Raw genomic sequence first — 43,406 nt, forward strand, 5'->3', positions numbered from 1 at the left:
CTCGAAGGCGCTGGCGGATTTTGTGCGTTGCCGGGATCTGACGTGCCGTTGGCCGGGCTGTGATCGGCCGGCGGCCGACTGCGACATCGACCACACGATCGCATTCGGTGACGGCGGGCCGACCCATGCGTCGAATCTGAAGTGTTATTGCCGCACACATCATTTGGTGAAAACCTTCTGGGGGTGGCGGGACCAGCAGCTGCCGGACGGAACGGTGATCCTGACCTCGCCGTCGGGGCAGATCTACGTCACCACCCCGGGCAGCGCCGTTCTGTTCCCGCAGCTGTGCGCACCGACGGGGGAGCTGGCGCCGCCACGGCAGGCACCGGATACGGCGCGTGGTGAGCGCACCGCGCTGATGCCGCGGCGCCGGCGCACCCGCGCCCAACACCGCGCGGCCCGCATCGCGACCGAACGCAACCACAACCGCCAAGCCCGCCAAGCTCGAAGTGCCGCATTCAATGTCGTCTGGTTCCCGCACGTGGCCTCGGGCATCGACTCCGACGACCCACCGCCCTTCTAGCGGCACCCTCGACTCTTGACACTGTGACACAAAAAACTATTCTTTGTGTCATACAGCCGAGGAGGCCAGATGACGGCAGTGATCAGCGACGCCAGCATCGATTCGGGCCAACTGGTCCGGCCCAAGGTGATGGCCCAGTTCCGCAGGCACTCCGGCAGCGTGCTGTCGGGCCTGTTCGGCGCCGCGGCGTTCGACGAGGTGGCGCTGGTACCGGTGGCCGCGGCGGTGGACAAGACCGGGCGCTTCGAGAGTAACTTCACCGACCGCGCGATCCGCAGCGGATATTCGGCGCTGCTGGCCATCTGGGGTGACGCCGCGGACCGCGCCGCCGAGGGGGAGCGCCTCAAGCGGATGCACCGCGACGTGCACGGCCGCGGCAAAGGCGACTTCGCCGACGTCCGCTACAGCGCGCTCAACCCACGACTGTGGAACTGGATTGCGTTGAGCGGCATGTTCGTGACGCTCAACTCCTTCACCCCGGTCACCGGCATCGCCTGGAACGAGGCGGAGCGCGACGCCGCCTACCAGCAGCTTCTCGAGGCGTTCGGGGCGCTCGAGCTGCCCGGCAAGTCGAGCAAGTTTCCGGCCACCTACGCCGAGGCCGTCGCCTACTACGACGAGGTGGTCCGCACCGAGCTGGCCGCCAACCCGTTTCTGGACCGGGTGACCGCCGGCCTGGCCCGGCTGCCGATGCCCTCGGTGGTGCCGGCCCCCGTTCGCGCCGCCGCCGCCCCGTTGTGGTCGGTGCTCAGCGCCGGGGCGGGCCGGGTGGTGAAGATCTGCTCGTTCGGGATCATGCACCCCGGGGTCCGCAAGCTCACCGGCTTTGAATGGGAGCCCCGCCACGACGCGGAGTTCTCCCTCTACACCCAGCTGCTGCAGCTGGCCTGGCGGACGCTGCCCGACCGGGTGGTGCTGGTTCCGTTGGCCTACAACCGGATGCAGTACGAGAAGCTGGTCAAGATGCACCGCTCGGTGGCGCTGGAGTCCTTCGCGCCGCCCGGGTGCCCGATGCGATGACAGCGCAGACCCGATGACGCCGCGACGCAGCAGCGCCAGCCCCGCCGAACAAGAGGCGGCCATTCTCAAGGCGGCCGCCGAGGAGGTCGGGCTGGTGGGGGTGGGGCGCGCCAGCCTCGACGTCATCGCCCACCAGGCCGGCGTCAGCCGCAGCACCCTCTACCGGCGCTTCCCGACCCGCGACGCGCTGATCACCGAAGTGGGCCGGCGGGCATTCGAGGACGCCATGGTTCAGCTGCGCACGGTGGCCGTGGACTCCGGACCGAACGAGGCCGCGGTGGCGGGGTTCTGCGCCGGGTTGCGCGTGCTCACCACCGACCCGGTGGTGCGCAAGCTGCTGCGCCTGGACGCCGCCGGAGTGCCGATGATGGCCGGGATGTTCCAGCAGGCCGAGGTGATCCTCGAGAGCGCCTCGGCCGCCATGGCCAAGGCGCTGCGCGCAGCCGGAGCGACCATGCCGGATGCGGACCTGGCCGCCGCCGCCGAACTGCATGTGCGCCTGGCCGCCTCCATCGCGCAGATGCCGACGCCGGTGCTCGATGCGCGTGACGAGGCGGCGGTGCGCGCCTACGCGAAGAAGTTCCTGGCGCCGCTGGTCTGGTAGCGCTACGGCGCGTCCTCGCGCACCTGATCCGGCTGCGGGGCGCTCCGCAGCCGGATCACCGCTGCCGCCGAAGCCAGCAGGAATGCCCCCACCACCCACATGGCGGCCTTGCCGTCACCGGTCGCACCGGTGAGCCATCCGGTGACGTACGGGCCGCCGAAGCCGCTGATGTTGCCCAGCGAGTTGATCAAGGCGATGCCGCCGGCGGCCGCGGCTCCGGTCAGGAACGTCGGGGGCAGCGCCCAGAAGACCGGCATCGCGCACATGATCGAGCACGTCGTCACCGTGATCGCGGCCATCGCCAGGTACGGGTTGGCCATGTGCAGCGCTGCTGGGATGCACACGCCGCCGGCGATCGCCGGAACCGCCACATGCCAGATCCGTTCTCCCGTCCGGTCGGCATGGCGTGCCCAGGGCACCATGACGATCGCGGCGATGGCGTAGGGAACAGCGGTCACCAGCCCGCGCTCGATGATGTTCAGGTGGCTGCCGTACTGCTGCTCAAAGCCCGCGATGATGGTCGGCAGGAAGAAGCCGACCGCGTACAGCCCGTAGACGATGCCGAAGTAGACGAAGGCCAGGGTCAGGACCTTGCGGTGGCGCAGCGTCTTCATCAGCGGCCAGTGCCGACCGGTCCCGGCCGTCGCCTGTTCCTCGGCCAACGTGGTTTCCAGCCAACGGCGTTCGTCGGCGTCGAGCCAGCGGGCCGTGGCAGGCCGGTCGGTCAGATAGAACCAGCAGGCGAATGCCAGCGCGATCGCCGGCAGGCCCTCGACCAGGAACATGAACCGCCACCCGGCAAGCCCGAAAACCCCGTGGCCCCAGTCGATGACAAGCGAGGACAAGGTGGCGCCGATCGCCGTCGACACCGGGACCGCCACCATGAACAGGGAAACGGCCCGGGCGCGCTGCTTGGCGGGAAACCAGAGCGTGAGATAGAAGATGATGCCGGGGAAGAATCCCGCCTCGGCGACCCCGAGCAGAAACCGCAGGGCGACCAGGGTTGCCGTGTTGGGCACGAAAGCGATTGCGGTGCTGATGATTCCCCAGGTCAGCATGATTCGCGCCAGCCAGCGCCGAGCGCCGAAGCGGTGCAGCGCGATGTTGCTGGGCACTTCCAGGAGCAGATACCCGAAGAAGAAGATGCCCGAGGCGAACCCGAACATGGTCGCGCTCATGCCGAGCGCGGCATTCATGCCGTTGGGCCCGGCAAAGCCGATGTTGACGCGGTCCAGGTAGTTGACGAAATAGAGCAGCGCCAGAAACGGGATGAGCCGGCGCGTCACTTTCGTGATCGTCGACCGGCCCAGCTCCGATACTGCGGACTCAGGGTTCATCCGCGGCGGCGGTTCAGTCCTCCACCTTGGCCATCGCCAGCACGTCGAGGCGACGGTCCAGCTCGGCCTCGGTCAGCTTGTCACCGATCAGGCCGCGGTCGATCACGGTCTGGCGGATGGTCTTGCGCTCCTTGAGGGCCTGCTTGGCCACCGCGGCGGCCTCTTCGTAGCCGATCGCGGAGTTCAGCGGCGTCACGATCGACGGGCTGGACTCGGCCAGCTCGCGCAGGTGCTCCTCGTTGGCGACCAGTCCGACGATGCAGCGCTCGGCGAACAGGCGCGAGACGTTGGACAGCAGCGTGAAGGACTCCAGCACGTTGCGGGCCATCATCGGGATGTAGACGTTGAGTTCGAAGGCGCCGTTGCCGCCGCCCCAGGTGATCGCCGCGTCGTTGCCGATCACCTGCGCCGCCACCTGGGTGACCGCCTCGGGCAGCACGGGGTTGACCTTGCCCGGCATGATCGAGCTGCCCGGCTGCAGGTCGGGAAGCTGGATCTCGGCCAGACCGGTCAGCGGGCCCGAGCCCATCCAGCGGATGTCGTTGGCGATCTTGGTCAGCGACACTGCGATGGTGCGCAGCGCCCCGGATGCCTCCACCAGGCCGTCGCGGGCCGCCTGGGCCTCGAACGAGTTCTTGGCGGTGCGCAACTCGGTGATCCCGGTCTCGGCGACCAGCACCTCGACCACCTTGGCGCCGAAGCCGTCGGGGGCGTTGAGCCCGGTGCCGACGGCGGTGCCGCCGATCGCCAGCTCACCGAGCCGGGGCAGCGTGGCCTGCACCCTTTCAATACCGGCGGCGATCTGGCGGGCGTAACCGGAGAACTCCTGACCCAGGGTCACCGGGACGGCGTCCATCAGGTGGGTGCGGCCCGACTTCACCACGGTGCGCCACTCGGCGGCCTTGGCGGCCAGCGCGTCGTGCAGCACCTGCAGCGACGGAATCAGGTGGCGCACCGCGGCCTCGGTGGCCGCGATGTGGGTGGCGGTCGGGAAGGTGTCGTTCGAGGACTGCGACATGTTCACGTCGTCGTTGGGGTGCACCGTGACGCCGTTGGCCGCGGCGATCGAGGCGATCACCTCGTTGGTGTTCATGTTCGAGCTGGTGCCCGAGCCGGTCTGGAACACGTCGATGGGGAACTGGTCGTCGTGCTTGCCGTCGGCGATCTCGGCGGCGGCGGCCTTGATGGCGGCGGCCTTCTCCGGGGCCAGCAGACCCAGGTCGGCGTTCACCTGCGCACACGCGCTCTTGAGGAGACCGAGCGCCCGGATCTGGGTGCGCTCCAAGCCGCGCCCGGAGATCGGGAAGTTCTCCACCGCGCGCTGGGTCTGCGCACGCCACAACGCGGTCGCCGGCACCCGGACCTCGCCCATGGTGTCGTGTTCGATGCGGTATTCGATCTCGCTCATAGCTTTTCGGTCCTCGCTTGACGTCAGGGCAGGGGATAGGCGGCGTGGGAGTCGCCGGTGAAGTCGACGGCCGAGTACTCGTTGAGCTTCGACAGCCGGTGGTAGGCCTCGATCATCCGGACGGTGCCGGACTTCGAGCGCATCACGATCGATTGGGTGGTACAGCCGCCGGGGTAGTAGCGCACCCCCTTGAGCAGGTCGCCGTCGGTGACGCCGGTGGCGCAGAAGAACACGTTCTCGCCGGAGACCAGGTCCTCGGTGGTCAGCACCGCATCCAGGTCGTAGCCCGCGTCGAGGGCCTTCTGTCGCTCGGCGTCATCGGTGGGCGCCAGCTGGGCCTGGATCGCTCCGCCCATACAGCGGATCGCCGCGGCGGCGATGATGCCCTCGGGCGTTCCGCCGATCCCGGCCAGCATGTCGGTGCCCGAGTCCGGCCGGCACGCCGAGATGGCGCCGGCCACGTCGCCGTCGGTGATCAGGCGGATGCGCGCCCCAGTGGCCCGGGCGTCGGCGATCAGCTGGGCGTGCCGGGGCCGATCCAGGATGCACACCGTCATGTCACGGGCGGACAGGCCCTTGACCTTGGCCACCGCGGCGATGTTGTCCGCGATCGGCTTGGTGATGTCCAGGACGTCCGCGGCATCCGGGCCGACGGCGATCTTGTTCATGTAGAACACCGCCGACGGGTCGAACATCGCGCCGCGCTCGGCCACCGCCAGCACCGAGATCGCGTTGGGCATGCCCTTGCTCATCAAGGTGGTGCCGTCCACCGGGTCGACCGCGAAGTCGCATTCGGGACCGTCGCCGTTGCCCACCTCTTCGCCGTTGTAGAGCATCGGCGCGTGGTCCTTCTCGCCCTCGCCGATCACCACCACTCCGCGCATCGACACCGAGTTCACCAGTTCGCGCATCGCGTCGACGGCCGCGCCGTCGCCGCCTTCCTTGTCGCCGCGGCCCACCCATCGGCCAGAAGCCATGGCTCCGGCCTCGGTCACCCGCACCAGCTCCAAGGCCAGGTTGCGGTCTGGGGCTTCGCGTCGCGTTGGTCCCGTCATGCCAGTCACGGCTCATGATTCTCCCAGAGCCGGATCGGCTCGATCGAGCTGGGATACTGGCTTCCGTGACCAACGAGCCCCAACCGGCGCCCAAGCCTGCGAAACCACGTCTGCTGCAGGACGGCCGCGACATGTTCTGGTCGCTGGTGCCGCTGGTCCTGGCCTGTGTCGCGCTGGCCGGTCTGGCCGGTACCTGCGCGTTTCGCCCCGGGGGCGTCACCCCCGGCCCGGTGCCGTCCTACGACGCCGTCGCGGCATTGAACGCCGACGCGCAGACCCTCGGTTTTCCGGTGCGGCTGCCACAGCTGCCCGAAGGCTGGCAACCCAACTCCGGCGCCCGCGGCAGCATCACCGACGGGCGCACCGACGCCTCGGGACAGCGGTTGCGCGCGGTGACCACGCGGGTGGGCTACATCAGCCCGAGCGGGATCTACATGAGTCTGACCCAGAGCAACGCCGACGAGAGCGCCCTGGTCGCCTCGATCCAGCCCAATCTGCACCCCACCGGCACCGAGGACGTGGAGGGCACCCGCTGGGTGGTGTATCAGGGCGACGGCGATCCGGTGTGGACCACCCGGTTGGCCGCACCGTCCGGGGCGACGCAGCTCGCGATCACCGGCGCCGGCAGCCCCGCGCTGTTCCGGACCCTGGCGGCGGCCGTGCAGTCGCAGCCGCCGTTACCGGCTACCCGGTAGGCGCGTTCGCGGGGCTGGGTTCGGCTTTGGCCCGAGAGGCCGACCGCCGCAGGCGATTGCCCCGCCGCTGTTTGCGTTCGCGGTTCTGCTCCTGCATTTCCACGCCGTGGTACACCGCCAGATAGACGTCGATGGTGGTGACGATGATGATCATCAGCACCGGGCCGATCACGATGCCCCAGAAGCCGAACATGCCGATACCGGCGAAGACGGACAGCAGCATCAGTGCGGGATTGAGCCGGGCATCGCGGGGCACCAGTATCGGGCGCAGGAAGTTGTCGATGTTGGTCACCACGATCAGGTGGAAGAAGAACACGAACAGCCCGCCGAAGACATTGCCGAACAGCGCCATCCCGATGCCGAACGGCATGGTGACGATGCCGGCCCCGAGCGGGATGATCGACAACGCGGTCAGCACGATCGCGAAGATGAAGAACCCCTGGTGGAACCCGCCGATGTACAGGGAGGTGGCGCCGGCCACCCCCTGGAAGGCCGCGATGACGAACTGTCCGCCCACGGTGCCGCGCACCATCGAGCCCATCTTGGCCAGGTACAGGTCCGTCACCTCGGCGCCCAGGGGGTTGAGCCGGCGGATCAGGGTGAGCACTTCCTCGCGGTGGGTCAACAGGGCAAGGAACACATACAAGAAGATGACCGCCGAGGTGACCGCGCCGACCACACCGCCGACGGCGCCCTCCAGGACGTGCAGCAGCAGCTCGCCGCCCTTCTGCGCCACATTCACCATCGCCGAGCGCAGCGTTTCCATGGTCAGCTCGACGTGCAGGAACGGGACTTTGGCCAGCGCGCTGTTGATGAACTTCAGCACTTTGTCGCCCAGGGCGTTGGGATCGGTGGCCTGTACCCAATCGGCGACCTCGCCCACGGCGCGCGATATCTGCACGACCGCCAGAAAGACCAGCAGACTGACCGGAACGATCACCGCGACCAGTGCCGCCAGCAGAGTGCCGGCCGCTGCCGGGCCGGTCGGCAGCCGGCTGCTCAGCCACCGGAACAACGGTGTGAACAGGTAGGCGCCCACCGCGGCGACCACGATCAGCACGAAGTACGTGCGCAGGAAGTACGCGCCGAAAGCCAGCGCCAGCACGGTGAACACGGCCAGGGCGCGCCGTTGGTTGAGGGTGAATTCCTGGTTCATGGGCGTGGGTCACTCCACTTGTCGGTGATGGCCCGCCACGGGTCGGCGAACTTCTGGCCGGTGCGGTGGTAGGGGGAACGCCGGCGCAGCACGACACGGGCCAGCGGCGCGAGCATCCCCAGCAGGTACCGCTTCACGCCGGCTTGGGCGGTGATCTCGGCCAGCATCTGCGGCAAGGAGTGGTGCTGGAAGCGCAGCGCCTCCTGGGCCCGCCGGCAGTCCATCCAGTCGGTGTTGAACCACCCGTCGTCGTTGTCGGGGTCGCCGAGCAGGCCCGGGGGCATCCCGTTGACCAAGCCCATGGCCGCCGCCATCGCCGGGGCCACATCGCCTTGGAGCTGCCGGTGGGAGTCGTCGCCGCCGATCAGCAGGGTTTCGCCGACCACGGGCGCGGTGGTGGCCGCCACACACGCCGCGGCGACGTCTCGTACGTCCACGGTCTGCAGCCTGCCGTCGGTGGGCAGCAGCTGCTCGAAATACAGGTTGTCGAGATTGACGTAGGGGCCCGGGTCCACGGTGAGCACGCCGCCGAGTCGCAGGATCACCCACTGCAGTGCCGAGTCGCGGACCAGTTGTTCGGCGCGCACCTTGTGGTCGCCGTAGACGTCGGCCGGATGGGTCGGGGTGTCGGCGGTCAGCACGCCGGAAACCGAATGCGGGTTGCGGCAGCCGTATACCGCGATGCTGGACGCCAGAACGAAGCGCGGCGGGTCGGGTTCGCGGGCCGCCGCGGCAAGCAGGTGTCCGGTCGCCTCCACGTTGACCCGGTAGGCCACCTCCCGGCGCAGGTAGATGAAGGGCGGGATCACCGCGGCCAGGTGGATGATCGCGGTGGGCTTGACGGTGGCGACCAGCTCAGCGACCGCTGCGGGGTCGGTCAGGTCGGCGTAGCGCACCTGTACCGCTTTCGGCAGTTTGGCCGCGGCTTTGCGGTTGGCCGGGATGTCGAGGTCGGTCGCGACCACGTCTGCGCGGTCGGCGGCCAACCGGCGGACCACCGCCGAACCCACCAAACCGAACGCTCCCGTCACCAGCACTGTTTTCACACCGTCAATCCTTAGCCGAAAAGCCCCTCGCGCGATGCCGCTTCCGCGCACACCCGAGTTTGCGCGCCGGCAAATTTACGGCCTGACCGGGGGCGATTCGGTTAAAAAAACATCGATTAGCAAAGAAATGCATATTCTTTTCCGAGCGGAGAAAACCGGATCACGATCGGCGGCGCAGCGATGACAGCGGCGACCACTTGCCCCATTTGCGGCAGTCAATGCCTGGCCGGTGCACGGTTCTGCCACTGCTGCGGTGCGGCGACCACCGCCTCGGCCTCCGCGGAGTACAAGCAGGTGACGGTGCTGTTCGCCGACGTGGTCCATTCGATGGGCATCGCCGCGGCCGTGGGCCCCGAGCGGTTACGCGAGATCATGGCCGCCCTGTTCGGCCGCTGTGCCGACGTGGTGGGCCGCTATGGCGGCACGGTGGAGAAGTTCATCGGCGACGCCGTCATGGCGGTGTTCGGCGCGCCGGTGGCGTTGGAGGATCACGCGCTGCGGGCATGCCTTGCCGCGCTGGAAATCCAGCAGCAGGTTCAGCACCTGGCCGTCGAGATCGACCGCGCCGACCGGATCACCTTGGCGCTGCGGGTAGGCCTGAACTCCGGGGAAGTCGTCGCCGGTGGCCTTGGTTCCGGGGCCCTGAGCGGTGCGGCGATCGGCGAGCAGGTCGGCCTCGCGCAGCGGATGGAGTCGGTGGCCCCGCCGCACGGGGTGATGCTCAGCGAATCGACGGCCCGACTGGTGGGGCATGTCGCGGAGCTGGGCGATCCCGAGCTGGTGCACATCAAGGGCGCGGCCGAGCCAGTGTCCGTGCGCCGGTTGCTGTCGGTGTCGCCGGAGCGCCGGCATGCCCGCCGGCAGGACTCGACACTGGTGGGCCGGTCCTGGGAGATGGGCGCGCTGAGGGGAATGCTCGACGAATCGATCGCCGGGACCGGCTGTGTGGTGGGGGTGGTGGGCGCGCCCGGCATCGGCAAAAGCCGGATCGCCCGTGAAGTCAGCGCATTGGCGCGACGTCGCGGGGTCGAGGTCTTCGTCGCCTACTGTGAATCGCACGCCCGCGAAATCCCTTTCTACACAGCGGCTGCCCTGCTGCGAACCGTGTTCGGGATTGACAGTCTCGACGACGAGTCGGCGCGTCAGCGCATCGCGGAGCGCGCGCCGGACTCAGATCCCGAAGACCTGCTGCTGCTCGAAGATCTCCTCGGCGTTCGCCGCGGCGGCGACGAGCTGCCCGCCGTCGATCCCGACGCCCGGCGGCGCCGGCTGGCCCGGCTGGTCAAGGCCGTGTCGTTGGCGCGCACGACGCCGGCGGTCTACGTCGTCGAGGATGCCCACTGGATCGACGAGGTGAGCGATGTGCTGCTCGCGGATCTGGTCGGTGCGACCCGGCAAGCCCCGTCGCTGGTGCTGATCACCTACCGGCCGGAGTACCAGGGGAGGCTCACCCAGACGGCCGGATCGCAGACCATCAACCTCGGGCCGTTGCATGCAGCGCAGACAGCCATGCTGGCCGGCGAATTGATCGGCTCCCACTCGTCAGCGGCGGCACTGCGCGGGCAGATTGTCGAGCGGGCAGCCGGCAATCCACTGTTCGCCGAGGAGATGGTCCGCGATCTGGCCGAGCGCGGCGTTCTGACCGGGTCACGCGGCCACTACACCTGCGAGGTCGGCGATGCCGAGCTCGTGGTTCCGGCAACCGTGCAGGCCACCCTGGCCTCCCGCATCGACCGGCTCCCGCCGGCGGTCAAAGGAACCTTGAGTGCCGCATCCGTGATCGGCCTGCGGTTCGACGCCGAGCAACTCGCCCTGCTCGACGCCGACGCACAGATCGCCCCGCTGCTCGACGCGGAACTCATCGATCAGGTGCGGGTCGCCCCCGTTGCCGAATACGCGTTCCACCACCCACTGGTGCGCATCGTGGCCTACGAAGCGCAACTGAAGTCGCAGCGGGCCGCGATGCACCGGCGACTCGCCGCGGCCATCGAACAACGCCAACCAGAGCCGCACGACGAGGATGCGGCGATGATCGCCGAGCACCTGGAGGCCGCTGAGGAACTGCCCAGCGCCTTCGGCTGGCACATGCGTGCCGGCGCGTGGGCGCAACACCGCGACATCCGTGCCGCGCGTGTCAGTTGGGAGCGGGCCCGCGCCGTGGCCGACCGGCTGCCCCTCAACGATCCGGCCCGCTCGGCAATGCGGATCTCCCCGCGAACCCTGTTGTGCGGCAGCGTATGGCGGGTGGGCGGCGGTGTCGAAGACACCGGCTTCGAGGAACTGCGGGAGCTGTGCACCGCCTCGGGCGACTCGGTGTCACTGGCGATCGGGATGGCGGGCCTGTTGACCACCATGGCATTTCATTCCCGCTATCAGGAAGTTCCGCGGGTCACCACGCAGTTCGTCGACCTGCTGGAGGCCGTCGGCGACCCTGAGCTGACCGTCGGCCTGCTGTTCGCCGCGCTGTGGGCCAAACTCGAGCCCGCCGACGCGATGCCGGGCCTGCGGCTGGCGCAGCGACTCATCGAGCTGGCCGGCGGCGACCCCGAGAAGGGAAACCTGCTGCTCGGTTCGCCACTGACGGCCGCCATCGCGGTGCGGGGCGTTTTCAGCATGGTGCTGGGACGTCCGGGCTGGCGGGATGACATCGATGTGGCGGCCGAGATGGCCCGCGCCTTCGACCCCACCACCCGCGCCGTCACGGTGATGTTCCACTGCCTGCTGGTCGCGCAAGGCGTGATCCCGGTGGATGTCGCGTTGCGCAGCAGTGCCGGCATCGTGGAAGTGGCTGAGCAGTCCGGAGACGAATTCGCCTTGGCCGCTGCCCGCTTGGCCCGGGGTATCGCGCTGGCGCACTGCAGCGGCCCGGATCGCGAACAGGGCCTGGAACTGCTGACGCTGGCGCGCGAGGCGGCGCACAACCAGCGATTCATCGTCAGCCTCGCGCAGGTGGCCGACACCCAGAGCGCCCTGCAGATGGCGCAGACCGGGGATCTCGATGGCGCAGTGGGGATGATGCGCGCGGTGGTCCGGACGCTGTTCGACAGCGGTGTCGTGCTCTGGTACGTGCCGGCCGCCATCGGCTTGGTGCAACTGCTGTTCGACCGCAATGGACCCGGCGACCCCGAGGAGGCCGAAGCCGTGCTGGAGGGCTTCGCCGCGGCGGTGGACGTGTCCGAGCTGAGCTTGTTCGACACCTGGCTCCTGCACGGCCGTGCGTTGCTGGCGCGGGCCCGGGGTGATTGCGCCGCCTACGGCGAGTACGCCAAACGGTACCGGGAGAAGGCGGCGATCTGCGGCTACCCCGGCCACGTGGTGATGGCGGAGGCGATGACGTGAGCCCAACAACCTTGTCGTGGAAACTGACTGGTCGCACTAAACAGATGGATGTGCTCGAGGAGACCCTGTCGGGCACGGAGGTCGCCGGTGCCGTGGTCTGTGGCGCCGCGGGGGTCGGCAAGAGCCGGGTCTGCCGTGAGGCACTCAGCGCTGCGGCGTCGCAGGGGTGCCACATGCGTTGGGCGGTCTGCACATCGGCGGCGCGCAGCGTCCCGCTCGGTGCCTTCGCGGAGTGGGTACCGCCGGCGGTCACCGATACCGTTCTGTTGGTGCGCAGCGTGATCGAGGCGCTGACGGCTTCCGGGCCCACGGTGGTCTGTGTCGATGACGTGCACCTGATCGACGACCTGTCGGCATTCGTGGTGCAACAGATCGTGCAGCGCGGCCTGGCCAAGGTGTTCGTGACCGTCCGTGTCGATGAGCCGATTCCCGCATCGGTGCATGAGATATGGGCGGCCGGCCGATTCACCTGGCTTGATCTGGAGCCGCTGTCGTTGGAGGAGACCGCCGAGTTGCTGTCGGTCACGTTGGACGGTCCGGTGGATTTCGCCGCTGCGCAACGGTTGTGGAGGCTCACGCGCGGAAATGCGCTGTACCTGCGCAACATCGTCGAGCACGAGATGGCCGAAGGCCGAATCGTTCGCCAGCACGGATACTGGCGCTGGATCGGTGATCCGACCATTCCGGCCGGCCTCGCCGGGTTTCTCGAACCCCGCATCGCAGCGCTGCCCAGGCCGGTCGGCGACGTGATCGAGGTGCTCGCTGTCGGGGAGCCACTCGATCTGGGGGCCTTGAGCCGCATCACCAGTGCGGCTGCGGTGGAAGAGGCCGAGACCCGCGGCCTGATCGCCCTTGAGCCCGCCACCGGCGGGGTGCAGGTACGGCTGGCACACCCCCTCTACGGGGAGGTGTGCCGTAGCCGCGCGGCCGCCACTCGGCTGCGACGGCTGCGCGGCGCGGTCGCCGAAGAACTGGCCGCATCCGAGGACCGCGAGGACATCGCTGCGGTGGTCCGTCGCGCGACCTTGGCGCTCGAATCCGATCTCGCGCCGGACGCCGAGCTGTTCACCAAGGCGGCCAGCGGCGCCGTCTGGCTGGCCGACCTGGCCCTGGCCGATCGCCTGGCGCGGGCGGCCGTCCGGGCCGGCGCCGGTGCCGAGGCCAGCTTCATCTCCGCGCATGCGCTGTCGTGGCTGGGACGTGGTGAGCAGGCCGATGCGGTGCTGGCCCAGGTCGGTACCGACGATCTCACCGACCGAGACCGCGCCAAGCTGGCATACCTGCGGTCCAGCAACATGCTCTGGGCCCTGGGCGAACCGCAGCGCGCCAAGGAGCTCATCGACGCCGCCGCAAGCACCGTGTCGGCCAAAGACCGCGCCTACATCGACGCATTTCTGGCCGTGTACTGGTTTGCCACCGATGAGCTCGAGATGGCGCGGGACGCTTGCGGGCAGCTGGATCTGCAGGCCCTGCCGCCGGTCGTCGGCGTCGAAATCGCCTGGGTGCTCAGCGCTGTCTGCGCAGATGCCGGACGTCTGGCCGAGGCCCTGGCCGCCGCGAACGCCGGCTACGCCATCGCGGCTCGCTCGCTGGATGCCCCCCAGATGATGTTCAACATCGCCGATGCCCATGTCAGCGCCCTGGTGCTGGCAGGCTGCAATGGTGACGCCCGCAACGTGGCGGAACAGACGCGCTGCAGGGCCGCTGACCTGCCCGGCGCGGCGCAGTTGCTCGGCACGGCAATCGCGGGTCGTGCGGCGGTGTGGGCCGGCCGCCTTGATGCCGCCGGCCACCTGCTGGACCGGGCCGACGCCGGATTCGCCGGCACCGGCCATGCCCTGGGCTGGGGATACCGGTACCTGCTGCCGCGCATCACCGCACTGGCCATGCGCGGTGCGGCCGACGAGGCCGCCGGCGCGCTCGATGCGCTCGACGGGCTGCGGCGGCCATTCCGGCCGCTCGACTATGAGCGGAGCCTGGCCCGCGCCTGGGTGTCGGCCGCCCAGGGTGCGGTCAGCGAGGCGATCACCATGGTGCTGGCGGCGGCGCAGCGGGCCGGGGCGCGCGGTCAGTTCGCCGCCGAAGTGATGTGCCTGCAGACCGCCGCACAGTTCGGCGACAGCTCCGGTGCGCCACGGCTGTGCGAGCTGGCGGCGATGGTCGAGGGGCCGCGAGCGGGAATCGCCGCCCGATTCGCGGCCGCGCTGCGCGATGGCGACGGGCCGGAATTGGTGGCGGTGGCCGAGGATTTCGAGGGCATTGAGGACGTGGTGGCTGCCGTCGATGCCATGGCCCACGCCGCGCTGGCCTACCGCCGCCACGACCTGCGGGGGTCGGCGTTGGGTTGCTGCGCGCGTGCGGCAGCGCTGGCCGAACGATGCGGCGGCGCGAGCACCCCGGCCTTCCGGCAGGCCGCCGAACCGCTGCCGCTGACCGACCGGGAGACCGAGATCGTGATGCTGATCGGACAGGGACTGTCCAACCGCGCCGTCGCGGAGCGACTGACCCTGTCGGTGCGCACCGTGGAAAGCCATATCTACCGGGCGATGCTGAAAACCGGCACCACCAACCGTGACGAACTCGCGGCCCTGCGGCCCCGGCATCGGAGTTAGCAGTAGCGCCCCGGTGTTCTCCTGACCACCGCTACCCGGGTCACATCGCCTCAGCCCAGTCGAGGTGATGCTCGAAGCCGAACGATTCCGCCTTGGCGCGGTAGTCCCGCACCCTGTCGAAGGCGTCATGGTCACCGCGTGCCTGCGCCAGCAGCGCATTCAGCCGCAGCAGGGTGACCTCGCACAGCGCCGAGTCCTGCGCGGCGGGGTGACCGGCGAGCCAGCCGACGGCGTTTTCGGCCTCCGCCAGATCGCCCGCGGCGTTGCGTTCCAGCAGCGTCTGAACCAGCACCCCGGTTGCCCAGGCACCGTAGAAGAGGTTCCCGGCCTGGCACAGGCTGGCGACGGCGTCGCGCAGCACCGGGATCGCGGCATCGCAGTCGCCGTCGCGGGCGGTCTCCCGGGCGATCCACACGTCGGTGACCGGGATGAGGAACAGCGCGCGCTTGCGCAGCCAGATGGCGCGGCTCTGCATCATCGACTCAAGTCCCCGACGACGGTCGGCGGGATCGTCCCGATTGAGCAGCACCACCCCCAACGCGTAGCCGGCCAGGCCCAGCGCGCGATCGCTGCTGGCCCGCCGGGCGGCGCGCACCGCTTCCTCGCCGGCACGCTGCGCGGCCGCACTGGGCCGAAGCGCCCCGTGCTGAACCGCGAAACCATAGGTCCAGGCGACCGTGCTGGCGAGTGTTTCGGGATTGCTTCGGCGGGCCATAGCCACGGCGGCGTGCAGGTCATCGCGCCAGCCGGGGCGGCCCAGCCACCACCGCGCGGTGCCCCGCCAGGCCAGCGCGATCGCCAGGGGTGATCCCACCCCGAAGCCGGCGCCCTTCTCCGGGTCGCCGTCGGCCAGGTCGACGATGCTCTGCGACCACCGCAGGATCGCCGCGACATCGCCCACGCACAGCCAGTTGACGAAGGCGATGAACGCCAAACCCATGGTGTGCGAGCGGTTCCCGATCGCTTCGAACAACGCCATCTGCTGGGAGGCCAGCTGCGCGCCCTCGCGTGAGCGGCCCGCGTAGAGCAGCTCGGTGGCCAGGGCGGTCATCCCGATGGCCAGGGACATCTGGTCTCCGGCCGCGTCGCACAACTGTTTGAGCTCGTCGAACCGGCTCCGGCTGTGCTGAACGTCGCGGGCCTGCCAGTCGGTGGCGCACAACATGGTTCGTGGGGCGATGCGCATGGACAACTGTTCCGGTTGCTCGGCGGGCAGTGCGTCGGCGATGCGGTACGCCCGCTCCCAGCTGCTTCGGGCTGCCACCAGATCGCGGTTGGCCGACCAGGCCCCGGCACGCATGTGCCAGGTGTAGGCCGCGGGCAGATCGCCGGCCGCCTGCAGATGCTCGGCGATCAGCGCGGCACTGTCGTCCACCGCGCCGCCGGCCCGTTCCTGGATGGCGCCGGCGAGCATGTGGTGCCAGCGGGCACGGTCGGTGGTCAGTTGCGACTCGTAGGCCACGGCGTGGATCAACGGATGGCGAAAGGCGTACTCGGCGTGGGGGGCCGCCCGCAGCTGCTCGATCAGCTGGGCGTGCAGCAGTTCGTCCAGCCCGCCCTCGCAGATTCCCAGTGCGGCAAGTAGTTCCATGCCGAAGCGGGTGCCGATCACCGAGGCCGCGTTCAACGTCCGTTTGGCTCCGCTGCTGAGTTGGTCGATGCGGGCCTCGATTGCCGCCTGCACCGTGACCGGAACGGTGACCTCGGCGGCCTGGGTGGGACAGGTGTAGTGGCCGTGGCCGCCGGTCAGCGCACCGCGCTGGGCCAGTTCGCGCACCATCTCTTCGGCGAAGAACGGGTTGCCGGCTGCCCGGCCGGCGATGATCTGCCTCAGCTCCTCAACCGAGGGATGCGCCCCCAACAGCTCGCCGGTCAGCGTGGAGATCTCGGAATCATCCAGTGGTGCAAGGACTATGGTCTGGCCGTGCGGCGTCCGCAGGGGTCCATGAAACTCCGGGCGATAGGTGATCAGCACCATCGCGGGGGAGCGGGGGATCTCGGCAAGAAGATCGGCGATCAGCGACTCGCTGGCACCGTCGATCCAGTGCGCGTCTTCGATGATCAGCAGTGTCGGTTCGGCGCGGGCCAACAATGCCGCTTTGATCAGCGTGGTCAGCCGGAGCCGGCGGACGTCCGGGTCGATCTGCGGTGGCGCCAGTTCGGGGTCGGCGATGCCCAGCAGGTCGTCGAGCAGGCGCAGATCCTGCCGATCGGCATGGGGCAGGCGCGCGCGCAGCTGCGCGCGGGCGTCTGCGCCGCGCCGGTCCGCCAGGCCGGTACCGGCCCGCAGCAACCTCGCGACGGTATGCAGGGGCACGTCGCGGGTGTGCGACTCGCAGAAAGTCCAGACCACCGCCAGCCCGCGACGTGCCGCAGTCAACGCCGCCTCGCGGGCCAGCCGGGTCTTGCCGATACCCGGCGCTCCCACCACGTGTGCCACCTGTCCCCGGCCGTGGGTCGCGTGGTCCAGCATCGTCACCACGGTGGCCAGCTCCCGGTTTCGGCCGATGAGCCGGGACTCGGTACGCCGCGCGCCGTGATGCCGTCCGGTCATGCCCAGCAGCCGACGCGCCGGGACGGGGTCGGGCACTCCCTTGATGCGCACCGACTCGGGCTCACCCAGGACAGCCGCGCCTTCGACCAGGCGGGCCGTTGAGACGCTCAGCATGATCCCGCCGGGGGGAGCGACCGATTCCATGCGTTGGGCCATGCCGACTTGGGCGCCCACGGCGGTGTAGCCGAACTGCCCCGAGCCCATCCCGCCGGCGACCACCTGGCCGGAGTTCAGGCCGACCCGCAGCCGCAAGGCGATGCCGTCGCGCGCGCCGATCTCGTCCGCCAGCCGCTGGGCTTGCCGCTGAAGGTCCAAGGCCGCCAGACAGCCGCGTACGGCGTGGTCTTCCAGGGCGACCGGGGCGCCGAACACCGCCATGATCCCGTCGCCGGTCCACTGGGTCAGTGTGCTGCCGTAGCGCCGCAGCACCGCCGCGCAGCGGTCGGCGAGCTCGGCCATGATCTCGCGCAGCCGCTCGGCGCCCACCGACGCGGCGATGTCCATGGACTGCACCACATCGGCGAACAGCACCGTCACCTGCTTGTATTCGGCCGGGGGCGGGGCAGTCGAGACCGCCGTTCCGCACTCGTTGCAGAACTTGAAGCTCGCCGGCAGCCCCGTGCCGCATGAACCGCACACCAGGGCTGGCGGGTCGGCTGACGGCCCGACGCCGTTCACATCGTTATCGTGGCACCGCCGGACCGGGGCCGCGACGCTTCGGCCGCGAAATCTCGCGGCGGGTTGAGATTGCAGTGTTTCGCCACTGAGCGCACCTCCCCGCACGCGAGTGACGATTTGTCGATCACACCCTCACGGAGGGGGCAGATCATGTTCGCATCAGTCATACCGTTGACGCACGCGATTTCCACGCTGGTGATCGGCGCGGTACGCGCGTTGTACCCGAGGCCGACCGAGGATGTCTGGCGGCCACCACGGCACTATCCGCCGCAGCCCAACGCCATGTTCGGAGATGCCGCCATGGCGCGGGAAATGCATCGGCTGTGAGCGGTGGCCGCTACTCCGGATGGGGTTCGGCGACCACCGTCGCCAGGTGCGGGTGCGCCTCGGCTTTGACCTGCTCGAAGAGCCGCTTGTAGTACGGCAGGCAGTCGGCCATCGCCTGTTCGGTGGTGAACAGCGGCTGATAGCCGAGCTGGCGGCGGGCCTTGTCGATCGAGAAGTAGTTGTTCAGGTAAAGCCGCTCCACCGCACCGGGTTCCAGCAGCGGTTCGGGAAGCCCGAACCGGAAGTGCAGCCACTGCCAGGTGAACATGACGTCGCGCACCATGCGCCCGGAAACCCGCAGCCGCGGCCAGCGCTCACCACACGCCTCGACGACCGGGCGGGCGAACTCGAACATGTTGATCGGTTCGCCGTCGTTGATGAAGTAGGCCTGGCCGGGCGCCGATCCGCCCGGCACCAGGTGCTGCGCGGCCAGGATGAAGCCGTGGATGAGGTTGTGCACGTAGGAGTTGTCGAGCTTGGCGTGTTTGCTGCCGATCAGGACTTTGACGTGACCGGCGACCACGCTTTCGAACAGCTTGCGGAACATGGTCTGGTCGCCGTCGCCCCAGATTCCCGACGGGCGAATCGAACACGTCAGCATGCCCTGACCGTCCGGGCCGCCGTTCTCCTCCAGCACGAACTTCTCGGCGACCACCTTGGTCTCGGTGTAGAGGTCGTTGAACTTGGTCGTGTAGGCCATGTTCTCGTCGCCGCCCGAGATGGCCTTGCCACCCATCACCACACTGTTGGAGGCGGTGTAGACAAAGCGTTTCACCCCGGCCCGCTGCCCGGCCAGCACCAGGTTCTTGGTGCCGTCGACGTTGACCGCGAAGCTGCGCCGGCGGATCTCGTCGGTGACCTTCGCGCCGCCCTGCAGATCGATGATCGCGGCGGTGTGAAAGATCGTGTCGATGCCGGCGACCGCGGCGGCCACCGTCTGCGGGTCGCAGATGTCGCCTTCGACCTTTTCCAGGTTGGGATGCTCGGGCAGCGACGACGGCGCACGGTCGAAGGACCGCACCCGGTAACCGCGCTCCAGCAGCGTCCTGACGAAATTGGTGCCGACGAATCCGGAGCCCCCCGTGACCAGTACCCGGCCCAGCTCGGTAGTCAGTGATGGATCACCCATCGGGCGAGCATAACTGAACGTGTTCCAGTTCCAGTGGCCGAATTCACGCCTGGGGTTCGTCGCCGGGCTCGGCGTCGAGCGCTTCCTGCACCCGGCGGCGGGCGCCCGCCAGGTGCTCCTCGCACCGTTTGGCCAGCTGCTCGCCCCTTTCCCAGAGGCTCAGCGAGGCGTCGAGGTCCAGCCCGCCCTGCTCCAGGCGCTGCACCACATCGATGAGCTCGTCGCGGCACTGCTCGTAGCCGAGCTCACTAACGGGTGTCAGCGGATCGCGCTCAGCTGCCATCGATACGTCCTTCACTTGTCGCTGCGATCGCACCGTCGGCGACCCGAATCCGCAACCGGGTGCCCGCCGCGGCGTCTTCGACCGAGCGCAGTACCTGCGGCCCGCCGGCGGCGACGGTTTGGACCACGGCGTAGCCGCGCGCCAAAGTGGCGGCCGGGCCCAGCGTAGCCAGCCGCGCCGACAGATGCGCCACGCGTTCGGTCTGGACGTCGATCAGCCGGATCACATCGCGGCGCACCGCGCTCAGGGCGCGTTGCACCTGGTCGCCGCGCTCGGTCAGCGCGCGCAGCGGGTCGGCCAGCACCGGCCTGCTGCGCAACTGGGCGAGCACGCGGTCCTCGCGCACCACCCAGTTCCGCACGGCTTGGGCGCTGCGGCGGCGCAGGTCGTCGACCAGTGCCTGTTCGGCGGCGGCGTCCGGGACGATCTTCTTGGCTGCGTCGGTGGGGGTGGCCGCGCGCAGGTCGGCGACCAGATCGCACAGCGGACTGTCCGGCTCGTGGCCGATCGCGCTGACCACGGGGGTGGTACAGGCGGCGATCGCCCGGCACAGGGTTTCGTCGGAGAACGGCAGCAGGTCCTCGACACTGCCGCCGCCGCGGGCCAGCACGATCACCTCCACGTCGGTGTCGGCGTCGAGTTCGCGCAGCGCCGCCACCATCTGCGCAACAGCCGTCGGCCCCTGCACCGCGGTGTTGCGCACGGCGAAGCGCACCGCCGGCCAGCGGGTGCCGGCCACCGACATGACGTCGTGCTCGGCGGCGCTGGCGCGCCCGGTGATCAGGCCGATGGTGCCCGGCAGGAACGGCAGGGGCCGTTTGAGCCGCGGATCGAACAACCCCTCGGCGTCCAGCAGCCGGCGCAGCCGTTCGATGCGGGCCAGCAGCTCACCGATGCCCACCGGGCGGATGGCGCTCAATCGCAGCGAGAAGGTACCCCGGGCGGTGTAGAAGTTGGGCTTGCCGCAGACCACCACCTGGGTGCCCTCGGTCAGCTTGACCGGCGACCCGGACACCAGCTCGGGGCTGCACGTCACCGTCAGGGACATGTCGGCGGCCGGATCGCGCAGCACCATGAACACCGTGCGTACCCCGGGGCGCAGATTGATCTGGGTCAGCTGCCCCTCCACCCACACCGACCCCAGCCGGTCGATCCAGCCCTTGACCCGGACGGCAACCGCGCGGACCGGGAACGGGTTCTCGGCGGATTCGCCCGGGGCGGGGCCGGTCACTTGACGGTGGTGCGGGTGATCCTGTTGGCCAGCAGCGTCTGGAACGGTGCCCGGGCCTTGGTGGCCTCCTCGTAGGCCAGCAGCGTCTCCAGCTCGTCGAGGCTCAGCGAGGCCAGCCGGGCCCGCAGCTGGGCCAGCGTCAGCGAGCCGTAGTCCAGTTCGTCGACCAGGTCGGGGACGGGCACCTCCGCGCCCGCGTCCTGGCCGCCCTTGGCCTCGGCGGCGGGCTTGGCGGGCGCGCTCGGCGGGGCCACGGCATCGTCGGCGTCGTCGCCGTCCTCGTTGCTGTCACTGAACGAATAGAGCGCAAAGCGCCCTTCGGTGCGCTGGCCGGTGTCGGCGTCGTCGAAGGCCGCGGCGCTCCCGCCGTCGTCGACGTCGTCGTCGAAGGTGGCCCACTCCGGCTGCTCGTCCTTGGGCGGGAACAGTGACTCGAGGGTGGAGTCGCCCTTGTTGACCAGTTCGGCGACGCCCTGCTGCCAGCGCATCACCGCGTGCGCGGCCTGGCTGGCCAGCGTCATCGGGTAGGTCAGGATGGTTTGCGGCAGCTTCATGGTCTCCTCGACCGCGACGGTGGCCGCGCCGACCAGAAGCCGGACTCCAAAGGGTGCATTTGCCATGGGCTCCAGCCTGCCTTACCTGCCGTTCATCTCCAAGTATCGGGTGGCGTGCCGCGAGCTGGCGGTCCCGAGTCGGCAGACCGTACGCTGGGTGCCATGCCGCCGACCCTCGATGTGGAGAGCTCTGCCAACCCGGGATCGCCCGTCCCCGCCACCCACACCGGGAAGCGGGTGTTACTGGCCGAGCCGCGCGGCTACTGCGCGGGAGTGGACCGGGCGGTGGAGACCGTGGAGCGGGCGCTGGAGAAGCACGGTGCACCGGTGTACGTGCGCCACGAGATCGTGCACAACAAGCATGTGGTGGACACCCTGACGAACAAGGGCGCGGTCTTCGTACACGAGACCGACGAGGTGCCCGAGGGCGCGATGGTGGTGTTCTCCGCGCACGGGGTGGCCCCGACCGTGCACGAGTCGGCCGCCGAGCGCAGCCTGCGGGTGATCGATGCGACCTGCCCGCTGGTGACCAAGGTGCACAACGAGGCGAAGCGGTTCGCCCGCGACGGCTACGACATCCTGCTGATCGGCCACGCCGGCCACGAGGAAGTGGTCGGCATCATCGGTGAGGCGCCCGACGACGTGCAGCTGGTCGACGGCCTGGACGCGGTGGACTCGGTGCGGGTGCGCGACGAGAACAAGGTGGTGTGGCTGTCGCAGACCACGCTCAGCGTGGACGAGACGATGCAGACCGTGGTCAAGCTCCGGGAGCGGTTCCCCAACCTGCAGGATCCGCCCAGCGACGACATCTGCTACGCCACCCAGAACCGCCAGACCGCGGTCAAGGCGATGGCCCCGGAGTGCGAGCTGGTGATCGTGGTGGGGTCGCGCAACTCGTCGAACTCCAACCGGCTGGTGGAGGTGGCGCTGGGTGCCGGTGCCGGTGCCGCCCACCTGGTGGACTACGCCGACGACATCGACCCGGCGTGGCTGTCACCCGAATCCGGGCCGGTGCAGACCATCGGCGTCACCTCGGGTGCCTCGGTACCGGAGATCCTGGTCCGCGGGGTGCTGGAGCGGCTGGCCGAGTACGGCTACGCCACGGTGTTCCCGGTGGCCACGGCCAACGAGACGCTGGTGTTTGCCCTGCCCCGCGAGATTCGGCCCAATCGCCGCTGACGCGGTTCGCGAGCGCGGGCACCGAGCGCCCTGGCGCCAATCAGATGTCGAACTCCCAGGAGTCCGCTTCCCCGCGGGCCTGGCGCGCGCGGGTACGGGGCTGCGCCTCGGCGTCGTCGCCGCCGGACTTGCGGTAGCGCACCTGCGAGACCGGATGCCGGGTGCCGGCGCCGCGGCCCTCGGCGGGCGGCGGCTGGCGGCGGCGGGAAACCGATTCGGGCGCCTCACCGGGCCGGTAGCCGCGCCCCGGTACATCTCGGGCAGCGCGGGAGCGCTCACTGCTGCGTGCCGAGTCGTGCGGCGGGCGTCCGACGGGCCGCGGCTCGGCGGTCCAGTCCGGGGCGGGCCGCCGGCGGGGCTGGCGCTCGTCGCGGGCGTCGGGCGCCGGGCGGCGCCGCCGCTGCTGCGGGGAGTCGCCGCGGCCCTCGGCGGCCGGGCGACGGCGCGGGCGCTGCCCGGTCCCGTCGTCCATGCCCGGGCGCACGTGCCGCGAACGGGTCGGCGCTGCGCCGCCGGCCGCGCCACGACGCTCACCCGCGCGGGGGCGGGATCGCGATGCCGAGGTCTCCCGCGCGGCCCGGCGGGCCTCCGCGGTGGCCCGGCGGGGACGCTCACCGGGACGCTTGTCCCGGGTGGCCGGCTGCTCGATGGCATGCGCGGCGTCGCGATTGAGGACCGTGCCGAGCAGCGCGCCGAGGCGGCCGCTGAGGGTGGCCCGCTGCGGGGTTTCGGGCTTCTGGGCCGCGGGTCGGGCGCTGGCGTCCAGCATGCCCAGATACCAGCGCACCATCCCGATCAGCAGCACCGCCGCGGCGGTGAACAGCATCAGCGGGAAGCGTTCGATCAGCGGATATCCGCAGTTGATGACGATGGCTTTCAGGCCGGGGAAGCCGCCGCCGCGGAACATCCAGTACGCGGCGGGCACCACGACGAACAGGATCAGCGGCGGCTGGACCACGGTGGTGAACACCGCCGACTGCTGCACCATGAGCACCGCGGCCAGGCAGCCCAAGGCGTACAGGGTCGAGAAGACGATGGTCAGCTCTTTGTCGCCGGAGCCGGCGTCAAAGGCCACGCCGACCGCGGCCGCGACCACCGCCACCGCGACCGCACTCCACCAGGGCAGCCCGGCGATGGTCGGCAAGATGGAACGGTCGTCCGCGGCCACTGCCGACTTCTCCCGCGCTACTGCCACACGAAGACGGTACCGGCTGGCGACGGCGGGGGCGCACGGCGGCACGCGCGGCGCTCTAGACTTGGCTTCCCGTGAGCCTGAGCCTGGGAATTGTGGGGTTGCCCAACGTCGGTAAGTCGACCCTGTTCAACGCGTTGACGCACAACGATGTGTTGGCGGCCAACTATCCGTTCGCGACGATCGAGCCCAACGAGGGCGTCGTACCGCTGCCCGATCCCCGGCTGGCCAAGCTGGCGGAGATCTTCGGCTCCGAGCGGATCCTGCCGGCGCCGGTGACGTTCGTCGACATCGCCGGCATCGTCAAGGGCGCCTCGGAGGGGGCCGGGCTGGGCAACAAGTTCCTGGCCAACATCCGCGAATGCGACGCCATCTGCCAGGTGGTCCGGGTCTTCTCCGACGACGACGTGGTGCACGTGGACGGCAAGGTCGACCCCGAAGCCGACATCGAGGTGATCGCCACCGAGCTGATACTGGCCGACATGCAGACCCTGGAGAAGGCGATCCCGCGGCTGGAGAAAGAGGCCCGCAACAACAAGGACCGCAAGCCCGTGCACGAGGCCGCCGTGGCCGCCGCGGCGATCCTCGACACCGGCAAGACCCTGTTCGCGGCCGGGGTGGACCCCGCCCCGCTGCGCGAGCTGAACCTGCTGACCACCAAACCGTTCCTGTATGTGTTCAACGCCGACGAGACGGTGCTCACCGACGAGGCGCGGGTGGCCGCGCTGCGCGAGCTGGTGGCCCCGGCCGACGCGGTTTTCCTCGACGCCAAGATCGAAGCCGAGCTCGCCGAACTCGACGACGAGTCGGCGATGGAACTGCTGGAGTCCATCGGGCAGACCGAACGCGGCCTGGACGCGTTGGCCCGCGCCGGTTTCCACACCCTGAAGCTGCAGACCTACCTGACCGCCGGCCCCAAGGAGGCGCGGGCCTGGACCATCCACCAGGGCGACACCGCGCCGAAGGCGGCCGGGGTGATCCACACCGACTTCGAGAAGGGCTTCATCAAGGCCGAGGTGGTCTCCTTCGACGACTTGGTCGAGGCCGGGTCGATGGCCGCGGCCAAGGCCGCCGGCAAGGTGCGCATGGAGGGCAAGGACTACGTCATGGCCGACGGGGACGTGGTGGAGTTCCGGTTCAACGTGTAGGGCTGGTGCGAACGCCGTTTTGAACCAGTGGTTGATGCTGGAGATTTCGATGGTGGCGTTTGCTGCGAGCTGACCCAGCGGGTGTGAGCGGGTTCGCACGTTAAATTGTCGAAACATCTGGTGCGCAATGGGCAATTAGGCGGTTAGCTATCGGTACCTGCGGATAGAGGGAGCCCCGGATGGCTGCGGACAAGCCGCGATTGCGGCCGGTCTCGGATGACCCGATCCGAGTCGAATACCGAACCGTGCATGGCTATCTCCGGGCGTATCGGGTGGCCGGGGACGGGCCGCCGCTGCTGTTGATCCACGGGATCGGCGACAACTCGTCGACCTGGGAGCCGCTGATCCCGCTGCTGGCGCAGAAGTACACGGTGATCGCCCCGGATCTGCTCGGTCACGGGCTCTCGGATCAGCCGCGCGCTGACTACTCCGTTGCCGCGTTCGCCAACGGCATGCGAGATCTGCTGTCGGTCTTGAGCTTTGATCGAGTGACGGTCATCGGGCACTCCTTGGGCGGCGGGGTGGCGATGCAGTTCTGCTACCAGTACCCGCAGATGGTTGAGCGGCTGGTGTTGGTGGCCGCCGGCGGCGTGAAGCGCGAGGTCAACCCCGCGCTGCGGCTGGCGTCGCTGCCGGCCGCACCACAGGCGCTGGCCGCACTGTCGGTGCCAGGATTCGAGACAGCGCTTCGGATGGTTCGGGGGCGGCTCGACAACGTGAGCCTGCCGCCGCTGCTGGTCGATCTTCCCGAGATCCTGCGTGTGCTCGGTGATTTGAGGTCGCCGAACAAGCGGGCGGCGTTCGTGCGGACGCTTCGCGCCGTGGTGGATTGGCGCGGGCAGATGGTCACCATGCTCGACCGCAGTTATCTCACCGAACGACTCCCGATCATGATCGTCTGGGGCACCCACGATCTGGTGCTGCCGTACTCGCACGCCAAGCTCGCACACGCCGCCATGCCGCATTCGCGGCTGGAAACCTTCGTCGATTCCGGGCATTTCCCGTTCCGTGACGACCCGCTGCGGTTCGCCGACCTCGTCGACGACTTCATAACCAGCACCGTGCCGCTGGATTTCGACCTGGAACGATGGCGTCGGCTGCTCACCGACGGAGCGACCGACCCAGCGGTGACGGATCCGGATGAGGAGCTCCTGCGCGCGTTGTCCGACGGCCGCAGCGCCACCTGACCCGCGGGGTCTGGCCTGCCGCAGAGAAGTCGCCGACGTGTGTCTCACCGGTGACCTCACCGCGACGGCGATAGGGGAGTCTCATCCTCATGTCGGTGGTGGAGGCGATCTATCTGGTCGCGGCTGTCCTGTGGATTCTTGTGGTGGTGACCGCGGCGTGCGTCGCAGGCCACTACCTGGTCAAGCTTCGTGCCAGGCGGCGCCAGGTGACCGGGCTTTTCGACGCGGTGCGGCTGTCCATCGAGCGTGCCACCCACCCGTACCGCGCAGTGGCCGCCGGCGGCGCCGCCGTAGTGCAGCGGGTGGTCTCGGCAAGCAATGTCTTCGCGAGCGTCGCTCAGTTGATGATTTCGTCGAGCCCGTCAGCGCGCAGCGCGGCCAGCCGATCACGCCACTCCTGAAGCGCCTCGCGCGTCAGTCGCGGCCAATCAAGGACCTCTTCGACAACCCGCAGCGGTTCGCTGCTGCGGTAGGAGCGGGTCGGGTTGCCGGGGAACTTCTTGTCGGTGACGTTGGGGTCATTCTCGAACTCCCCGGTCGGTTCGACGCGATACACCCGCGGTTCCCCGTCGCCGGCGGCGAGCTCGGCCGCCAGCCCGGCGCCGCTGAGCAGCGCGGTGAAGTAGATGTGGTTCATCACGATCTCGGACCGGTAGTTGGAGCGAAAGCCCGCGGTGAGCAGGTCCCCGACCGCCAGTTCGGCCTTGGTGCCATGGAAGAACGGGCCTTCGTCGTCGATCATGTCCATCGGCTCAAGAGTAAGAGCACCTGGCGATGCTGTTCGTCCACGCCCACACTCGCGGTCAGTCGATGGGTTCGGCCCATTGAACGCGCGACGGCCCGGGGCGGAACGGATCGCCGAAATACTGCGTCTCGCGAGCGACCTGACCGTCCACCACCTCCATGAGGCTCACCACATAGGACGGCTTGCCGTCGTAGGTGAGGACGAGTTCACTGATCCACAGTTCACCACCGCCGAGGATGCGCCGGACCGTGAAGCGCTTGGCGTTCGGCTGGGCTTCTCGCGACGCCCGAATATGGTCGCGACCGCGGATCCGCTCACCCGACTGGGGATATTCGAGAACCGCATCAGCCCGGTAGATGCGGTGTTCGGCCTCGAAGTCGTTTGCATCCGATGACGCCCAATGCGCCTCCAGAGCGGCACGGATGTCGCCATCGGCCATGACAACGACGGTATCGGCTTTACGCCCGATTGGGATCAGGCAGATTGAATGCCTGAACGAGCCAGGAAATCCCCCGGCTACCAGATGACGGCGAGCCCGGCGGCGGTCAGCACCAGTGCGCCGGCGGCGTAGAACAGCGGGCGAGGAGCTGCCTCACCTGACTTGCGCTGGCGGGCGCGGCCGATGCCCAGCACGGCACCGAGGGCGACCAGGATCACCAGCTTGGTCCCGATCTTGGGGTAGTTGAGCACCACGTCGGCAGGCCAGGGGGCGGCCAGCGCAAGGCCGGTCAGCAAGGACAGCACCACGCCGTAGTCCATCACCTTGGTGAGCTCGAAGCGCCGTGCCGCGGCTTCGGAGACCAGCGCGCCGAACGTCACCGCGAACCCGACGATGTGCAGCAGAACTATTACGTGCCGTAGTACCTCCACGCCGCTCAGGCTATCCCGTGGCGGCGGCAAATGGTATTCCATCGGGCAACCGCGCCACCGCGTCGTTGCCCGATCCGAGGCCGACTCTCTAGCCTTGCCCGCATGACTACCTCCCTGAATCGCCTGGCCGACGTCGTCGCGGCCACCAGCGACCCCGCCGCTGCCGACCCCGCCGGCTCGCAAGTGGTCTTCAGTGCCTCCGCGGTCGGCCACGACGCGGTGGCCAGCACCGTCACCCTGGGCCAGTACAGCATCGAGGTCGACGAACCGCCGGCGCTCGGCGGCGAGAACACCGCCCCCAACCCGGTGGAGTACTACCTGGGTTCCCTGCTGTCCTGCCAGATCGTCACCTGGCGCTACTGGGCCGAGAAGCTGGGCATCGCGGTCGAAGACATCACCGGGCGCGCCGAGGGTGACCTGGACGTCCGGGGCTTCTTCGGTCTGGACGACGACGTTCGCCCCGGCTTCAGCCAGGTGCGCGTGGTCATCACCGTGACCGGCCCGGAAACCGAGGAACGCTACCGGGAACTGCAGCAGGCGGTCGAAAAGCACTGCCCGGTACTGGATCTGACTGCTAACGTCACACCGGTACACAGCACCCTGGAGGTGGGACAGCAGCGGTGATCTTCATCGTCGTCAAATTCGCGGTCAAGCCGGAGTGGGCGGAGCGTTGGCCACAGTTGGTGGCCGGGTTCACCGAAGCCACCCGGGCGGAGCCGGGCAACCTGTGGTTCGAGTGGTCGCGCAGTCTCGACGACCCTAACGAGTACGTGCTCGTCGAGGCGTTCCGCGACGGTGAGGCCGGCAGCGCGCACGTCAACAGCGAGCACTTCCGGCAGGCCACGGCCGACATGCCGCAGGCGCTGGTGTCGACACCGAAGATCATCAGCCAGCAGATCGACGCGACGGACTGGTCGGCGATGGGCGAGCTGACCGTCGACTGAGGTCATCACGGCGACCCGCTTCACCCGGCTTCGCCGCGCTTGCGATCGCCTAGGGCCTAGCGCACGACCGTGATCTCCCGGCCCAGCTGATACCCGGGGGTCAACGGCAAGATGTCGCCGCTCCAGAACGAGCCGGGATCGAACCAGTTCGAGTTCTTGTCAGTCGACAGCAGGCCCATCTCCTCATAGGTGATGGCCACCGTCTCGGCGCAGTAGGCGGTCTGCAACGTCACTTTGCCGGTGCGGGCCTTGCGCCGCCGCGTCATCTCCTCGACCTTGCGGTCCAGGAACGGAATCCCGCGCGTCCAGTCGCGCGCGGTGGGCAGCCGCCCCCGCAGCCAGCGGCCGGTGAGCCGCGCGGTGGTGGGAAACGCGGTGCCGTCCATCCGCGCGATCGCCTGCAGCAGCTGGTTCTCCTGCTGGCGGGTGATGGTCCCGCTGAGCTGGCGCAGCCAGCAGCGCTGCTCATAGCGGCCCGTCCACTGCTCGACGGCTGCCCGGGCGTCGTTGAGCTGCACCCCGCGGTGGTTGGTGCCGGTCCAGAAGTCATGCAACTTGTCGCCCAGTTCGGCATGCCAGATCAGCGGCGGCAGATCCTCGAGGGCCACCGTCATACCGACGTGGTTCACCGGGGCGTTGGACAGGGTCTGGATCGCGCGGTCCGGGCCGGAGCGGCCCCGGAACAACCAGATGTCGCCGGTGCGCGTTTCGGCCAGCGCCCGTTCCAATGTCACGGTGTGTTCGTCCACGCCCAGCACCCTAGGGTGTGATCGTGCGCAGCATCTGGAAATGGATCGGCCTGGCGGGCGTGGTGGGCGTTGCCGCCGGGGGAGTGCTGGTGGCGCGGGATCAGCGCCGGCGGCGGGCCTACACGCCCGAACAAATCCGCGCCCGCCTGCATGAGCGTCTCGCCGAGGCCGGCGGCGCGGACTAGCGCGGCCTACTCGGCGGTGACGCCGGCGGCGTCGACGCTGTAGAGGCGGTGGGTGCCGGCGAAGCCCTTCAGCTCCGCGTCGCGCCCGGCGCCGACGGTGATGCCCGCGCAGTCCTTGACCGCGTCGCGGACCGGCCCGCTGATCAGGATCTGGCCGCCCTGCGCCGCGGCGGCCACCCGGGCGGCCATCGCCACGTTGCGGCCGAACAGGTCGTCGCCGCGCCGCACGGAGCGGCCCATGTGCACCCCGATGCGCACCCGGATCGGCTGCTGGGGTTTGCGCCCGCGCCGGGCCTGCAGCGCCTGCTGAATGGCCAGGGCGCAGCACACCGCCTGTTCGGGATCGGCGAAGGCGATCATGTAGCCGTCGCCCTGGCTTTTCACCACATGCCCGCGGTGCGCCGCGACCAGCCGATGCACCGCCTCGTCGTGGCGGGCAATCAGCTTCACCCAGGCGCGGTCACCGATCCGCTCGTTGAGTTCGGTAGACCCCTCGATGTCGGTGAACAGCACCACCACATGCCCGTCCGGGGCCAGCCGGGCCAGGTCGGGGCGCTCCACCGCCGCCCAGTCGGCCAGATCCTCGATCGAACTGCGCACCGCCGCGCCGAAACCCTGCTCGCGCACCAGGTTCGCGGTCTGCCATACCGTCTTGACGGCCTCCCGCCCGCTGGTCAGCAGCATGTTGCGGGCATCGACCCGCCCGCGCAGCGACTCGACGTCGGCGCGGGCCCGCCGCAGCCGGGCGGTCACGATCGCCAGCGCCAGGCCCTGGCCGGCCACCACCACCGCCAGGACGTAGGCCGCGATCCACGGCGGCGCGAGCCACCCCGTCAAGGCCCCGACACGAACTCGACGACGGCCGCGCTGAAGGCGTCGTTGTCGTCGCCGGCGGCGGTGTGCCCGGCGCCGGACAGCTCCACGAGCCGCGCGCCGGGGACCTTGGACAGGAAATCCGCGACACCGTCCGGGCTGACCACATCGGAGAGCTTGCCGCGGATCAGCAGGATCGGGATCTGCAGCCCGATGGCGGCCGCCTCGATCTTCTCGGTGCGCAGTGCCGGGTCGTCATCGGGTTTGGTCATCAGCGCCGGATCCCAGTGCCAGTACCACCGCCCGTCGCGCCACCGCAGGTTCTTCTTCAGCCCTTCGGGACTGCGGGGCTTGCGGCGGTGCGGCAGGTAGGCGGCCACCGCGTCGGCGGCCTGCTCCAAGGAGTCGAAACCGTCGAGGTGGCTGGCCATGAAGTCGCGGATGCGGGCGCTGCCGTCCTTCTCGTAACGCGGCACCACGTCCACCAGCACCAGCTTGGTCACCCGCTGCGGCCCGGCCTGCGCGGCCACCAGAATGCCGGTGAGCCCGCCCATGCTGGCCCCGATCAGCGCCACCGGCCGGCCGATCGCGTCGATCACCGCCAGCGCGTCGGCGGTGAGCTTCTCGATCGCGTAGTCGGCGTGCGGCGCCCGATCGCTGTCGCCGTGGCCGCGGGTGTCGAGCGCGACCACGTGATAGCCCCGGTCGGCCAAGATCTGGCCGGTCTTGTGCCAGGAGTGCCGATTCTGGCCGCCGCCGTGCAGCAGCACGATGGTCGGGTGGCCGGCCGCATCAGCTGCGCCCCGGTTCCATTCGTCGGCGACCAGCGTTACTCCGTCGACGCCGTCGTATTGGACGGTCTGGGCTGTGCGCATTCCCAGATGGTAGATAGGTTGGACGACAGGGTCGACGCAAACGCCTGCCCGGCCGTGAGGGGTAAGTGATGAGTGAACCGCGGTGGATCGACGTGCCGGCACCCGGGGTCGAACTCAAGGCATTGAGTTGGGGGACCCCCGGTGACCCGGTGGCGTTGTGCCTGCACGGTTTTCCCGACACCGCCTACGGGTGGCGCCGGTTGGCGCCGCGGCTGGTGGACGCCGGGTGGCATGTGGTGGCGCCGTTCATGCGGGGATATGCGCCCTCGGCGATCCCCGCCGACGGCAGCTACCACGTGGGCGCCCTGATCCACGACGCGCTACGGGCGCACGCCGCTGTCGGCGACACCGGCCGTGACGTGGTGATCGGTCACGACTGGGGCGCGATCGCCGCCACCGGACTGGCCGCGATGCCTGACAGCCCGTTCACCAAGGCGGTGATCATGTCGGTGCCGCCACCGGCCGCGCTGCGCGCCGTCGGCGGGACAGACCGGCTCTCGCTGGCCCGCCAGGTGCCGCCGCAATTGCTGCGCAGCTGGTACATCAGCTACTTCCAACTGCCGTGGCTGCCGGAGCGCTCCGCGTCCTGGGTGCTGCCGCTGCTGTGGCGGCGCTGGTCGCCGGGATATCCCGCCGAGGAGGATCTGCGCCACGTCGACGCGGCCATCGGAACGCCGGAGGGCTGGCGCGCCGCCCTGGGGCCCTACCGGGCGTTACGCAGCCTGCGGGCCCCCGAGCCCTACACCGATCTGCACCGGTACTGGTTGCAGCTGCCGCAACTGCAGACCCTGTACCTGCACGGGCGCACCGACGGCTGCATGTCCGTGCAGTTCGCGCAGCTGATGCAGCCGGCATTGCCCGCGGGCAGCGCGGTGGCCATCGTCGAAAACGCGGGCCACTTCCTGCAACTCGAGCAGCCCGAGCAGGTCGCCGAACAGGTGCTGGCGTTCCTGAGCCGATGAGCGGGGCCTGACCCGGTGGCCGCCGCGCGGCGGATGGCCGCCATCGACGCGCAGTTCGCCTGGATGTCGGCAAAGATCCCCAGCGACCAGTTCCTGCTCTACGCCTTCGCCGGGGTACCGGCCGACCTCGACGGCGCGATCGCCGACGTGCTCGACCGGGCCCGGGCGGCCCCGGATCTCAACATCCGCGTCGCCGACGCCGGCCGGCTGCGCTACCCGCGCTGGGTGCCGCGGACCGAGCCGGCGACGGCGATCCGTCATCGGGCACCCGCCGACAGCTGGGCCGGCTGCCTGGACACCATCGTGGGGCTCACCGACGACCAGCTCGACGTCGGGGTGAACCCGTGGCGCCTGCATGTGTTCGCCCCCGTGCACGACATTCCCGGGCATCGCGGTGCCGGCACGGTGGCGGTGCTGCAGATTGCGCACGCCCTTGCCGACGGCCAACGGTCCTCGGCGTTGGCCGCCTGGCTGTTCGGGCGTCCCGCGCCGGTACCCGCGGTGCCCGCACCGCGGTCCGGGTTCCTGCCCTGGCGTGCGGTGGTCGCGGCACGTGCCCACCGCCGCCGCGTCGAGGACACCCGGACGGGACTGTTACCGCCCGCCGTCGGCGATCGCCCACCGCTGGCCACCAACAACCGGCCGGCCGGCGGCCGAACCGTCCGCACCCTGGTGCGGCAGCGCGCCGACGTGGGCGGGCCGACGGTCACCGTGGGGGTGCTCGCCGCGGTGTCCGCGGCCCTGTCGGAATATCTCGGTGGGCACTGCGACGAACTGGGTGCCGAAATCCCCATGGCCAAAGCCGGTCCGCGGCACGCCCACAACCACTTCGGCAACGTGACGGTCGGGCTGTATCCGCACCTGGACCACGACGCCCGCTGTCAGCGCATCGCCGCCGATATCGCCACGGGCCGGCTCCGGAGCCGGCACCCGGCCACCGCCGCCGCCGACCGCGCCTTCGCCGCGACGCCTGCGGTGTTGCTGCGCTGGGGCGTAGACCATTTCGACCCTGATGTGCGCCCGCAGCGGGTCGCCGGCAACACCGTGGTCTCCAGCGTGCACCGCGGCGCCGCAGACCTGCGACTGGGCGCCGAACCGGTACTGCTGACCGCCGGGTTTCCTGCGCTGTCCCCGGCGATGGGACTGACCCACGGCGTGCACGGGATCGGCGACACCGTCGTGATCAGCGTGCACGCGGCGCAGTCGGCGATCCCCGATATCGAGGTATATCTGCGACTGTTGGACGCCGCGTTGTAGTTTGAGCAGATGGCCACCTCTGCTGATGTCGCACTGCTGCTCCTGCGTCTTGTTCTGGGTCTGACCATGGCAGCCCACGGATTGAACAAGTTCATCGGCGGGGGCCGTATCCCCGGCACCGCCAGATGGTTCGAAAGCATCGGCATGAAGTACGGCAAGTTCGCGGCGCTGACCGCGGCGATCACCGAGATCGCCGCCGGGCTGGCGCTGGCCGTCGGGCTGTTCACCCCGATCGCGGCCGCCGGATTCGTGGCGTTGATGGCGGTGGCGGTATGGACCGTGCACCGCTCCAACGGCTTCTTCGTGCTCACCAACGGCTGGGAGTACAACCTGGTGCTGGCTGCCGGCGCCGTCGTGGTGGCCATGCTGGGGCCGGGCTACCTCAGCGCCGACCACCAGATCTTCGGCCACTGCTGGCAGAAAGGCTGGTCGGGCCTGTGGATCTCGCTCGGCCTGGGACTGGCCGGCGCCATCGGTCAACTGGTGTTGTTCTACCGGCGCCCGGCGCCGTCCGCCGCGACCGGCGAGTAGGGCAGCCCGGTGCCGGCGTTCTCGTCGACGACCACCCGCCGGCCCAGATAGGGGAAGGCCCGCTGCGGGCAGGCCTGGCGATCACAGATCTTGCAGCCCGCTCCGATCGGCACCACCGTGGCCGCGTCATCGAGGGCGACACCGGTGGAGTACACCAGCTCGTCGGCATGGGCCAGGTCGCACCCCAGGCCCACGGCGAAACTCTTGTGCTGCCCCAGATAGCCGCGCCCCTCGGGCGGCGTGGTGGTCGCGATCCAGAAGTACTTGCGCCCGTCGGGCATCTGCGCCACCTGGGTGACAATGCGGCCCGGCTGGCTGAACGCATCGTGGACCACCCACAACGGGCAGCTGCCGCCGACCCGGCTGAAGTGAAACGCCGTAGCCGACTGCCGCTTCGAGATGTTGCCCGCTTTGTCGGTACGGACGAAGATGAACGGCACCCCGCGTCGTCCGGGCTGTTGCAGTGTCGACAGGCGGTGACACACCGTCTCGAAACCGACCTCGAAACGGCGGCCCAGAAGGTCGATGTCGTAGCGTAGGTCGGCCGCGGATCGCTGAAACTGCCGGTACGGCAACAGAAAAGCGCCGGCGAAGTAATTGGCCAGCCCGATCTTGGCCACCCCGCGTGCCTCCGGACTCAGGGACGGGTCTTGGGCCACGAGGTCGGCGAGCAGCTCCTGCTGGGTCAGCAGCGCCAGTTGGGTGGCGATCTGGAACGCGCGCTGGCCGGCCAGCAGCCAGTGCGCCACGCGCAGCACCCGCGTCGCCGGATCGAAGATGCGTTTGGCGCCCGCGGGAAGGTCGTCGACGATCGCCACGGTGATGCCGAAACGTTCCTTCATCAGTGCAGCCAGCTGAATGTCCAATCCGCCGAAACGCATCCCGGTGTCGATGAACAACCGCTCGGCGGCATTGTCGAGCTCGCCGATGTAGTTGTTGCGGTCGTAGAAGAAGTCCCGGACCTCCTCGAAGGGCATGGGCCCGGCCACCGACTGCGCCGCGTCACCCGAGACCCGCGACCGGTAGGATTCCAATTCCTCAGTGGCCGCACGCAGTTGGCGGTGCATGGTCAGCAGGCTGTTGCCGATCTCGGGCATGCGCGCCACCAGCTGCTCGATCTGTCCTTCGCTGGCGGCGTGTTCGCCGGCAGTCGCGGTGAACATGTCACGCAGTTCGGCGACGAGCCGGGCATCGCCGTCGCCGGAGAAGTACTGCGCGGGCAGGCCGAAACGTTCGGTGAGCGCCAGCAGCACCGCAACGGTGAGCGGCCGTTGGTCGTTCTCGAGCTGATTGACGTAGCTGGTCGACAGGTTCAACGTGCGCGCCAGCGCCACCTGCGTGAGGCCGCGCTCCTCACGCAGACGGCGCAGCCTGGCTCCGGCGAAGGTCCGGGAGGTCGGAGGTGCCATGCCATGCAGGGTAACCCCACGGTGGGTTCGCAAGGTTTGCAAAACCGGGGAATCCAGGACGCAGAAATCCACTTTTCCCGTCAGTTTCGGCAGGTCGCGGCTCTGCGTAGGGTGTGAAACATGCAGCTACATGATGTGCGGACCCGCCGCAGTGCCGAGGACTTCCCCCGCTCCGAGCATCTCGCGTGGAAGATCGCGCAGGTGGCCGCCGACCCGGTCGCGGTCCCGGACGACACCGCCGCCATGATCGTCAACCGGATCATCGACAACGCCGCCGTCAGCGCGGCCTCGGTCCTGCGCCGGCCGGTGACCGTGGCCCGCCGCCAGGCCCTGGCGCACCCGGCGGCCCCGGGCGCCGCGGTCTTCGGCGTCAAGGGCAGCTACTCGGCCGAATGGGCCGCCTGGGCCAACGGCACCGCGGTGCGCGAACTGGACTTCCACGACACCTTCCTGGCCGCGGAGTACTCGCACCCCGGCGACAACATCCCACCGCTGGTGGCGGTCGCCCAGCAGCTCGGGCTCTCCGGCGACGACCTGATCCGCGGCCTGGCCACGGCTTACGAGATCCAGGTCGACCTCGTCAAGGGCATCTGCCTGCACGAGCACAAGATCGACCACGTCGCTCACCTCGGCCCGTCGGTGGCCGCCGGAATCGGCACCATGCTGCGGCTGGACCCCGAGGTCATCTACTCCGCGGTCGGTCAGGCGCTGCACCTGACCACCGCCACCCGCCAGTCCCGCAAGGGCCTGATCTCCAGCTGGAAGGCCTACGCGCCGGCCTGGGCCGGCAAGGTCGGCATCGAGGCCGTGGACCGGGCGATGCGCGGCGAGGGCGCGCCGGCCCCGATCTGGGAGGGCGAAGACGGCGTGATCGCCTGGCTGCTCTCGGGCAAGGACCACACCTACCAGGTCCCGCTGCCCGGACCCGGCGAGGCCAAGCGCGCCATCCTGGACACCTACACCAAGGAGTACTCCGCGGAATACCAGAGCCAGGCCCTGATCGACCTGGCCAAGCGGCTCCGCGAGCGGATCGCCGACCTGAGCCAGGTGGCCACCATCGTGCTGCACACCAGCCACCACACCCACTACGTGATCGGCACCGGCTCCGGCGACCCGCAGAAGTTCGACCCCGACGCCTCGCGGGAGACCCTGGACCACTCGGTGATGTACATCTTCGCCGTCGCCCTGGAGGACGGCAGCTGGCACCACGTGCGGTCCTACAGCCCGGAACGTGCCCACCGGCCCGAGACCATCGCACTGTGGCGCAAGATCTCCACCGTCGAGGATCCGGAGTGGACCCGGCGCTACCACTCGACCGACCCAGGCGAGAAGGCGTTCGGGGCGCGCGCCGAGATCACCTTGGCCAGTGGCGAAGTCATCACCGACGAGCTCGCGATCGCCGACGCTCACCCGCTGGGGGCCCGGCCGTTCGAACGCAAGCAGTACATCGCCAAGTTCACCGAGCTCGCCGAGGGCGTGGTGACCACGGCCGAACAAGAGCGGTTCCTCGCCGCCGCCGAAGGACTTGCGGGTCTGAGCGGCAGTCAGCTCAGCGAGCTCAACATCCTCGTCGAGCCCGCGGTTCTGGACAAGGCACCGGCGACACCCGACGGGATCTTCCGGTGAGCGGGCCGCTCGGGGCCACGGCCGCCCCTTCGGACAAGCGGGCGGCACTGCGGGCCGGTCTGCAATCGGGCCGGTTGCAACGGTTCCCGGGGGCGTTCTCGCCGCTGGTCGCCAAACTGGTGGCCGAGATCGGATTCGAGGGCGTCTACGTCTCCGGTGCGGCGCTCTCGGCCGACCTGGGGCTGCCGGACATCGGGCTGACCACGCTGACCGAGGTGGCGGGGCGCGGCGCACAGATCGCGGCGGCCACCAGCCTGCCCACCTTCATCGACGCCGACACCGGCTTCGGCGAGCCGATGAACGCCGCACGCACCGTCACAGTGCTCGAGGACGCCGGGCTGGCCGGATGCCACCTCGAGGACCAGGTCAACCCCAAGCGATGCGGGCACCTCGACGGCAAAGCCGTGGTGCCGGTCGGCGAGATGGTCAAGCGGCTGCGGGCCGCGGTCACCGCCCGCCGGGACCCCAACTTCGTGATCTGCGCTCGTACCGACGCCGCCGGCATCGAAGGACTGGCCTCCGCGATCGACCGGGCGAAGGCCTACGCCGACGCCGGGGCGGACCTGATCTTCACCGAAGCCCTGCGCGGGCCGGCCGAATTCGAAGCATTCCGCGCCGCGGTGCCCACGCCGCTGCTGGCCAACATGACCGAGTTCGGCAAATCGGAGCTGCTCACCGCCGCCCAACTGGGCGACCTCGGCTACAACGCCGTCATCTACCCGGTCACCACGCTGCGGCTGGCGATGTTCGCCGTCGAAGCCGGATTGCGGGAGATCGATTCGGCCGGAACGCAATCCGGGCTCCTGGATCGGATGCAGCAGCGCAGCCGGCTCTACGAGCTGCTGCGCTACGCCGAGTACAGCCAATTCGATGACGACATCTTCACCTTCACGTTAGGAGCGGCCCAGTGACGATCTCCCCGGACGTGCCGGAAATCCGCAAAGGACTCGCCGGCGTCGTCGTCGACACCACCGCCATCTCCAAGGTGGTGCCGGAGACCAACTCCCTGACCTACCGCGGTTACCCCGTGCAGGATCTGGCCGCGCACTGCACCTTCGAGCAGGTCGCCTACCTGTTGTGGCACGGCGAGCTGCCGAGCGACGCCGAGCTGGCACTGTTCTGTCAGCGGGAGCGGGCGGCGCGGCGGGCGGACCGCTCGCTGCTGTCGCTGGTGGACAAACTGCCGGAGAACTGCCATCCGATGGACGTGGTGCGCACTGCGATCAGCTACCTGGGCGCCGAGGACGCCGAAGAAGACGACCCGTCCGAGTCGGCGAACTTCACCAAGGCGCTGCGAATGTTCGCGGTGCTGCCCACCATCGTGGCCGCCGACATGCGCCGCCGGCGCGGTCTGGTCCCGATCGCGCCGCACACCCACCTGGGCTACTCCGAGAACTTCCTGCGGATGTGCTTCGGCGAGGTGCCCGATCCGGTGATCGTGGCGGCCTTCGAGCAGTCCATGACGCTGTATGCCGAGCACAGCTTCAACGCCTCCACGTTCGCCGCGCGGGTGGTCACCTCCACCCAGTCCGACATCTACAGCGCGGTCACCGCGGCCATCGGCGCGCTCAAGGGCTCGCTGCACGGCGGCGCCAACGAGGCCGTCATGCACGACATGATCGAGATCGGTGAGCCGGGCCGGGCCGCGGCGTGGCTGCACGGCAAGCTGACGCGCAAGGAGAAGGTGATGGGCTTCGGTCACCGCGTGTACAAGCACGGCGACTCCCGGGTGCCGACCATGAAGGCGGCGCTGGAGCAGGTGGCTGCCGCCCGCGGCGGCCGGGCCTGGCTGGACATCTACCGCATCCTGGAGACCGAGATGTTCGCCGCCACCGGAATCAAGCCCAACCTGGACTTCCCGACCGGCCCGGCCTACTACCTGATGGGCTTCGACATCCCGATGTTCACCCCGCTGTTCGTGATGAGCCGCATCACCGGCTGGACCGCCCACATCATGGAGCAGACGGCGTCCAACGCGCTGATCCGCCCGCTGAGCGCCTACTCGGGCAGCCCGCAGCGCGTCCTCAAGGCGGTGTGACGGCGCGGCGGCCGCGATCGGGAACGGGTTTCGGCCCGCAGATCTAGAACACGTTCTAGTCTGGCTGCATGGGATTTCTCAAACCTCAACTGCCCGTTGTCGACTTCCCGGAATGGAGCAAGGGCACGCGCAGCGAGAAGATCCGGCCGATGGCCCGGCACTGGGCGGAGGTGGGTTTCGGCACCCCGGTGGTGCTGCACCTGTTCTACGTGTTCAAGATCGGCCTGTACATCCTGGGCGCCTGGCTGTTCGCGCTGACCACCACCGGCATCGACGGATTTGCCGAGGTGCGGCAGTGGTGGAGCGAACCGATCGTCTTCGAGAAGGTCGTGCTCTACACGATGCTGTTCGAGGTGATCGGCCTGGGCTGCGGCTTCGGCCCGCTCAACAACCGCTTCTTTCCGCCGATGGGATCGATCCTGTACTGGTTGCGGCCCGGCACCATTCGGCTGCCACCCTGGCCGGGGCGCATACCGCTGACCTCGGGCACCGCCCGCACCCCCCTGGACGCAGCCCTCTACGCGGCGTTGCTGGTGCTGCTGCTGGTGGCGCTGGTCTCCGACGGCACCGGCCCCATTGCCGCACTGCGCACCGAGATCGGGGTGCTGCCGCACTGGCAGATCGTGGCGATTCTGGCGGTGCTGGCGGTGCTCGGCCTGCGCGACAAGGTGATCTTCCTGGCCGCCCGCGGCGAGGTCTACGCGCCGCTGGCCGCGGCGTTCCTGTTCACCGGAGCCGACATGATCGTCGCGGCCAAGGCGATCTTCATGGTGATCTGGGTGGGGGCGGCCACCTCCAAGCTCAACCGGCACTTCCCGTTCGTGATCTCGACGATGATGAGCAACAACCCGCTGATCCGGCCGAAGGCCCTCAAACGCGCCTTCTTCAAGAACTTCCCCGACGACCTGCGCCCCGGCGGGCCGTCGAAGGCGCTGGCGCACGTGAGCACCGCGATCGAGATGCTGGTGCCGCTGCCGCTGTTCTTCTGTCACGGTGGCCTGCCCACCGCCATCGCGGCCACCGTGATGGTGGCCTTCCACCTGGGCATCCTCGCGGCCATTCCGATGGGAGTGCCGCTGGAATGGAACGTCTTCATGATTTTCGGGGTGCTGTCGCTGTTTGTCGCACACGCCGACCTGGGACTGTCCGACATCACCAATCCGCTGCCGGTGGCCCTGCTGTTCGCCGTCAGCGCCGGCACCGTGGTACTGGGAAACCTGTTCCCGCAGAAGATCTCGTTCCTGCCCGGGATGCGTTACTACGCCGGTAACTGGGACACCACGCTGTGGTGCCTGAAGCCGTCGGCCGAAGAGAAGATCGCGCGGGGAATCGTCGCGATCGCCAGCATGCCCGCCGCGCAGCTGGAACGTTTCTACGGCAGCCCCGAGGCCGCCCAGATCCCCATCTACATGGGGTACGCCTTCCGCGGGTTCAACACCCACGGCCGGGCGCTGTTCAGCCTGGCGCACCGGGCGATGGCCGACGGCGACGAGAGCGACTACTCGCTGACCGACGGAGAGCGGATCTGTTCGACGGCGGTGGGCTGGAACTTCGGCGACGGCCACATGACCAACGAGCAGCTCATCGAGGCGTTGCAGCAGCGCTGCGGATTCGAGCCCGGCGAGGTGCGGGTGGTGATTCTGGACGCCCAGCCGATCCACCGGCAGACGCAGACCTACCGGCTGGTGGACGCGGCCACCGGCGAGTTCGAGCGCGGCCACGTCAAGGTGGCGGACATGGTGGAGCTGCAGCCCTGGCAGGACGACCTGCGGATCTACGTCGACGGCGCCGCCGAGGTGTGACCCAGATAACTGGTCCAACCAGTTGACCAGTGCGGCGGCGCTGTCCCACCATGGAGCCCATGGACCTTGCGCCTATCTCGCGGACCGCGCTGTCGGACACGATCTTCGTGCGCCTCGTCGAGGAGATCCTGACCGGACGCCTGCCGGCCGGTGAGGCACTTCCCTCCGAGCGGGAGTTGGCGCTGACTCTGCAGGTCAACCGCCACGCGGTGCGCGAAGCCCTCAAACGGCTGCAGCAGGCGGGACTGATCCGGATCAGTCACGGCGGCAAGACCCGGGTGCTCGACTGGCGGCAGAGCGCCGGGCTGGATGCCCTGACCGGGCTGGCGGTGGCCGGGGCGATCCCCACCCGCCAGATCATCGGCGACGTCGCGGTGATGCGACGCTCCATCGCCGCGGACGCCGCACGGCTGTGTGCGCGCAACGCCTCTCCGGAGCAGCGGGCCGCGATCACCGCTGCCGCGGCGGCCTACCCGCTCGTCGACGACCTCAACGCGCTGGCCGAGGCAGACCTGGCGTTTTGGATCGCCGTAATTGACGGCTCCGAGAATATTGCCTACCGGCTCGCCCTCAACACCCTGGTCGCGGCGTACGACGAGATGGGCCGCGACGCCATCTACGCGCTCGGGGTCGCCGAGTTCGCCGACCGCAGCGCCCACATCGACCTGGCCGCCGCCATCGCGACGGCAGACGAGGACGCGGCCTACCGCCTCGCCGACGAGTTGCTGACCCGGTTCGTCACGGCCTGCCAGGCCGGCGCCCAGGAAGGGGAGTAGCTCCCATGTTCGACCTGATCGCCCACGCCATTCCGGTCTTCGTGCTCTGCCTGATCCTGGAAGCCGTGTCGTTCGCCGTGCGGCCCGACGACGACGAGCGCGGGTACGAACTGCGCGACACCGGCACCAGCCTGGCGATGGGCATCGGCAACGTCATCATCAACATCGGGTGGAAGCTGGCGGTGCTGGCCATCTTCAGCGCGGCCTACCTGCTGGCACCCGTCCACCTGCCCGCGGCCAACCCGCTGACCTGGATCGCACTGTTCGTCGCCGACGACTTCGCCTACTACTGGTACCACCGCACCCACCACACCGTCCGGGTGTTCTGGGCCAGCCACGTGGTGCACCACTCCAGCCGGCACTACAACCTGTCCACGGCCCTGCGCCAGACCTGGACGCCGTTCACCTCGGTGCCGTTCTGGATCCTGCTGGCCTTCGCCGGCTTCGCCCCGTGGATGATCCTGCTCCAGCAGTCCGTCAGCCTGCTCTACCAGTTCTTCATCCACACCGAACGCGTCGACAAGCTCTGGCGGCCCATCGAATTCGTCTTCAACACCCCGTCGCATCACCGGGTGCACCACGGCGCGAACCCGAGCTACCTCGACAAGAACTACGGGGGAATCCTCATCGTGTGGGATCGGCTGTTCGGCACCTTCGAGCCCGAGAACGAGCCGGCCGTCTACGGGCTGACCAAGAACATCGACACCTTCAATCCGCTGCGGGTGGCCACCCACGAGTACGTCGCGATCTGGCGCGACCTCAAGACGGCGCGCAGCTGGCGGGCGGTGCTGGGCCACCTGTTCCGCGGCCCCGGGTGGCAACCCGCCGGCTGACGTCGGCGCTTCGCGCGTGATCGACCTCAGGCATCCCCAGCATCGTCGGCGCCGGCACGCGAGAAGAATCGCGGCGCGACGGCCGATGCGGTGGTGGCCACCGCCGCCGACCCCAGCGCCTGTGACCAGCCGATCGGCCCCAGCGGGGTGCAACCCAGGAACTGGCTGACGACCGGGGTGCTGATCAGCACCGCCAGCACCGCGAACGAGCCGCCCGCGGTGGCCGCGACCAGCGGCGACCGCGACTCCAACAGCGTCTGGCTCAGCTGGGTGGTCACGAACGCGACCAGGGCCACCGTGGCGGCGCGCCGGGGGAAACCGGTGAGCCTGGCCAGGAACCACGCCGCGATGGTGGCGCTGGCCGTGGTCGAGGTGCGCAGCGCCACCGCACGCAGCAGCGCCTTCTCGTCCGGCCCGCTGCCCGAGAACGGGATCGGGCGCCGGGGCTTGCTGATCGCCAGCGCCGTGGCGGGGAACGCGTCGATCACGATGTTCACCAACTGCAACTGGCGGGTGTTCAACGGCGCCCGGCCGGTCAGAGCGCTGCCGAGGATGGCGAACAGGGCGCCGCTGGCGTTGCCGCCCAGCAATACCGCGACCGCCGCCTGCACCCGCTGCCACAGCTGGCTGCCCTCGTTGAGGGCGTCGAGCAGCATCTCGATCTTGCCGTCGAGCAGCACCACGTCGGCGGCGGTGTGGGCGGCGTCGCTGCCCTGGGCGACGATCCCGATGCC

General features: G+C 69.3%; 42 protein-coding genes. 23 read left to right on the top strand and 19 right to left on the bottom strand.

Translation table 11 applies throughout. The features are described from left to right. The 3 genes from AWC02_RS00505 to AWC02_RS00515 all read left to right on the top strand — a co-directional run. Positions 1–523 (top strand): HNH endonuclease signature motif containing protein (locus AWC02_RS00505; RefSeq protein ID WP_133055590.1); only part of this gene is annotated, 523 nt, incomplete at its 5' end. Positions 524–592: 69 nt separating this feature from the next. Continuing rightward, positions 593–1,543: an oxygenase MpaB family protein gene (locus tag AWC02_RS00510; protein WP_085126253.1), complete on the top strand. Its 951-nt coding sequence runs from the start codon at positions 593–595 to the stop codon at positions 1,541–1,543. Positions 1,544–1,556: 13 nt separating this feature from the next. Continuing rightward, complete coding sequence (locus tag AWC02_RS00515) at positions 1,557–2,147, top strand: TetR/AcrR family transcriptional regulator (RefSeq protein ID WP_085126255.1); 591 nt, start codon at positions 1,557–1,559, stop codon at positions 2,145–2,147. A gap of 2 nt (positions 2,148–2,149) precedes the next feature. On the opposite strand, the gene AWC02_RS00520 is transcribed toward AWC02_RS00515, so the two are convergent. Genes AWC02_RS00520 through glpX form a run of 3 tightly spaced genes read right to left on the bottom strand, consistent with a single transcriptional unit; the run spans position 2,150 to position 5,947 of the window. Continuing rightward, positions 2,150–3,484 (bottom strand): MFS transporter, encoded by a 1,335-nt coding sequence (locus tag AWC02_RS00520; RefSeq protein WP_085126257.1) that lies wholly within the window; start codon positions 3,482–3,484, stop codon positions 2,150–2,152. Between the two features lie 13 nt (positions 3,485–3,497). Beyond that, entirely contained in the window at positions 3,498–4,892 is a 1,395-nt protein-coding gene (locus AWC02_RS00525) for a class II fumarate hydratase (RefSeq protein WP_085126259.1), read from the bottom strand. Positions 4,893–4,915: 23 nt separating this feature from the next. Then, positions 4,916–5,947 (bottom strand): class II fructose-bisphosphatase, encoded by a 1,032-nt coding sequence (gene glpX, locus AWC02_RS00530; protein ID WP_207567966.1) that lies wholly within the window; start codon positions 5,945–5,947, stop codon positions 4,916–4,918. Positions 5,948–6,012: 65 nt separating this feature from the next. On the opposite strand from glpX, the gene AWC02_RS00535 reads away from it, so the two are divergent. After that, positions 6,013–6,642, top strand: a complete 630-nt coding sequence (locus AWC02_RS00535; RefSeq protein ID WP_109560801.1) for a DUF4245 domain-containing protein — start codon at positions 6,013–6,015, stop codon at positions 6,640–6,642. Here the strand turns inward: AWC02_RS00535 and AWC02_RS00540 are convergent. Continuing rightward, on the bottom strand, positions 6,632–7,798 hold the full coding sequence (locus AWC02_RS00540; protein ID WP_085126263.1) for an AI-2E family transporter: 1,167 nt from the start codon (positions 7,796–7,798) through the stop codon (positions 6,632–6,634). The two genes, AWC02_RS00535 and AWC02_RS00540, sit on opposite strands and share 11 nt — an antisense overlap. Next, positions 7,795–8,844: an NAD-dependent epimerase/dehydratase family protein gene (locus tag AWC02_RS00545; RefSeq protein WP_085126266.1), complete on the bottom strand. Its 1,050-nt coding sequence runs from the start codon at positions 8,842–8,844 to the stop codon at positions 7,795–7,797. Before AWC02_RS00545 ends, AWC02_RS00540 begins: the two co-directional genes overlap by 4 nt. Before the next feature lie 180 nt (positions 8,845–9,024). On the opposite strand from AWC02_RS00545, the gene AWC02_RS00550 reads away from it, so the two are divergent. Together AWC02_RS00550 and AWC02_RS00555 are read left to right on the top strand one after the other, a co-directional pair. Then, positions 9,025–12,183, top strand: a complete 3,159-nt coding sequence (locus AWC02_RS00550) for an adenylate/guanylate cyclase domain-containing protein (RefSeq protein WP_085126268.1) — start codon at positions 9,025–9,027, stop codon at positions 12,181–12,183. A 44-nt stretch (positions 12,184–12,227) separates the two neighbouring features. Continuing rightward, complete coding sequence (locus AWC02_RS00555) at positions 12,228–14,795, top strand: LuxR C-terminal-related transcriptional regulator (protein ID WP_085126270.1); 2,568 nt, start codon at positions 12,228–12,230, stop codon at positions 14,793–14,795. A 40-nt stretch (positions 14,796–14,835) separates the two neighbouring features. On the opposite strand, the gene AWC02_RS00560 is transcribed toward AWC02_RS00555, so the two are convergent. Continuing rightward, the gene (locus AWC02_RS00560) at positions 14,836–18,027 is read right to left on the bottom strand and encodes an adenylate/guanylate cyclase domain-containing protein (protein ID WP_237160264.1); all 3,192 of its coding nucleotides are present in this window, start codon (positions 18,025–18,027) and stop codon (positions 14,836–14,838) included. Between the two features lie 150 nt (positions 18,028–18,177). Here AWC02_RS00560 and AWC02_RS21730 point away from each other — a divergent pair, with 150 nt between their 5' ends. Continuing rightward, positions 18,178–18,354 carry a hypothetical protein gene (locus AWC02_RS21730; RefSeq protein WP_165757808.1) on the top strand — a complete coding sequence of 59 codons (177 nt, stop codon included), beginning with the start codon at positions 18,178–18,180 and terminating at the stop codon, positions 18,352–18,354. A 10-nt stretch (positions 18,355–18,364) separates the two neighbouring features. Here AWC02_RS21730 and AWC02_RS00565 read toward each other — a convergent pair whose 3' ends face one another. Genes AWC02_RS00565 through AWC02_RS00580 form a run of 4 tightly spaced genes read right to left on the bottom strand, consistent with a single transcriptional unit; the run spans position 18,365 to position 21,617 of the window. Continuing rightward, positions 18,365–19,483, bottom strand: coding sequence for a 3-beta-hydroxysteroid dehydrogenase (locus AWC02_RS00565; RefSeq protein ID WP_085126272.1), 1,119 nt, complete (start codon positions 19,481–19,483; stop codon positions 18,365–18,367). A gap of 43 nt (positions 19,484–19,526) precedes the next feature. Then, positions 19,527–19,766 (bottom strand): exodeoxyribonuclease VII small subunit, encoded by a 240-nt coding sequence (locus AWC02_RS00570; protein WP_085126274.1) that lies wholly within the window; start codon positions 19,764–19,766, stop codon positions 19,527–19,529. Further along, a complete protein-coding gene (xseA, locus tag AWC02_RS00575; protein WP_085126276.1) occupies positions 19,756–20,997 on the bottom strand; it encodes an exodeoxyribonuclease VII large subunit in 1,242 nt (413 codons plus the stop codon). Before xseA ends, AWC02_RS00570 begins: the two co-directional genes overlap by 11 nt. Further along, entirely contained in the window at positions 20,994–21,617 is a 624-nt protein-coding gene (locus AWC02_RS00580; protein ID WP_085126278.1) for a lipid droplet-associated protein, read from the bottom strand. Before AWC02_RS00580 ends, xseA begins: the two co-directional genes overlap by 4 nt. Before the next feature lie 96 nt (positions 21,618–21,713). Between AWC02_RS00580 and AWC02_RS00585 the strand changes: the two genes are divergently transcribed. Next, complete coding sequence (locus AWC02_RS00585) at positions 21,714–22,730, top strand: 4-hydroxy-3-methylbut-2-enyl diphosphate reductase (protein ID WP_085126280.1); 1,017 nt, start codon at positions 21,714–21,716, stop codon at positions 22,728–22,730. A gap of 40 nt (positions 22,731–22,770) precedes the next feature. Here the strand turns inward: AWC02_RS00585 and AWC02_RS00590 are convergent, their stop codons facing one another. Further along, positions 22,771–23,925, bottom strand: coding sequence for a DUF6542 domain-containing protein (locus AWC02_RS00590; RefSeq protein WP_085126282.1), 1,155 nt, complete (start codon positions 23,923–23,925; stop codon positions 22,771–22,773). A 71-nt stretch (positions 23,926–23,996) separates the two neighbouring features. Here AWC02_RS00590 and ychF point away from each other — a divergent pair, with 71 nt between their 5' ends. From ychF to AWC02_RS00605, 3 genes are all read left to right on the top strand, one after another. After that, on the top strand, positions 23,997–25,070 hold the full coding sequence (ychF, locus tag AWC02_RS00595) for a redox-regulated ATPase YchF (RefSeq protein ID WP_046317178.1): 1,074 nt from the start codon (positions 23,997–23,999) through the stop codon (positions 25,068–25,070). Positions 25,071–25,249: 179 nt separating this feature from the next. After that, on the top strand, positions 25,250–26,257 hold the full coding sequence (locus AWC02_RS00600; protein WP_085126284.1) for an alpha/beta fold hydrolase: 1,008 nt from the start codon (positions 25,250–25,252) through the stop codon (positions 26,255–26,257). Positions 26,258–26,346: 89 nt separating this feature from the next. Then, a complete protein-coding gene (locus AWC02_RS00605) occupies positions 26,347–26,658 on the top strand; it encodes a hypothetical protein (RefSeq protein ID WP_207567967.1) in 312 nt (103 codons plus the stop codon). On the opposite strand, the gene arr is transcribed toward AWC02_RS00605, so the two are convergent. From arr to AWC02_RS00620, 3 genes are all read right to left on the bottom strand, one after another. Beyond that, positions 26,595–27,005, bottom strand: coding sequence for an NAD(+)--rifampin ADP-ribosyltransferase (arr, locus tag AWC02_RS00610; protein WP_085126286.1), 411 nt, complete (start codon positions 27,003–27,005; stop codon positions 26,595–26,597). The two genes, AWC02_RS00605 and arr, sit on opposite strands and share 64 nt — an antisense overlap. Positions 27,006–27,060: 55 nt before the next feature. Next, positions 27,061–27,441, bottom strand: coding sequence for a nuclear transport factor 2 family protein (locus AWC02_RS00615; protein ID WP_085126288.1), 381 nt, complete (start codon positions 27,439–27,441; stop codon positions 27,061–27,063). Positions 27,442–27,518: 77 nt separating this feature from the next. Further along, complete coding sequence (locus tag AWC02_RS00620) at positions 27,519–27,872, bottom strand: Fe-S protein (protein ID WP_085126290.1); 354 nt, start codon at positions 27,870–27,872, stop codon at positions 27,519–27,521. A gap of 102 nt (positions 27,873–27,974) precedes the next feature. Here AWC02_RS00620 and AWC02_RS00625 point away from each other — a divergent pair, with 102 nt between their 5' ends. Further along, positions 27,975–28,496, top strand: coding sequence for an OsmC family protein (locus tag AWC02_RS00625; RefSeq protein WP_085126292.1), 522 nt, complete (start codon positions 27,975–27,977; stop codon positions 28,494–28,496). Continuing rightward, complete coding sequence (locus tag AWC02_RS00630) at positions 28,493–28,816, top strand: putative quinol monooxygenase (RefSeq protein WP_085126294.1); 324 nt, start codon at positions 28,493–28,495, stop codon at positions 28,814–28,816. The genes AWC02_RS00625 and AWC02_RS00630 overlap by 4 nt, the downstream gene beginning before the upstream one ends. Positions 28,817–28,872: 56 nt before the next feature. On the opposite strand, the gene AWC02_RS00635 is transcribed toward AWC02_RS00630, so the two are convergent. Next, the gene (locus AWC02_RS00635) at positions 28,873–29,565 is read right to left on the bottom strand and encodes a guanylate cyclase (RefSeq protein WP_085126321.1); all 693 of its coding nucleotides are present in this window, start codon (positions 29,563–29,565) and stop codon (positions 28,873–28,875) included. A 23-nt stretch (positions 29,566–29,588) separates the two neighbouring features. Between AWC02_RS00635 and AWC02_RS20925 the strand changes: the two genes are divergently transcribed. Continuing rightward, the gene (locus tag AWC02_RS20925; RefSeq protein WP_109560804.1) at positions 29,589–29,750 is read left to right on the top strand and encodes a hypothetical protein; all 162 of its coding nucleotides are present in this window, start codon (positions 29,589–29,591) and stop codon (positions 29,748–29,750) included. Between the two features lie 6 nt (positions 29,751–29,756). On the opposite strand, the gene AWC02_RS00640 is transcribed toward AWC02_RS20925, so the two are convergent. Continuing rightward, on the bottom strand, positions 29,757–30,587 hold the full coding sequence (locus tag AWC02_RS00640; RefSeq protein WP_085126296.1) for an adenylate/guanylate cyclase domain-containing protein: 831 nt from the start codon (positions 30,585–30,587) through the stop codon (positions 29,757–29,759). Then, entirely contained in the window at positions 30,584–31,438 is an 855-nt protein-coding gene (locus tag AWC02_RS00645) for an alpha/beta fold hydrolase (protein ID WP_085126298.1), read from the bottom strand. Before AWC02_RS00645 ends, AWC02_RS00640 begins: the two co-directional genes overlap by 4 nt. A gap of 68 nt (positions 31,439–31,506) precedes the next feature. Here AWC02_RS00645 and AWC02_RS00650 point away from each other — a divergent pair, with 68 nt between their 5' ends. From AWC02_RS00650 to AWC02_RS00660, 3 genes are read left to right on the top strand one after another with little or no spacing between them, the layout of a single operon-like run. Continuing rightward, positions 31,507–32,400: an alpha/beta fold hydrolase gene (locus AWC02_RS00650; protein WP_085126300.1), complete on the top strand. Its 894-nt coding sequence runs from the start codon at positions 31,507–31,509 to the stop codon at positions 32,398–32,400. Between the two features lie 33 nt (positions 32,401–32,433). Continuing rightward, on the top strand, positions 32,434–33,657 hold the full coding sequence (locus AWC02_RS00655; protein ID WP_085126323.1) for a WS/DGAT/MGAT family O-acyltransferase: 1,224 nt from the start codon (positions 32,434–32,436) through the stop codon (positions 33,655–33,657). Positions 33,658–33,666: 9 nt separating this feature from the next. Beyond that, positions 33,667–34,188: a DoxX family protein gene (locus AWC02_RS00660; protein ID WP_085126301.1), complete on the top strand. Its 522-nt coding sequence runs from the start codon at positions 33,667–33,669 to the stop codon at positions 34,186–34,188. On the opposite strand, the gene AWC02_RS00665 is transcribed toward AWC02_RS00660, so the two are convergent. Then, positions 34,149–35,597, bottom strand: coding sequence for a short-chain fatty acyl-CoA regulator family protein (locus tag AWC02_RS00665; protein WP_085126303.1), 1,449 nt, complete (start codon positions 35,595–35,597; stop codon positions 34,149–34,151). The genes AWC02_RS00660 and AWC02_RS00665 overlap by 40 nt on opposite strands. 120 nt (positions 35,598–35,717) lie before the next feature. On the opposite strand from AWC02_RS00665, the gene prpD reads away from it, so the two are divergent. The 6 genes from prpD to AWC02_RS00695 all read left to right on the top strand — a co-directional run bounded on the left by prpD (position 35,718) and on the right by AWC02_RS00695 (position 42,672). Continuing rightward, positions 35,718–37,223 (top strand): 2-methylcitrate dehydratase PrpD, encoded by a 1,506-nt coding sequence (gene prpD / locus AWC02_RS00670; protein ID WP_085126305.1) that lies wholly within the window; start codon positions 35,718–35,720, stop codon positions 37,221–37,223. Then, complete coding sequence (prpB, locus tag AWC02_RS00675) at positions 37,220–38,134, top strand: methylisocitrate lyase (RefSeq protein WP_085126307.1); 915 nt, start codon at positions 37,220–37,222, stop codon at positions 38,132–38,134. Before prpD ends, prpB begins: the two co-directional genes overlap by 4 nt. After that, positions 38,131–39,261, top strand: a complete 1,131-nt coding sequence (locus AWC02_RS00680; RefSeq protein WP_085126309.1) for a bifunctional 2-methylcitrate synthase/citrate synthase — start codon at positions 38,131–38,133, stop codon at positions 39,259–39,261. Before prpB ends, AWC02_RS00680 begins: the two co-directional genes overlap by 4 nt. Positions 39,262–39,329: 68 nt before the next feature. Continuing rightward, positions 39,330–41,063 (top strand): DUF3556 domain-containing protein, encoded by a 1,734-nt coding sequence (locus AWC02_RS00685; protein WP_085126311.1) that lies wholly within the window; start codon positions 39,330–39,332, stop codon positions 41,061–41,063. A gap of 59 nt (positions 41,064–41,122) precedes the next feature. After that, positions 41,123–41,839, top strand: coding sequence for a FadR/GntR family transcriptional regulator (locus tag AWC02_RS00690; protein ID WP_085126313.1), 717 nt, complete (start codon positions 41,123–41,125; stop codon positions 41,837–41,839). Positions 41,840–41,844: 5 nt separating this feature from the next. Next, complete coding sequence (locus AWC02_RS00695) at positions 41,845–42,672, top strand: sterol desaturase family protein (RefSeq protein ID WP_085126315.1); 828 nt, start codon at positions 41,845–41,847, stop codon at positions 42,670–42,672. Between the two features lie 26 nt (positions 42,673–42,698). On the opposite strand, the gene AWC02_RS00700 is transcribed toward AWC02_RS00695, so the two are convergent. Continuing rightward, a partial coding sequence (locus AWC02_RS00700; RefSeq protein WP_165757809.1) for a cation transporting ATPase C-terminal domain-containing protein occupies positions 42,699–43,406 on the bottom strand: 708 nt, incomplete at its 5' end.

Source organism: Mycolicibacter engbaekii (assembly GCF_002101585.1).
In the GTDB taxonomy this organism is placed as follows: Bacteria; Actinomycetota; Actinomycetes; order Mycobacteriales; family Mycobacteriaceae; genus Mycobacterium; species Mycobacterium engbaekii.

Bases quoted from the DNA above. Each gene is read 5' to 3' on its own strand.
- AWC02_RS00510 (WP_085126253.1), top strand. From the start codon at position 593: ATGACGGCAGTGATCAGCGACGCCAGCATCGATTCGGGCCAACTGGTC.
- prpD (WP_085126305.1), top strand. From the start codon at position 35,718: ATGCAGCTACATGATGTGCGGACCCGCCGCAGTGCCGAGGACTTCCCC.
- AWC02_RS00645 (WP_085126298.1), bottom strand. From the start codon at position 31,438: ATGCGCACAGCCCAGACCGTCCAATACGACGGCGTCGACGGAGTAACG.
- AWC02_RS00540 (WP_085126263.1), bottom strand. From the start codon at position 7,798: ATGAACCAGGAATTCACCCTCAACCAACGGCGCGCCCTGGCCGTGTTC.
- AWC02_RS00520 (WP_085126257.1), bottom strand. From the start codon at position 3,484: ATGAACCCTGAGTCCGCAGTATCGGAGCTGGGCCGGTCGACGATCACG.
- AWC02_RS00695 (WP_085126315.1), top strand. From the start codon at position 41,845: ATGTTCGACCTGATCGCCCACGCCATTCCGGTCTTCGTGCTCTGCCTG.
- AWC02_RS00615 (WP_085126288.1), bottom strand. From the start codon at position 27,441: ATGGCCGATGGCGACATCCGTGCCGCTCTGGAGGCGCATTGGGCGTCA.
- AWC02_RS00525 (WP_085126259.1), bottom strand. From the start codon at position 4,892: ATGAGCGAGATCGAATACCGCATCGAACACGACACCATGGGCGAGGTC.
- AWC02_RS00685 (WP_085126311.1), top strand. From the start codon at position 39,330: ATGGGATTTCTCAAACCTCAACTGCCCGTTGTCGACTTCCCGGAATGG.
- AWC02_RS00605 (WP_207567967.1), top strand. From the start codon at position 26,347: ATGTCGGTGGTGGAGGCGATCTATCTGGTCGCGGCTGTCCTGTGGATT.
- glpX (WP_207567966.1), bottom strand. From the start codon at position 5,947: ATGACGGGACCAACGCGACGCGAAGCCCCAGACCGCAACCTGGCCTTG.
- arr (WP_085126286.1), bottom strand. From the start codon at position 27,005: ATGGACATGATCGACGACGAAGGCCCGTTCTTCCATGGCACCAAGGCC.
- AWC02_RS00580 (WP_085126278.1), bottom strand. From the start codon at position 21,617: ATGGCAAATGCACCCTTTGGAGTCCGGCTTCTGGTCGGCGCGGCCACC.
- AWC02_RS00585 (WP_085126280.1), top strand. From the start codon at position 21,714: ATGCCGCCGACCCTCGATGTGGAGAGCTCTGCCAACCCGGGATCGCCC.
- AWC02_RS00565 (WP_085126272.1), bottom strand. From the start codon at position 19,483: ATGGGTGATCCATCACTGACTACCGAGCTGGGCCGGGTACTGGTCACG.
- AWC02_RS00690 (WP_085126313.1), top strand. From the start codon at position 41,123: ATGGACCTTGCGCCTATCTCGCGGACCGCGCTGTCGGACACGATCTTC.
- AWC02_RS00570 (WP_085126274.1), bottom strand. From the start codon at position 19,766: ATGGCAGCTGAGCGCGATCCGCTGACACCCGTTAGTGAGCTCGGCTAC.
- AWC02_RS00655 (WP_085126323.1), top strand. From the start codon at position 32,434: ATGGCCGCCATCGACGCGCAGTTCGCCTGGATGTCGGCAAAGATCCCC.
- AWC02_RS00665 (WP_085126303.1), bottom strand. From the start codon at position 35,597: ATGGCACCTCCGACCTCCCGGACCTTCGCCGGAGCCAGGCTGCGCCGT.
- AWC02_RS00625 (WP_085126292.1), top strand. From the start codon at position 27,975: ATGACTACCTCCCTGAATCGCCTGGCCGACGTCGTCGCGGCCACCAGC.
- AWC02_RS00600 (WP_085126284.1), top strand. From the start codon at position 25,250: ATGGCTGCGGACAAGCCGCGATTGCGGCCGGTCTCGGATGACCCGATC.
- AWC02_RS00650 (WP_085126300.1), top strand. From the start codon at position 31,507: ATGAGTGAACCGCGGTGGATCGACGTGCCGGCACCCGGGGTCGAACTC.
- AWC02_RS00515 (WP_085126255.1), top strand. From the start codon at position 1,557: ATGACGCCGCGACGCAGCAGCGCCAGCCCCGCCGAACAAGAGGCGGCC.
- AWC02_RS21730 (WP_165757808.1), top strand. From the start codon at position 18,178: ATGTTCGCATCAGTCATACCGTTGACGCACGCGATTTCCACGCTGGTG.
- AWC02_RS00660 (WP_085126301.1), top strand. From the start codon at position 33,667: ATGGCCACCTCTGCTGATGTCGCACTGCTGCTCCTGCGTCTTGTTCTG.
- AWC02_RS00555 (WP_085126270.1), top strand. From the start codon at position 12,228: ATGGATGTGCTCGAGGAGACCCTGTCGGGCACGGAGGTCGCCGGTGCC.
- AWC02_RS00550 (WP_085126268.1), top strand. From the start codon at position 9,025: ATGACAGCGGCGACCACTTGCCCCATTTGCGGCAGTCAATGCCTGGCC.